At 72.9% G+C, this 55,677-nt stretch carries 55 protein-coding genes (1 of these 55 only partly in view); 33 read left to right on the plus strand and 22 right to left on the minus strand.

The features are described 5' to 3' along the window. Positions 1-986 (plus strand): hypothetical protein (locus IH54_RS46220; RefSeq protein ID WP_199923423.1); only part of this gene is annotated, 986 nt, incomplete at its 5' end. 5 nt (positions 987-991) lie between these two features. Here IH54_RS46220 and IH54_RS0120355 read toward each other — a convergent pair. From IH54_RS0120355 to IH54_RS0120395, 9 genes are all read right to left on the minus strand, one after another. Then, positions 992-1,444 (minus strand): hypothetical protein, encoded by a 453-nt coding sequence (locus IH54_RS0120355; protein ID WP_031518712.1) that lies wholly within the window; start codon positions 1,442-1,444, stop codon positions 992-994. 94 nt (positions 1,445-1,538) lie between these two features. After that, positions 1,539-3,818, minus strand: a complete 2,280-nt coding sequence (locus IH54_RS0120360; RefSeq protein WP_420711788.1) for an ATP-binding protein — start codon at positions 3,816-3,818, stop codon at positions 1,539-1,541. 38 nt (positions 3,819-3,856) lie between these two features. Beyond that, the gene (locus IH54_RS0120365; protein ID WP_031518717.1) at positions 3,857-4,594 is read right to left on the minus strand and encodes a DUF4255 domain-containing protein; all 738 of its coding nucleotides are present in this window, start codon (positions 4,592-4,594) and stop codon (positions 3,857-3,859) included. An 85-nt stretch (positions 4,595-4,679) separates the two neighbouring features. Next, positions 4,680-7,439 (minus strand): HYR domain-containing protein, encoded by a 2,760-nt coding sequence (locus IH54_RS42500; RefSeq protein WP_063762337.1) that lies wholly within the window; start codon positions 7,437-7,439, stop codon positions 4,680-4,682. Between the two features lie 303 nt (positions 7,440-7,742). Beyond that, complete coding sequence (locus IH54_RS0120375; RefSeq protein ID WP_031518723.1) at positions 7,743-8,228, minus strand: phospholipase; 486 nt, start codon at positions 8,226-8,228, stop codon at positions 7,743-7,745. 256 nt (positions 8,229-8,484) lie between these two features. Then, positions 8,485-9,249 (minus strand): SDR family NAD(P)-dependent oxidoreductase, encoded by a 765-nt coding sequence (locus IH54_RS0120380; protein ID WP_031518725.1) that lies wholly within the window; start codon positions 9,247-9,249, stop codon positions 8,485-8,487. Between the two features lie 106 nt (positions 9,250-9,355). Further along, on the minus strand, positions 9,356-9,892 hold the full coding sequence (locus tag IH54_RS0120385) for a hypothetical protein (RefSeq protein WP_234343652.1): 537 nt from the start codon (positions 9,890-9,892) through the stop codon (positions 9,356-9,358). 75 nt (positions 9,893-9,967) lie between these two features. Beyond that, complete coding sequence (locus IH54_RS0120390) at positions 9,968-10,852, minus strand: bifunctional 5,10-methylenetetrahydrofolate dehydrogenase/5,10-methenyltetrahydrofolate cyclohydrolase (RefSeq protein WP_031518731.1); 885 nt, start codon at positions 10,850-10,852, stop codon at positions 9,968-9,970. Positions 10,853-11,356: 504 nt separating this feature from the next. Next, positions 11,357-11,992 (minus strand): cyclodeaminase/cyclohydrolase family protein, encoded by a 636-nt coding sequence (locus IH54_RS0120395; RefSeq protein WP_234343655.1) that lies wholly within the window; start codon positions 11,990-11,992, stop codon positions 11,357-11,359. A 216-nt stretch (positions 11,993-12,208) separates the two neighbouring features. On the opposite strand from IH54_RS0120395, the gene IH54_RS0120400 reads away from it, so the two are divergent. The 3 genes from IH54_RS0120400 to IH54_RS0120410 all read left to right on the plus strand — a co-directional run bounded on the left by IH54_RS0120400 (position 12,209) and on the right by IH54_RS0120410 (position 14,256). Further along, positions 12,209-12,775: a dihydrofolate reductase family protein gene (locus tag IH54_RS0120400; protein WP_031518734.1), complete on the plus strand. Its 567-nt coding sequence runs from the start codon at positions 12,209-12,211 to the stop codon at positions 12,773-12,775. A gap of 192 nt (positions 12,776-12,967) precedes the next feature. Continuing rightward, on the plus strand, positions 12,968-13,897 hold the full coding sequence (locus IH54_RS41820) for an SCO2400 family protein (protein WP_420711789.1): 930 nt from the start codon (positions 12,968-12,970) through the stop codon (positions 13,895-13,897). 95 nt (positions 13,898-13,992) lie between these two features. Beyond that, complete coding sequence (locus IH54_RS0120410; RefSeq protein WP_052397676.1) at positions 13,993-14,256, plus strand: hypothetical protein; 264 nt, start codon at positions 13,993-13,995, stop codon at positions 14,254-14,256. A gap of 28 nt (positions 14,257-14,284) precedes the next feature. Here the strand turns inward: IH54_RS0120410 and IH54_RS0120415 are convergent, their stop codons facing one another. Continuing rightward, entirely contained in the window at positions 14,285-14,917 is a 633-nt protein-coding gene (locus tag IH54_RS0120415) for a hypothetical protein (protein ID WP_234343656.1), read from the minus strand. A gap of 106 nt (positions 14,918-15,023) precedes the next feature. On the opposite strand from IH54_RS0120415, the gene hemL reads away from it, so the two are divergent. The 9 genes from hemL (at position 15,024) to mqnP (ending at position 25,941) form a co-directional block, all read left to right on the plus strand. Continuing rightward, positions 15,024-16,331 carry a glutamate-1-semialdehyde 2,1-aminomutase gene (gene hemL / locus IH54_RS0120425; protein WP_031518748.1) on the plus strand — a complete coding sequence of 436 codons (1,308 nt, stop codon included), beginning with the start codon at positions 15,024-15,026 and terminating at the stop codon, positions 16,329-16,331. Beyond that, complete coding sequence (locus IH54_RS0120430) at positions 16,328-17,035, plus strand: histidine phosphatase family protein (protein WP_031518751.1); 708 nt, start codon at positions 16,328-16,330, stop codon at positions 17,033-17,035. Before hemL ends, IH54_RS0120430 begins: the two co-directional genes overlap by 4 nt. Positions 17,036-17,745: 710 nt before the next feature. Continuing rightward, the gene (locus tag IH54_RS0120435; RefSeq protein WP_078862381.1) at positions 17,746-19,071 is read left to right on the plus strand and encodes a hypothetical protein; all 1,326 of its coding nucleotides are present in this window, start codon (positions 17,746-17,748) and stop codon (positions 19,069-19,071) included. Between the two features lie 106 nt (positions 19,072-19,177). Then, positions 19,178-19,789, plus strand: a complete 612-nt coding sequence (locus IH54_RS0120440) for a TlpA family protein disulfide reductase (RefSeq protein ID WP_031518755.1) — start codon at positions 19,178-19,180, stop codon at positions 19,787-19,789. 1 nt (position 19,790) lies between these two features. Next, on the plus strand, positions 19,791-20,567 hold the full coding sequence (locus IH54_RS0120445; RefSeq protein ID WP_234343657.1) for a cytochrome c biogenesis CcdA family protein: 777 nt from the start codon (positions 19,791-19,793) through the stop codon (positions 20,565-20,567). 4 nt (positions 20,568-20,571) lie between these two features. Continuing rightward, positions 20,572-22,338: a cytochrome c biogenesis protein ResB gene (gene resB, locus IH54_RS0120450; protein ID WP_052397677.1), complete on the plus strand. Its 1,767-nt coding sequence runs from the start codon at positions 20,572-20,574 to the stop codon at positions 22,336-22,338. Beyond that, positions 22,335-23,453 (plus strand): c-type cytochrome biogenesis protein CcsB, encoded by a 1,119-nt coding sequence (gene ccsB / locus IH54_RS0120455; RefSeq protein ID WP_031518761.1) that lies wholly within the window; start codon positions 22,335-22,337, stop codon positions 23,451-23,453. The genes resB and ccsB overlap by 4 nt, the downstream gene beginning before the upstream one ends. A 36-nt stretch (positions 23,454-23,489) precedes the next feature. Next, a complete protein-coding gene (locus IH54_RS0120460) occupies positions 23,490-24,941 on the plus strand; it encodes a menaquinone biosynthesis decarboxylase (RefSeq protein ID WP_031518763.1) in 1,452 nt (483 codons plus the stop codon). Between the two features lie 76 nt (positions 24,942-25,017). Beyond that, positions 25,018-25,941 carry a menaquinone biosynthesis prenyltransferase MqnP gene (gene mqnP, locus IH54_RS0120465; RefSeq protein ID WP_031518766.1) on the plus strand — a complete coding sequence of 308 codons (924 nt, stop codon included), beginning with the start codon at positions 25,018-25,020 and terminating at the stop codon, positions 25,939-25,941. 42 nt (positions 25,942-25,983) lie between these two features. On the opposite strand, the gene IH54_RS0120470 is transcribed toward mqnP, so the two are convergent. Next, complete coding sequence (locus tag IH54_RS0120470; protein WP_031518769.1) at positions 25,984-27,129, minus strand: hypothetical protein; 1,146 nt, start codon at positions 27,127-27,129, stop codon at positions 25,984-25,986. A 198-nt stretch (positions 27,130-27,327) separates the two neighbouring features. Continuing rightward, positions 27,328-27,930: a rhomboid family intramembrane serine protease gene (locus IH54_RS0120475; RefSeq protein WP_052397678.1), complete on the minus strand. Its 603-nt coding sequence runs from the start codon at positions 27,928-27,930 to the stop codon at positions 27,328-27,330. Between the two features lie 264 nt (positions 27,931-28,194). On the opposite strand from IH54_RS0120475, the gene IH54_RS0120480 reads away from it, so the two are divergent. The 6 genes from IH54_RS0120480 (at position 28,195) to IH54_RS0120505 (ending at position 32,143) form a co-directional block, all read left to right on the plus strand. After that, positions 28,195-28,857 (plus strand): UbiX family flavin prenyltransferase, encoded by a 663-nt coding sequence (locus IH54_RS0120480; RefSeq protein WP_043181689.1) that lies wholly within the window; start codon positions 28,195-28,197, stop codon positions 28,855-28,857. A 50-nt stretch (positions 28,858-28,907) separates the two neighbouring features. After that, a complete protein-coding gene (locus IH54_RS0120485; RefSeq protein WP_052397679.1) occupies positions 28,908-29,396 on the plus strand; it encodes an Lrp/AsnC family transcriptional regulator in 489 nt (162 codons plus the stop codon). A gap of 42 nt (positions 29,397-29,438) precedes the next feature. After that, the gene (mqnE, locus tag IH54_RS0120490) at positions 29,439-30,602 is read left to right on the plus strand and encodes an aminofutalosine synthase MqnE (protein ID WP_031518776.1); all 1,164 of its coding nucleotides are present in this window, start codon (positions 29,439-29,441) and stop codon (positions 30,600-30,602) included. Positions 30,603-30,648: 46 nt separating this feature from the next. After that, positions 30,649-31,170, plus strand: a complete 522-nt coding sequence (locus IH54_RS0120495) for a GNAT family N-acetyltransferase (RefSeq protein WP_031518779.1) — start codon at positions 30,649-30,651, stop codon at positions 31,168-31,170. Between the two features lie 71 nt (positions 31,171-31,241). Beyond that, on the plus strand, positions 31,242-31,544 hold the full coding sequence (locus IH54_RS0120500; protein WP_031518781.1) for a DUF4229 domain-containing protein: 303 nt from the start codon (positions 31,242-31,244) through the stop codon (positions 31,542-31,544). Beyond that, positions 31,544-32,143 (plus strand): TetR/AcrR family transcriptional regulator, encoded by a 600-nt coding sequence (locus tag IH54_RS0120505; RefSeq protein WP_031518784.1) that lies wholly within the window; start codon positions 31,544-31,546, stop codon positions 32,141-32,143. The genes IH54_RS0120500 and IH54_RS0120505 overlap by 1 nt, the downstream gene beginning before the upstream one ends. Here IH54_RS0120505 and IH54_RS0120510 read toward each other — a convergent pair. Beyond that, positions 32,140-32,718 (minus strand): TIGR03086 family metal-binding protein, encoded by a 579-nt coding sequence (locus IH54_RS0120510; protein WP_043181674.1) that lies wholly within the window; start codon positions 32,716-32,718, stop codon positions 32,140-32,142. The genes IH54_RS0120505 and IH54_RS0120510 overlap by 4 nt on opposite strands. A 48-nt stretch (positions 32,719-32,766) precedes the next feature. Here IH54_RS0120510 and IH54_RS0120515 point away from each other — a divergent pair, with 48 nt between their 5' ends. Next, entirely contained in the window at positions 32,767-33,222 is a 456-nt protein-coding gene (locus IH54_RS0120515; protein ID WP_031518788.1) for a MarR family winged helix-turn-helix transcriptional regulator, read from the plus strand. A gap of 679 nt (positions 33,223-33,901) precedes the next feature. On the opposite strand, the gene IH54_RS0120520 is transcribed toward IH54_RS0120515, so the two are convergent. Continuing rightward, entirely contained in the window at positions 33,902-34,699 is a 798-nt protein-coding gene (locus IH54_RS0120520) for a MaoC/PaaZ C-terminal domain-containing protein (RefSeq protein WP_031518790.1), read from the minus strand. 1 nt (position 34,700) lies between these two features. Continuing rightward, on the minus strand, positions 34,701-35,966 hold the full coding sequence (locus tag IH54_RS0120525) for a 3-oxoacyl-ACP reductase (protein WP_031518793.1): 1,266 nt from the start codon (positions 35,964-35,966) through the stop codon (positions 34,701-34,703). Positions 35,967-36,056: 90 nt separating this feature from the next. Between IH54_RS0120525 and IH54_RS0120530 the strand changes: the two genes are divergently transcribed. Next, on the plus strand, positions 36,057-37,337 hold the full coding sequence (locus IH54_RS0120530; protein WP_031518795.1) for an acetyl-CoA C-acetyltransferase: 1,281 nt from the start codon (positions 36,057-36,059) through the stop codon (positions 37,335-37,337). A 127-nt stretch (positions 37,338-37,464) separates the two neighbouring features. Further along, the gene (locus IH54_RS0120535; RefSeq protein ID WP_031518797.1) at positions 37,465-39,360 is read left to right on the plus strand and encodes an AMP-dependent synthetase/ligase; all 1,896 of its coding nucleotides are present in this window, start codon (positions 37,465-37,467) and stop codon (positions 39,358-39,360) included. Positions 39,361-39,497: 137 nt separating this feature from the next. Here the strand turns inward: IH54_RS0120535 and IH54_RS0120540 are convergent, their stop codons facing one another. After that, positions 39,498-39,701 carry a cold-shock protein gene (locus IH54_RS0120540; RefSeq protein ID WP_031518800.1) on the minus strand — a complete coding sequence of 68 codons (204 nt, stop codon included), beginning with the start codon at positions 39,699-39,701 and terminating at the stop codon, positions 39,498-39,500. A 246-nt stretch (positions 39,702-39,947) separates the two neighbouring features. On the opposite strand from IH54_RS0120540, the gene IH54_RS0120545 reads away from it, so the two are divergent. The 6 genes from IH54_RS0120545 (at position 39,948) to IH54_RS0120570 (ending at position 47,149) form a co-directional block, all read left to right on the plus strand. Then, entirely contained in the window at positions 39,948-40,808 is an 861-nt protein-coding gene (locus tag IH54_RS0120545; RefSeq protein WP_031518802.1) for a menaquinone biosynthetic enzyme MqnA/MqnD family protein, read from the plus strand. Between the two features lie 80 nt (positions 40,809-40,888). Beyond that, positions 40,889-42,079 (plus strand): cyclic dehypoxanthinyl futalosine synthase, encoded by a 1,191-nt coding sequence (gene mqnC / locus IH54_RS0120550; RefSeq protein WP_043181691.1) that lies wholly within the window; start codon positions 40,889-40,891, stop codon positions 42,077-42,079. Positions 42,080-42,098: 19 nt separating this feature from the next. Next, positions 42,099-42,809: a demethylmenaquinone methyltransferase gene (locus tag IH54_RS0120555; protein ID WP_031518809.1), complete on the plus strand. Its 711-nt coding sequence runs from the start codon at positions 42,099-42,101 to the stop codon at positions 42,807-42,809. Positions 42,810-42,928: 119 nt separating this feature from the next. Next, positions 42,929-44,956 carry a zinc-ribbon domain-containing protein gene (locus IH54_RS46225; protein WP_199923424.1) on the plus strand — a complete coding sequence of 676 codons (2,028 nt, stop codon included), beginning with the start codon at positions 42,929-42,931 and terminating at the stop codon, positions 44,954-44,956. Positions 44,957-45,073: 117 nt separating this feature from the next. Next, positions 45,074-45,640, plus strand: coding sequence for a DinB family protein (locus IH54_RS0120565; protein ID WP_031518810.1), 567 nt, complete (start codon positions 45,074-45,076; stop codon positions 45,638-45,640). Positions 45,641-45,862: 222 nt separating this feature from the next. After that, the gene (locus IH54_RS0120570; protein WP_031518812.1) at positions 45,863-47,149 is read left to right on the plus strand and encodes a geranylgeranyl reductase family protein; all 1,287 of its coding nucleotides are present in this window, start codon (positions 45,863-45,865) and stop codon (positions 47,147-47,149) included. A 99-nt stretch (positions 47,150-47,248) separates the two neighbouring features. On the opposite strand, the gene IH54_RS0120575 is transcribed toward IH54_RS0120570, so the two are convergent. After that, on the minus strand, positions 47,249-49,267 hold the full coding sequence (locus tag IH54_RS0120575; protein ID WP_420711787.1) for a protein kinase domain-containing protein: 2,019 nt from the start codon (positions 49,265-49,267) through the stop codon (positions 47,249-47,251). 286 nt (positions 49,268-49,553) lie between these two features. Next, a complete protein-coding gene (locus tag IH54_RS0120580) occupies positions 49,554-49,973 on the minus strand; it encodes a VOC family protein (RefSeq protein WP_031518818.1) in 420 nt (139 codons plus the stop codon). Positions 49,974-50,087: 114 nt separating this feature from the next. Here IH54_RS0120580 and IH54_RS40035 point away from each other — a divergent pair, with 114 nt between their 5' ends. Then, on the plus strand, positions 50,088-50,987 hold the full coding sequence (locus IH54_RS40035; RefSeq protein WP_052397681.1) for a phosphotransferase: 900 nt from the start codon (positions 50,088-50,090) through the stop codon (positions 50,985-50,987). A 223-nt stretch (positions 50,988-51,210) separates the two neighbouring features. Here the strand turns inward: IH54_RS40035 and IH54_RS41830 are convergent, their stop codons facing one another. From IH54_RS41830 to IH54_RS46230, 3 genes are all read right to left on the minus strand, one after another. Then, positions 51,211-51,576 carry a hypothetical protein gene (locus IH54_RS41830; protein WP_052397682.1) on the minus strand — a complete coding sequence of 122 codons (366 nt, stop codon included), beginning with the start codon at positions 51,574-51,576 and terminating at the stop codon, positions 51,211-51,213. 89 nt (positions 51,577-51,665) lie between these two features. Beyond that, the gene (locus IH54_RS0120595; protein ID WP_052397683.1) at positions 51,666-52,151 is read right to left on the minus strand and encodes a glyoxalase; all 486 of its coding nucleotides are present in this window, start codon (positions 52,149-52,151) and stop codon (positions 51,666-51,668) included. A 316-nt stretch (positions 52,152-52,467) separates the two neighbouring features. Beyond that, positions 52,468-52,860, minus strand: a complete 393-nt coding sequence (locus IH54_RS46230) for a hypothetical protein (RefSeq protein ID WP_052397684.1) — start codon at positions 52,858-52,860, stop codon at positions 52,468-52,470. On the opposite strand from IH54_RS46230, the gene IH54_RS0120605 reads away from it, so the two are divergent. Both IH54_RS0120605 and IH54_RS0120610 read left to right on the plus strand, forming a co-directional pair. Beyond that, positions 52,847-53,317: a DUF5753 domain-containing protein gene (locus tag IH54_RS0120605; protein WP_052397685.1), complete on the plus strand. Its 471-nt coding sequence runs from the start codon at positions 52,847-52,849 to the stop codon at positions 53,315-53,317. The genes IH54_RS46230 and IH54_RS0120605 overlap by 14 nt on opposite strands. A gap of 16 nt (positions 53,318-53,333) precedes the next feature. Continuing rightward, positions 53,334-53,537 carry a DUF397 domain-containing protein gene (locus tag IH54_RS0120610; RefSeq protein WP_031518831.1) on the plus strand — a complete coding sequence of 68 codons (204 nt, stop codon included), beginning with the start codon at positions 53,334-53,336 and terminating at the stop codon, positions 53,535-53,537. 46 nt (positions 53,538-53,583) lie between these two features. Here IH54_RS0120610 and IH54_RS40045 read toward each other — a convergent pair whose 3' ends face one another. Next, on the minus strand, positions 53,584-55,083 hold the full coding sequence (locus IH54_RS40045) for a tetratricopeptide repeat protein (RefSeq protein WP_324607807.1): 1,500 nt from the start codon (positions 55,081-55,083) through the stop codon (positions 53,584-53,586). Positions 55,084-55,183: 100 nt separating this feature from the next. Here IH54_RS40045 and IH54_RS44670 point away from each other — a divergent pair, with 100 nt between their 5' ends. Together IH54_RS44670 and IH54_RS0120625 are read left to right on the plus strand one after the other, a co-directional pair. Next, entirely contained in the window at positions 55,184-55,366 is a 183-nt protein-coding gene (locus IH54_RS44670) for an albusnodin family lasso peptide (RefSeq protein ID WP_324607808.1), read from the plus strand. 67 nt (positions 55,367-55,433) lie between these two features. Beyond that, positions 55,434-55,677, plus strand: partial view of an albusnodin/ikarugamycin family macrolactam cyclase gene (locus IH54_RS0120625; RefSeq protein ID WP_043181678.1) — the beginning only. Its footprint extends 1,574 nt past the window's final position; only the first 244 of its 1,818 coding nucleotides appear in the window; the start codon lies at positions 55,434-55,436; the stop codon falls past the right edge of the window.

Below are 55,677 nucleotides of genomic sequence, written 5' to 3' on the forward strand. Positions count from 1 at the left end.
GCATCGGCAACCTCGCCGCCAAAGTCAAATCCGTCTTCCACGCCGTCGCCAAACCCGTCAACCGCGTCATCGACAAAATCGTGGGCTTCATCGTCAAGATCGGCAAGAAGATCTGGGCCAAACTCAAGTCCAAGTTCGGCAAGGGGAAGAACAAGGACAAGAGCCAAGGAAAGAAGCCTGACAGCCGGACCGACAGTGAGAAGCAGCGGGACCTAGATGCCGGCCTTGATGCTGCCGAGTCCATTGCCAAGGAAAACGTCCCCGAGTCCGATGCGCAGCGGGGGATTTCTGGAGTCAAACGGCGCTTCCGGCTCGCGGCGCTCACCCTTGCGTTTGATTCAGACTCGGAGGGTGAGCGGCATTACCGTATCGATGGCGAGGTAAATCCTCGCGGTAATCGGTCCGGTAAGCTCGGCGGGCCAAAGCGAGGGGACCACGTGTTTGCGCTCGGATTGGCTGGTACGTTGGGGGAGATGCACGGTGTCGCGTCCGGTGAACTTATGCACCTGGACATGACTCGGGCGACGAAGGCAAGCCGGTTGGTGACGTCTCTGGAGGCGTCCCGTGTCAAGGCGGCGGAAATACCTGAACTGATCGTCCGGAAAGGAGGCTCCAAGGAGGGTGGGGCGGACCCCCATTCTCAGGCGTACGGAACGCGGTCGCAGGCGGCGCTGCTCGCCATGACATCACTCGTGCACGGCCTCGCACAATACTATGACGAACACAGGCAAGGTGAGGCCGCGGCCCGGTCGCGTCTTCTTGAAACCTCAGCCGTGCACGCCAAGCTGGCAGTGGGAAGCTGGCTGGAGCACGTGGTCGATAGGGAATCGGTGCCGCTCCTGTCGGCGAGCCAGATGAGCCAGTTCTATGAGGGAGAGGACAGGCTTGAGGAACTCCGTCAGATCCTCGTCCTGGCGTGTGAAAGGTCGCTCCCCGGTGTACCGCAGGGATGGCGGCGGAAGGGCGCGGACCCGGTCGGCCGTTGACGCTTTCAGAATCCGCTCTTGAGTATCTCGTCGCTCCCGATGTCGTCCGCAGCGGCGTGCAGGAATTCGAGGTAGACGCGGTAAACAGGCCCGTAGGCGGAACGGGCGGCACGCACGTGTTCGGCACGTGAGGTCGCGTCGGCGGTGATGGCGTTGCTGACCACGGTGCGATAGGCGGTAAGTTCCTCCGAGGCTTCGTTCGCGCTCTCCAGGACTTGAGCGGATCCGAACGTCTGTACCAGTCTTTCCGCTGGGTCGAACTCAGGGATCGGCTCGGCCCACAATTTCTGCGCTTCGGTGAGGAAGCCCGCTGCTTCTCGCTCAGTCCTGCCAACGGCCAGCGCCGCCTGAATGCCCGCCCTCCGGCAAAGGTCGAGCCGCTGCTTGAACAGTTCGGCGTATGCGAAGTACGCGGCTTCACGTGAGGCGCGGTCCACATGCTCGCGGTCAACACCCATGCTTTGAGTTTTGCTCACCGCTGTGGAGTTGTCACGAGGGGCGCGGAGGAAATGTTCCAGCGAGGGAACACGCCAGCGGGCGGGCGGTGTCCCCTCACGTCGTGAGCAGGTGGGCGTACGGGCCGAATTCGGAGGGGAGGGTCAGGCGGCCGAGTTTCTGGTACTCGCGCTGCACCGCGTGGATGAGCATCGGCATCGTCAGCGGGGTGGCGGCCTCCGCCGCGAGGTAGGCGGCGGTCACGGCGATGGAGCGGATGTTGCCGCCGGCCAGTTCGAAGGACTCGGCGCAGAAGGCGAGGTCCAGGGGGGAGTCGGGGGGGAGGACGGGGCGGAGGGCGCGGTGCCAGAGGAGGTGGCGCTGGGCCGCGTCGGGGAGGGGGAAGTCGACGACGAGGTCGAGGCGGCGGGTGAAGGCGTCGTCGAGGTTGGCGCGGAGGTTGGTCGCGAGGATGGCCAGACCGTCGAACGTCTCCATCCGCTGGAGCAGGTACGCGCTCTCGACGTTGGCGTAGCGGTCGTGCGCGTCCTTGACCTCCGAACGCTTGCCGAAGATCGCGTCGGCCTCGTCGAAGAGCAGCACGCCGTTGACGCCCGCGGCCTCGCTGAAGATGCGTTCGAGGTTCTTCTCGGTCTCGCCGATGTACTTGTCGATGACGGTCGCCAGGTCGACCGTGTAGAGGTCGAGCCCCAGGTCAGCCGCGATGACCTCCGCGGACATCGTCTTGCCCGTCCCGGAGTCGCCGGCGAAGAGGGCGGTGACGCCGCGGCCCCGCCCGCCGCCCGGGCGCATGCCCCACGCGCCGAGGACGAGGTCGCGGTGCCGGGCGCGCGCGGCGAGCTCGTGGAGCTGGGCGAGCGGGTCGGCGGGCAGCACGAGGTCGTCCCAGCCCACCGCGGGCTCGACGCGCCGGGCCAGCCGGTCCAGGCCCGCGGCGTTCTGGGCGCGAGCGCCCGCCCGTACGCGGTCGGCGTCCAGCGGGCCGTCCGTGAGCAGCGCGGCCTGCGCGGTGGAGCGCGCGGCCCGGGTGATCTGGTCCGGGGTGAGGAGGAAGGGCGCGAGCGTGAGCCGTACGTCGAGGTCGTCCGGCACCGGGGCGTCGTACGTGCGGGCCCAGAGCGCGGCCCGCGTCGCCGGGTCCACCCGCGGGGCGTGCAGCAGCAGCGGGGGGCGCGCGGACCACGCGGCGTCCCACGGGGTGCGCCCCACCAGGACGGTGAGCGGCGCGGTGTCGGCCAGCAGCCGCAGCGCCTCCGTGTGCTCGGGCGTGAGCGCTTCGAGCGGCGCGCACACCAGGCCCGCGCCGGCGAGCCGCGCCTCGCGGGCCAGGACGCGTACGGCCTCCGCGGGGTGCGGGTCCTGGGTCAGGCGCAGCAGGTCGACGCCGAGGACGCGGTGGCCCGAGCGCAGCAGCGCCGCCGCGGCCAGCGCGGTCCCGGCCCCGCCCTGCTCCTCGCGCAGGTGGGCGAGGCGGACGCCCTGGGCCAGGGCGCGGGCGAGGACGTCCGGGTCGCCGACGCCGGGGACGTCGTGCCAGGACGTCAGCAGGTCGGCGAGCCGCGGGTCGGGGGTGTCGTCGCCCAGCAGGTGGCCCGCGACCCGGTCGGGCACACGCAACGACCGTCCCAGGAACGGGCGTTCGGTCTCCTCGACGACCAGCAGCCCGCCCGACCGCAGCGGGGCCTGCGGCGCGAGCCGGGCCCGCGCCTGCGGATCGGCGGCCGCCCGCCCGCACAGCCCGAGGGCGAGCCCGACGGTGGGGCGGCAGCGCGCGACATGGTCGTTGAGGTAGCCGTAGAACTGCTCGAAGCGGTCGTCCAGGTCGGGAAGGAGGGCGATGAGCAGGATCTCGACGTCGAGGTCGGTGAGGCCGAAGGCGCGGGCGAGGTGCCGCAGCCGGGAGGCCCCGCGGGCGGGGGCAGCGGTGGTGGCGGTGCGTACGGGGCCGCCGCCGTCGAGGGCCTTGCCGAAGGGGCCGCTGCTGAAGCCGTCGCGGAAGCCGCCGCCGAAGCCGTCGTCGGCTCGGACGCCGAAGCCGTCGCGGCAGCCGGCGTCGGATCCGACGCCGGGCGCGCGTTCGGGGCTGCCGGGGTAAGGGCCCCCGCCGATGCCGCCGATGCCGCCGAAGCCCCCCGCAGGGGTGCGCTCGGACGCGTCCGCCAACGCCTCCGCCTCCGCGAAGCGTTCCGCGTCGGTCTGGTCGGGCCCGGCGAGCGAGCGGCCCTCGTCCAGCAGCCGCCGCACCGTCTCGTCGCTGAGGTAGAGGCCGCGGAAGGCGTCGTCCGGCTGCGGGTCGACCGCCTGCCGGGCGTCCACCGCCCGCCGCACCCGCTCCTCGACGAGCGCGGCCCGCGCGAGCAGATGCCGCAGGCTCAGACCGGCGGACGCCCCGCCCCCCTCCGCCGGGTCCGGCGTCACCGGTCCTCCGCCACACGGGACGTGATGCCCGACCGGCGCGGCTCGCGGGGCTCGCGCGGCGGCGGCGCGGGGACGTTCGGCGTGCTTCCGTAGACGGGGAGTTCGGCCCCGGACGGCGTCCGGGCGGGCGGGCGCTCCGCCGACGCCCCGGGCGGCGGGACGCCCTCGGAGAAGCCGAGCCGCAGCCCGTCCTCGCCGACCGGCGGACCCGCCGCGTACACCGGCGACTCCGTCACCGGCACGCTGATCACCAGGTCCAGCGACGGCTTCAACTCGCCGCCGAGCGCGCTCCACACGTCCGCGAACGACCGGTCCTCGGGCGGCGGCAGTGCCACGCTCATCGGCACGGAGATGCCGAGTTCGGACAGCGTGCCGCTGAACCGCTCGGGCGACAGCGCCTCGTAGCGCAGCAGGCACAGCAACAGCGAGGACAGCAGCCGGTGTTCGTCCTCCGGGCGGCGCGTCCAGGCGGTGATCAGGTACGAGAGCTTGAAGTAGCGCGGCGGCCGGCGCCGGGCCGTGACGGTGCCGTGCTCGTCGTACTCGTTGAGCAGGCCGCGTTCGCGCCGCCGCATGTCCTCGCGGATGTCGTACAGGTAGAGGTTGACGGTGGGGGCGTTGACCTTCGCCGCCCAGTCGCGCGTGGGGGCGTCGAAGACGACCGAGACCTGCCCGCCTGCGAGTGGCTCCGCCCGGAAGAGGGCGCGCAGAGCGTCGTCGACCTCGTGGATCATGTGCCTACCTGCCTTCCTCCGGCTCGTACGGACTCGGTGCTCGTCCCCGGCCCGGTGCTCGTACGGGCCCGGCGCTCGTACGGGCTCAGCCGCGGGCCGCGAAGTCCGGCGGCTGCACGGTCTGCTGCACGACCAGCACCGGCAGCGGCACCGGCGGGTCGTAACCGGCGGGCGTGGCCCGCAGGTTGCGCGCTCCGAGCAGGTCGCGCGGCAGGACGACGACCTGCGCCGCGAACGTGCCGTCCGGCGCGACGAGCGCGGGGTCGGTCCGGGCCGTGATCCCGCGGCTCCACGACAGCGGGACGGCCGTGCCGGGCGGGAAGTCCGTGCCGCGCACCACGACCACGTCACCGGGCCGGACCACCGCCGGGCTGACCGTCAGCGTCGGCTGGAGGACGCGGAGCGGGGCGGTCGCGGTGTTGTCAGCCGCCCGCGGGTCCGCGGGCGAGCCGTGCACACCGACGCGCACGGTGCCGGTGAGCGGCACGTGGTAGACGGCCTGCTGGAGCACCGTGACCCGGCCGCCGGGCGGGATCGTGCACGGCTTCGCGCTCGTGCACGCCGTCGTCGTCCCGACGCTGCTCTTGCCCGCGGCGGTGGCCGGCCACACCGACGACACGACCACGCCGGTCGCTGCGCGCGGGCCGGCGTTGGTGATCGTGACCTGCGCGAGCGTACGGGCGCCGGTGTACGTCGGCGCGGGCCCGACGCCGATGCGGACAGCGAGGTCCGCCTGGTCGGGGATGGGCTTCGGGAGCACCGTGAACGTCGCTTCCGCCGTACCGGTGTTGCCCGCGCTGTCGGTTGCCGTGCAGGTGACGGTGGTGGCGCCGAGCGGGAAGAGCGAGCCGGAGGCGGGCGTGCAGGTGACGGGCAGCGGGCCGTCGACGCCGTCCACGGCGGTCGCGGTGTAACTGATGCGCGCGCCCCCGGAACCCTGCGCCTCGACCGACCGGCTGTCGACGGTCACGACGGGGGCGGTGACGTCGCGGACGGCGATGCCGATGATCTCCTGGTAGTCGTTGGCAGGTTCGGGAAGCGGGGTCCCGGGACCACCGGTGGTGCCGCTGGTGGTGCCGGATGTCGTTCCAGTGGTGGTGCCGGTGGTGGTGCCGGTGGTGGTTCCGGTGGACGTACCCGTGGTGGTGCCGGTGGTGGTTCCGGTGGTCGTTCCGGTGGTGGTTCCGGTGGACGTACCCGTGGTGGTGCCGGTGGTGGTTCCGGTGGTCGTTCCGGTGGTGGTGCCGGTGGTGGTTCCGGTGGTGGTTCCGGTGGTCGTTCCGGTGGTGGTGCCGGTGGTGGTTCCGGTGGTCGTGCCGGTCGTGGTTCCGGTGGACGTTCCCGTCGTCGTGCCGGTCGTCGTACCGGACGACGTGCCCGTGGACGTACCGAAGTTCGTGCCCGTACCGCCCGTCGCGCCGTCGCAGCCCGCCACGCCGCCGAGCAGGCCGGCTCCCAGGCCCGCGACGAGGCCGTCCGGACCCGCGATCAGGCCGGCGCCGAGTCCGGCCACCAGGCCCCAGCCGCAGGCCGCGTTGCCGCCGCCCACGCCCGCAGCGAGGCCCACCCCGGCAACGGTGCCGCCCGGGCTGCCCGTTGCCGCTGCCGCTGCCGGACGGTCCGTGGCGGCGGGCACACCCGTCGCCCCGTCCTCGCCGGACGACGGCGTTCCCGGGGCCGCAAGGGCCGTACGGGCCGGGCCCGTTCCGGATCTGTTGCGTACGGGGGCCGCGGTCACGACGTCGGGAGCGGCCCCGCCGGGCACCTTGCCGTCGAGGAGGAACTGCACCGCGCAGGTCAGTTCGGTGCCCTGCGGCGCGTCGGGCGCGACGGCGACCGTCTCGTCGAAGGACGCGGTCTCGCCACTGGTGACCTGCTGGGACGCCGGGGCGAGGCTCACCGTGAGGGCGGGGTCGCAGTTGACCGTCTCGTACGTCACGGTGGTGGGGAGGTTGACCAGGCCGTCGCTGATGGCCTGGGCCACGGCGTTCTCGTTCACGCCGGACATCAGCTTGCCGCCGGTGGCGTTGACGACCTTGGTCGCCTCGTCGGGGTCGTGGGTGCCCTCGTGGTTGTCGGGGGTGTCGCCGTTGCCGTCGAGACCGTCACCGAGCGTGGTGTCGATGTCGATGGCGAGGACGCGTACACCCGCGCTCTTGAGCGCACCGATGGCGCTGTCGAGCGAGTGGTCCACGCTGGGGTCGTGGCTGGAGGCGTCACCGATGAGGACGACGATCGGGCTGGCCTCCGGCCGGAAGGCGATCCGCCCGCCCGCTCCGTTGGCGATCTGCCAGAGCCCGTTGATCCAGTCCTCGGCGGGACCGGGGCTGTTGTAGCCGCGCTCCGCGTGAAGGTTGTCGAACCACCTGCTCACATCGCTGACGTCCGACGTCAGTTGGTGTTCCACGGTGAAGACGTCCGCGCCGTCGGTCACGTCGCCGTACGCGGTGAGGGCGAAGCGCGCGTCGGGCTGCTGCTGGAGGACGTCTGTCGCCACCGTCTGCATGGAACCTGCGACGTTGCTGATGCTGTCCTTCATGCTGCCGGTGTCGTCGATCATCAGCACCACGTCCGGCCGCGGCGGAATCGTCGGCGTGTCCACCGTCTTCGCCACGTGCGTGGACTCCCCGGGTGCGAGCGCTTGGTCCACCACCTGGGGGTTGACCGGTGGGCCGACGGCCGACGGGGACGCGGAAGGCCCCGCGGCCATGCCGGGGACCGCTCCGGCGACGAGCACCAGCCCGGCGACCAGGGTGCCGAGCCGCAGCGCGCGGCTCGCGGACCGGCCGGGCCGCGCCCCCGGGGCACCGGCACCGGCTTCCTTACCGCCGACGTGCTGACGCATGCGCACCGAACCCCCAGCTCCCGGAAACCGCACCAGCCGACACCGTCGCGTGAACAGGCCGGGATCGGCAGCGCGGAGCGGGTCAAACCATCGGGTACGAAAGGGCTGCCTCTTCGGACACCAGCTCGTCCGGGCCCGCCGGACCACCGGCTGCCAACACTGCGGCAGCCGACGGGCGTTGTCGCCATGACGTGGGCGGGACGAAGGCGCGCGCGTCGCCTTCCACGCGCACACCGTCGCCCACAGCTGACGCCGGTGTGCCGGCGGGCCGGGGCATCCAACGGCCCCGGCCCGCCGGGTGGTTCAGGACGTCTTCGCCGCGGGCGCGGCACTGCCGAAGATGTCGACGGCGTGGTAATACGTCCACGCCGTCGAGTCGCACGCGGACTTGGTCACGCCGGAGTAGCCGGCGCAGACCCGCTTGAGGTCGGCGTAGAGCATGTTGTCCAGCCGGGCCTTGTTGGCGGCGAAGGTGCCCGCCTTCTTGTAGTTGCGGTAGCCGAAGTCGTGGCGGGCGCAGGAGAGTTTGAAGGGGAAGCCGAGCGGGTTGTCGGGGGAGTCCGAGCAGTAGTCCGTCGACCAGTCGAAGCCGTACGCCGACCAGGCGGCCTGGTTGTTGCGGGCGGCGAGCCAGGCGTTGTAGCTCGCGGCGCTGGTCTGCGTCCAGCTGCTGAGCACCTGCGGCTTGTCGGCGGGAGCGGCGCCGGCGGGGGCGGCCGCGGTGAGGACGGCGGGCAGGGCGAGGGCCGCGGCGGCAAGCGGAAGGGCCAGACGGCGGGTGGGGCGCATGGGAACCTCCGGGCGGTGGTGGGGCACTGACGGGGTGTCCGGTTCTTCGCACGAGCCCCCGAGTCAACGGGGCGGGAGTGACGAGCGGGTCTACGCGCGAAGAGCCGCGCGGAAATGTTTCCCGTCATCTACGCGTCGGTAACCGCCCGGCGCGAGTGAATCCGCGGAGAGTTGACGTGACGTCAGGAGCCGGTACGCGCCCGAGCGCGCCCGCCCGGCGCGATGTGCGCCGGGCCTTCCGGAGGAGGGGGAGCCGCTACTGCACCCGGTGGACCTTGTAGTTGGACGCCTGGGCGCGCGGGCGCAGCACCAGCAGATCGACGTTGACGTGTGCGGGGCGGGTGACGGCCCAGCAGACGGTGTCGGCGACGTCGTCCGCGGTGAGCGGCTCCGCGACGCCCGCGTAGACGGCGTCGGCGCGTTCGGCGTCGCCGCGGAAGCGGGTGAGGGAGAATTCCTCGGTCTTGACCATGCCGGGCGCGATCTCGATGATCCGCACCGGGTGGCCGTTCAGCTCCAGCCGCAGCGTCTCGGCGATGACGTGGGCGCCGTGCTTGGCGGCCACGTAGCCGCCGCCGCCCTCGTACGTCGCCAGGCCCGCGGTCGAGGACAGCACCACGATCGTGCCGTCGCCGGAGCCGCTGAGGGCGGGCAGCAGGGCCTGCGTGACGTTCAGCACGCCCAGGACGTTGACCTCGTACATCGCCCGCCAGTCGGCGGGGTCCGCGGTCGCGACCGGGTCCGTGCCGATCGCGCCGCCCGCGTTGTTGACCAGGACGTGCACGGGAGGCAGCTCCGCCAGGTCCGCCGCGAAGGCGTCCACCGCCGCCCGGTCCGTCACGTCCAGGGCGTGCACGGACACGCTGTGGCCCGCAGCCTCCAGCTCCTTCGCGAGGGCGTCGAGGCGGTCGGTGCGGCGCGCGGCGAGCACCACGTGGAAGCCGGCCCCGGCGAGCCTGCGGGCGGTCGCGGCACCGATCCCGCTGCTCGCGCCGGTGACCACTGCGGTACGGGTGCTCATGCTGCCGCCTTCCGTAAGGGGACGAGTGCGGTTCGTACGTGGGCTACGTGCGTCCTGCGCGCAGCATATGCGGCGTCTCCCGCGGGCCGGGGCGCGGCCCGGGCGATCACCGGCCGGCGGACGCGGCCTGCTCCGCGCACAGGGCCCGCAGCACGACCCGCTGGTCGAAGGCCAGCAGCCCCACCGTGGCGGCGCACATTCCCGCGGCGAAGGCCAGGTGCGCCCAGCCGGACGTCGCGTGCATGCCGATCGCGCCGAGCACCACGTGCACCCCGAGCCGCAGTGCGACGAGCCCGAGCGCGATCTTGCGGGTGCGCTTGCCCTTGAGCATCGCCTTGGCCATCTTGAGCCGCCCGCGCAGCACGGTGGAGGCCAGCACCAGGTTCACGGCCGCGCACCCGGCGATCACCATCCACCCGTCCGGGTGGGCCTTGAGGATGTCGAAGGACGCGCCCATGAGCCCCTCGAAGGCGAAGAACCACACCGGTACGGGCCGGAAGTCCGCGGTGCCGCTCGGCGCTTCGGACTTGCCCGTCGCCACGTCGCGGCCTGTTGCCGAGCCGTTGGCGGCGGCGGTGCCGGCCGCGGCCGCCAGGGCGTCAGAAGTGGTGTCCGTCGCGGGAAGTGCCTCGGTGATCGTCATGGCACGAGCATCGCCGGGGGCGGGGTGCCGGCGGCAGAGCCGTCCGTCCGGACCCGGCCATGACAGATGTCACGCCTACGGTGTGACGTGCGTGTCCTCCGGGTGCTGCGCCGCCTCCGCCGCCATGGCGGTGTGCCGTAGCAGCAGCGCGGTGGTGACCGGGCCGACGCCGCCGGGCACGGGGGAGAGGGCCGCGGCGACGCCCCGTACGGAGTCCGCGTCCACGTCGCCGGTCAGGCCGCCGTCCTCGGTGGGGTTGGTGCCGACGTCGACCACGACCGCGCCCGGCGCGAGGTGCTCGGCGGTGACGAGCCCGGCGCGTCCGGCCGCGGCCACCACGATGTCCGCGCCGCGCGTGACGGCGGCCAGGTCGGCGGTCCTGGAGTGGCAGACGGTCACGGTCGCGTCGCGGTCCAGCAGCAGGTGGGCCAGCGGCTTGCCGACGACGGTGGAGCGGCCGACGACCGCGACCGTACGGCCCGCGAGCGCGAGCCCGTGCGCGTCCAGCAGCCGTACGACGGCCTCGGCGGTGGCCGGGGCGAAGGCGGGCAGCCCGGCGGCGAGCCGCCCCAGACTCAGCGGGTTGGCGCCGTCCACGTCCTTGCCCGGCGCGATGGCCCCGGCCAGGTCCGCGGCGGAAGCGCCGGGCGGCAGCGGCGTCTGCAGGATGATCCCGTGCACCGAGGCGTCATCGCTCAGCGTCGCCAACTGCTTCCGGATCACGCCCGGTTCGGCGTCCGAGGGGAGCGTGACGGTGTCGCAGGCGATGCCGATCCTCGCGGCGGCACGGGTGATCGAGCGCACGTACCACGCGCTGCTCTCGTCCTCCGTCGCGACGACGACCACCAGTCGCGGCGCCGCTCCGCCCTCTCGCACCAGGCGCTCGGCGATCTCCTGCGCCTCCGCGCGGAAGCCGGCCGCGCACTCGGCGCCGGTGAGGGATGCGGTGCTGTCGCTCATGGCTGAGGGCTCCTCGGGACGGGACGGGACGGGACGGGGGCGCGGGCGCGCGCAGCGCCAGCGTAGGCGCTCGGCGCTCCGCGGGCGGGGACGGGGCGGCGGGGCGGCCCCGTCGTCCCCGCGTCCGGTGTGCGGGGCGTCGGGCGGGGGTCGGAGCCTCCGAGGTTCCGCGTGCGGCGCCTCCGGCGGGGGCTGGAGCCTCTGAGGTTCCGCGTCCGGTGTGCGGCGCCTCCGGCGGGGGCTGGAGCCTCTGAGGTTCCGCGTCCGGTGTGCGGCGCCTCCGGCGGGGTTTCCCCACCCCCTCCACAACCCGTACGACTCGGACGTCGGTTTTGCGTTCATCCGTGCGGGTGCGCCGCCGGGGGCTGTCCCGCCGTGCGGGAGCGCGGCACCCCACCGATCCGGTGCGCGTCCCGCCCGCGCGGACGCGGGGACGGGCGACGGCCAGGAGGAGGTCAGCGTTCATCGCCTGTCCCGCCCGCCCGCGCGGGTGCGGGGACGGGGTCAGGCCAGGGATGCGCGGACGGAGTCGGTCACCGCTGCGGCGCGGGTGGCGAGGGTGTCGACGTCGGTGACGGTCGCGGCGAGGGCGGCGCGGGTGGCGGAGTCCTTGATGCCGGCGAGGTTGATCTCGACGTTGACGCGGGCGGTGGTCGCCGCGGCGCGCGCGGCCTCAGCCGCGGCGGCGACGTCGGTGACGACGTTGCGGTTGCCGATCGGGAGCAGCTCCTCCGCGAGGGCGACGAGCCGGCGGGCCACGGCGACGACGGCGCCCGGCGGGTGCGCCGCGCCCTCGAGGGCGCGCGCGATGGCCGCCGAGCGCGCGGCCTTCTGCGCGTCGTCGCCGCGCGGCAGCGCGTACGCGTCCGTCACGGCGGTGAAGGCGGCCGCGTCGGCCGCGGCGAGGCTGAGGGCGGTCCCGCGCAGCTCGTCGCTCTCGGCGGTGATCCGCTCGATCGCGTCGGCGTGGGCGGCGTACTTCTCGCCGGTCGAGTAGCGGGCGACCATGGCCAGCAGCGCGGCGCCCTGCGCGGCGTGCAGCGCCGCGGCGGCGCCGCCGCCGGGGGCCGGTACGCGGGCGGCCAGCTGCTCCAGATAGCCGCCGACCGTTTCGTCCTGGATCCGTGCCGCCTCGTCCACCGCGCCGTCCTCCCCTGTTGCCCGCCGCCCGCCGGCGGTACGTCCTCCGGTCGCGGCCGAGCCTATCGCGCGCGCCGAAAGCGCTGGTGACACCGCATTGTCGGACCCGCGCGGCACAATCCGGGGCAGGGGTATCCGGATACCGGAAATGCGAACACCCGAACGAGTCGCGGACGCGGACGCGGCCGCGAACACGGAGAGGAGCGTGCGGGCGCGATGCGGAAAATCGTATTGGCGATGTCGGTTTCACTCGACGGTTTCATGGAGGGGCCGAACCGGGAGATCGACTGGCATCTCGTGGACGACGAGCTGCACGGCTACTTCAACGATCAGCTGCGTGACATGGGCGCATTTCTCGACGGCCGTGTCACGTACGAACTCATGGCCGAGTACTGGCCCACCGCCGACGAGGATCCGCAGGCCCCGGACCCGGTCCGGGAATTCGCCCGGATCTGGCGGGAGATGCCCAAGATCGTGTATTCCCGCACGCTGGAGGAGGCGGCGTGGAACACGACGGTGGTACGCGAGGTGGTGCCCGCCGAGATCGAGGCGCTCAAGGCGCGGCCGGGCGGCGATCTCGCGCTGGGCGGCGCGGACCTGGCCGCCGCGTTCGCCGCGCACGACCTGATCGACGAATACGTGATCTACGTCCACCCGGTGCTGCTGGGCGCCGGCAAGCGACTCTTCCCGGGCGCCGCCGACCGCAAGCGGCTGCGGCTGACCGAGAGCCGGACATTCGGGAACGGGGTGGTGCTGCTGCGGTATGCGCGTGAGCGCGGCTGACGAAAGGATCACCGGGGTGCCCGCGCGGCCGCCGCCGGGCCGCGGCCCGTGCGAGGTTGACGGTGACTTCGCCGGAATTGCGCGGGGGATCTTTTCGAAAGCCTCACAAGTGCCCCGCAATGCCTCACGGTGCCGCTGTTAGCGTTTTGTGGTCACCCGAGGCAGCCAGGAAGCATGGCAGGAAACAGGACAATGGACTACTGCTACCAATGCCGTCGCAACCTCAACGGGGCGTTGGTATGCCCGGGTTGTGGTGCCTACGCGCCTGATATCGCGCCCCCCGCGTCCGCCTACCAGGCGCCGGATTACCCGGACGGTCCGATACCGGAATCCGATGCGGGTCCTGTGGGACACACGACTCCGGGCAGGTCGGCGCTGTCCGCGATACGGACGGAGGCGCCGGTGGCGGAACCGCCGCTGCCGGTGCCCGCGCGCAGGCACCCGATACCCGAGCCGCTGCCGTACGACGCGGACTTCGGCGGTACGGGCGTCGGCGCCGCGGACTTCGGCGGTACGGACGGCGGCGCCGACGGGAGCGGGGACGAGCCCGAGCGCGAGCCCCTCGCGGCGCTGCCCGCGGCAGGCGGCGGCCGGGCGGCCCGGCGGCACGCGCAGGCCCGCTGGCGGCGGAACCGCCGCCGGGCGGTAGCGGCGAGCGCGGTCGCGCTGGCCGGCGGCGGCCTGACCATCGCCGCGATGCCGACCGGCGGCTCCGGCGGCGCGACGAACGCCGCCACCGCCCCCGACGCCCCGGTCGGCGACGCCCTGCCCACCGTGACCTCCCCGGCCACCACCCCGCCGCCCGCCGTCACGGCTCCGTCCCGCGCCGGCACCCCGGCGCCTCCGCACCCGGCGGCCACGTCCACGCCCGGCCACACCCGCTCCGTCCCGCTGGTGCCGCGCACCCGGGCCCCGCAGCAGGCGGCGGACCGCTCGCAGCGGCCGCAGCCGGCCCCGTCGTCGTCCGCGGCCCAGCCCACGACCGCGGCCCCGCAGCCCACGGCGACCACGCCTCCGCCGGCCGCCACCGCGACCCCGCCGACCGCTACCGCGACCCCGCCGGCCGCCACCGGCCCGACGGCCCCGCCGCACGAGATCTGCGTCCTGATCCTCTGCCTCTAGCCGATTGCGCCGCCCGGGTGGCGTACACGACACGCCGCGGTGGTGTGCGCCACGTACCTCGTACAAACGTTCGACCGTGTGGTTGAATCCCGGGCATGCACCACCACACCTTTCCCGCCGACCTCGTCCAGGCGCAGCGCGAGTGGTACGTCACCTATCGCCAACTCGCCGCTTCCGCAGGCACGCAGACCACGGTGCTGCGCCGCCGGCTGGTGCGGCTGTCCGTCCTGGTCGCCGCGCATCCCTTCTGGGCGACCGTGCCCGACTGCGGGCCCGCGGCCCGTATGCAGCTCAAGGCGCTCGCGTGGGACGCGGCGGAGGAGACGCCGGGCACGGCGGCAGGCGCCGGCGGGCGGTGAAGGACCCCGGAAACCCCCGGGGCGGGGGTCAGGGCCAGACCAGGCAGTAGAGCTGGTGGCCGGATTCCTGGCAGCGGCGGGCGAAGTCCTGCCATTCGTGGAGCATCTGGTAGATGACGAAGGCGTCGCGCGGGCCGCGCCGGTCGGGGACCGTGGACCAGATGAAGGCGGCGGCGCCGAGGGACTCCTCGTTGGCGCTGCGCAGCGGTTCGACGACGGAGGCGGGCAGCCGGACCACGGCGTAGTCGGGGTGCAGGACGACGAGTTCGAGCGGCGGGACCTTGTTCGGGGGTATGCCCTCGATGCCGGTGAGGACCATCGCGGCCATCGTCTCCGGCTTGACCTTGGTGTACATGCCCTGGCCGAGTTCGTCGCCGCCGAGCTCCTCGGGGCGCATGGAGATCGGCACACGCGCCGCGGTCGCTCCGTCGGGCGCGCCGAAGTACTTGTAGGTCACCCCCACTCGGCCACCCCTGCTCCTGCCCTCTGCGGTCGTTCGGCGTCCGCGCCCGCGCCGGTCTCGCTCGTCGTGCGGCTCGCGGTGTTGCTGTTGCTCGTGGTGTTCTGGATCGCGTGGTGCTGGACTGCCCGGCTTTGTGTCCTCGGAATCGGGTACGTGATCTCCCGGCTCTTCGCCCGGAACGCCACCCCGCTGCTGCATTCCACTACCCGACCATCTGCCGCCCCAACCATGCAACCCGATCATCGTGTCAGATGCACGGTTGAGACGTTGTCGCGCAACGCCCGGCGTTTGAGACCATGTATCCGTGAGCTACCCGTACGAAGCACCAGTGTCCCAGGAACTGTTCGACCGCGCGGCGGCCGTGACCCCAGGAGGCGTGAACTCCCCGGTCCGTGCCTTCCGCGCCGTGGGCGGTACGCCCCGTTTCATGGTGTCCGGTACGGGTCCGTACCTGACCGACGCCGACGGCCGCGAGTACGTCGACCTGGTCTGCTCGTGGGGCCCGATGATCCTGGGCCACGCGCACCCCGAGGTCGTCGCGGCCGTGCAGGACGCCGTGACGCGCGGCACGTCCTTCGGCACCCCCGGCGAGGGCGAGGTCGCGCTCGCCGAGGCGATGGTGGCCCGGGTCGAGCCGCTGGAGCAGGTGCGGCTGGTGTCGTCCGGCACGGAGGCGACGATGTCCGCGATCCGGCTCGCGCGCGGGTTCACGGGGCGCGCGAAGGTGGTGAAGTTCGCCGGGTGTTACCACGGTCACGTCGACGCGCTGCTGGCCGCCGCCGGCTCGGGCGTGGCGACCTTCGGGCTGCCCGACACCCCCGGCGTGACCGGCGCGCAGACCGGCGACACGATCGTGCTGCCGTACAACGACCTGGACGCCGTACGGGCCGCCTTCGCCGCCCACCCCGGCCAGATCGCCTGCGTCATCACCGAGGCCTCGCCCGGCAACATGGGCGTCGTCCCGCCCCGCGACGGCTTCAACGCCGCCCTCAAGGAGCTGTGCACGGCGGACGGCGCCCTCTACGTCTCCGACGAGGTCATGACCGGCTTCCGGGTCAGCGCCGCCGGCTGGTACGGCCTGGACGGCGTGCGCCCCGACCTCATGACCTTCGGCAAGGTCATGGGCGGCGGCTTCCCGGCGGCGGCCTTCGGCGGCCGCGCCGACGTCATGGCCCTGCTCGCCCCGGCCGGCCCCGTCTACCAGGCCGGCACCCTGTCCGGTAACCCGGTGGCCACCGCCGCCGGCCTCGCGCAGCTGCGGCTGCTGGACGGCGCGGCCTACGCGCGGCTCGACGCGGTCTCCGCCGAGATCCAGGCGCTGGTCACCGAGGCGCTGGGCAAGGAGGGGGTCGCGCACCGGATCCAGACGGCGGGCAATATGTTCTCCGTCTTCTTCACGGACGAGGACGTCCGTGATTTCGAGGCGGCCAAGCGGCAGGCGGCGTACCGCTTCACCCCGTTCTTCCACTCGATGCTGGCGCAGGGCGTGTACCTGCCCCCGTCCGCGTTCGAGTCCTGGTTCGTGTCCACCACGCACGACGAGCGGGCCGTGGAGCGCATCGCCGCGGCGCTGCCGGCCGCCGCACGAGCCGCAGCGGAGGCGCGCGCATGAGTTCCGGGACCGACCGGACCGACAGGTCCGACGAGCTGACCGTGGTGCACCTGATGCGCCACGGCGAGGTCCACAACCCCGGTGGGGTGCTGTACGGCCGTGCGCCCGGCTACCACCTGTCCGAGCTGGGCCGGAAGATGGCCGACCGGGTCGCCGAGCACCTCGCTGACCGCAACATCGCGTACGTCGTCGCCTCGCCGCTGGAGCGCGCGCAGGAGACGGCGACGCCGGTGGCCGCGGCGCACGGTCTGGAGCTCGCGACGGACGGCCGCCTCATCGAGGCGGCGAACATCTTCGAGGGCAAGACCTTCGGCATCGGCGACGGGGCGCTGCGCCGCCCGGCGAACTGGAAGTACCTGACCAACCCCTTCCGCCCCAGCTGGGGCGAGCCGTACGTCGACCAGGTCGTCCGGATGAGCGCGGCGCTCGCGGCCGCGCGGGACGCCGCGCGGGGGCGTGAGGCGGTGGCCGTCAGCCACCAGCTGCCGATCTGGATCGTGCGCTCGTGGGCCGAGCGCAGGCGCCTGTGGCACGACCCCAGGCGCCGGCAGTGCACGCTGGCCAGCTTGACGAGCTTTACGTACCAGGGGGACGAGATCGTGTCCGTGGGCTATTCCGAGCCCGCGCTCGACCTCGTGCCCGCGCACCTGCGCGGGGGCGGGGCCAAGGCTCCGAAGGGGGCGAGCAAGGCGTTCGGGGCGTAGCCCGCTTCCGCGGGGTGCGGGGTCCTGAGCTTCCCTACTGCGTAGGGCGGTGAGCGTTTTGCAGGCTGCGCCTGCGCCGCGGGCGGGCGTTTTGCAGGCTGCGCCTGCCGCGCCGGGCAACCACCCGGGGCGCGGGGAGGCCGCGCCTGCGCCGCCGGGCACACCAGGGGCGCGGGGAGGCTGCGCCTGCGCCGCCGGGCACACCAGGGGCGCGGGGAACTGCGCGAGCAACCACCCACCGGCCGGTGGTCCGGTACGGACCGTACTGCCCCTTCGGGTCGGTGACGACCCGCGCCCCGGTGGGGGCGGGCCGCGCAGTTCCCCGCGCCCCTAAAAACGCTCGCCCGGCGCGGTAGCGCGAGACGCTTGCCCGGCGCGGCAGCGCAAAACGCTCACCCCCGCGGCAGGCGCAGCCTGAATACGCTCGCCCGGCGCGGCAGCGGAAAACGCTCGCCCGGCGCGGCAGCGGAAAACGCTTGCCCGGCGCGGCAGCGCGCAACGCGCGCCCGGCGGCGCAGCCGCATGCTCCCGGGGGAGTCGGCTGCCTCCCCCGGGAGGGGGAAGGAGGGCCGCCGTATGGGGGTAATTAATAGGATTTGACCACAATCACATAAAGCGTGAGGAACGTGTGGACGGCAAGGCGGGCGTCCACACGCAGTCCCGCCCGAGCCGCACGGCAAGTGCATCGTGCCGAGAGACGGGACCCGCGCATGAGTGGAATGAGCCGAAGGAGTCTGCTGGCGACAACCGCGGGGGCCGCGGCCGGGCTGGCCGTCGCGGGATGCGGGGCGGGGAAGAGCGGCACGGGCGATGCGCGGCGGACGGGGGAGCCGTCGAGGGCGAGCGGGGCGCATGCCCCGACGCGGACGGTGACGCTCATCGGGGACGGGTCCACCGCGCACACGGGCGCGCAGCCGTACCAGCCGGCGGTCGACCGGCTGGAGCCCGGGCAGACGCCGCCGCAGTTCGTGGTCTTCTCGTGGGACGGTGCGGGCGAGGTCGGCAACGGGCTCTTCCCGAGGTTCCGCAAGCTCGCCTCCGACCACGGCGTGTCCATGACGTTCTTCCTGAGCGGGCTCTACCTGCTCCCGGAGGACAAGAAGCTGGACTACGCCCCGCCCAACAGCCCCCGCGGCGCCTCCGACATCGGCTACCTCGCGGACGACCACCTGCGGATGACGCTCGACAACATCCGGCAGGCGTGGCTGGAGGGCCACGAGATCGGCACCCACTTCAACGGCCACTTCTGCACCGGCTCCGGCAGCGTCGGGCGCTGGACCCCCGCGGACTGGAAGAGCGAGATCGACCAGGCCAAGGACTTCGTGACCACCTGGAAGACGCGGACCGGCTGGCACGGCGAGGAGCCGCTGCCCTTCGACTACGAGAAGGAGCTGGTCGGCGGCCGCACCCCGTGCCTGCTCGGGCAGAACAGCCTGCTCCCGACGGCGGCGGCGCTGGGCTGGCGGTACGACGCCAGCTCGCCGGGCGGCAACCAGACCTGGCCCTCGAAGAAGCTGGGCCTGTGGGACTTCCCGCTGCAGCTCATCCCCTTCCCCGGGCACACCTTCGAGGTGCTGTCGATGGACTACAACATGCTGGCCAACCAGTCGCACGCGGCGACGCAGTCCGACCCGCGCAACTACCCGTACTGGCGCGAGCAGGCCACGCAGTCGTACATCGCCGGCTTCGAGCGCGCGTACCAGACGAACCGGGCGCCGTTCTACATCGGCAACCACTTCGAGGAGTGGAACGGCGGGATCTACATGGACGCGGTCGAGGCGGCGTTCACGTACATCGCGGCCGCCGGGCACGACGACGTGCGGATGGTGTCCTTCCGGCAGCTCGCGGACTGGCTGGACGCGCAGGAACCGGCGGTGCTGGAGCGGCTGCGCGGGCTGGAGGTGGGGGAGAAGCCGTCACAGGGCTGGAAGGAGTTCATGACCCTGCCCGCGCCCAAGTCCCCGCCCAAGTCCCCGCCCGGGCCCGCCCCCGAGCCGGCGGGCACCACCGCGTCGCCGCCCGCCCCCGTCGTCTAGCGGACGCCGCGGCCATCACCTGGTCCTTACTTGGGGCGATTGCCGCTTTTGGTGCCGGTGTCGGGGGTGTGGAAGATCGCCCCGGGGCCCATGCGAAACTTTTCACATGAGTCCTACCCGCGCCTCCCGGCGCCGTACGCCGCGCCGCGCCGCGGCGCTCGCCTGTGTCGCGGCCGTGGCGTCGCTGCTGAGTGCGTGCTCGTCGTCGAGCGGGTCCACGTCGTCCAACGGCTCGAACTACGTCAGCGGCGCCGGCACGATCACGTACGTCAAGGCCGGCGACCGCAAGGCGGCGCCCGAGCTGGCGGGCTCGACCGTCGACGGCGGGCACGCGGACCTGGCGGCGTACAAGGGCAAGGTCGTCGTCATCAACATCTGGGGCTCGTGGTGCGCGCCCTGCCGCGCGGAGGCGCCGCACATGGCGTCGGTGTCGCAGGCCGACGCGTCCAAGGGCGTGCAGTTCCTCGGCATCAACACCCGCGACCTCGACCGGTCGCCCGCGCAGCGGTTCGTGGAGCACTACAAGATCGGCTACCCGAGCCTGTACGACCCGGCCGGGAACCTGATCCTGAAGTTCCCCAAGGGCAACATCAACCCGGCGTCGCTGCCCGCCACGCTGGTCGTCGACCGGCAGGGGAAGATCGCCGCGCGGGTCCTCGGAGCCCTCACCGAGGACGGGCTCAACGAGATGATCGACAAGATCGTCGCGGAGAAGTGACGTGGGCGGCAACGGCACGCTGACCGCGCTGGCGTTCGACCAGACGCACACGGTCCTGACCGGTGCGCTGCTCGCCGCCATACCGATCGCGATGCTCGCCGGCCTCATCTCGTTCTTCTCGCCCTGCGTGCTGCCGCTCGTGCCCGGCTACCTGTCGTACGTGACCGGTGTCACCGGCACCGACCTCGGCGAGGCCCGGCGAGGCCGGACGCTCGCGGGCGCGGCGCTGTTCGTGTTCGGCTTCAGCGCGGTCTTCGTGTCCGGCGGGGCGCTGTTCGGCAATTTCGGGCAGACGCTGCTGGTGCACAAGGACGTGCTGACCAAGATCTTCGGCTCGCTGACCATCGTGCTGGGCCTGGCCTTCATGGGCATGGTCGGCGGGGTCACGCAGCGCGAGTTCCGCTTTCACGTCCGGCCCACGATGGGGCTGGCCGGGGCGCCGCTGCTCGGCGTGCTGTTCGGACTCGGCTGGACGCCCTGCGTCGGGCCGACCCTGACGGCCGTCAACACGCTGGCCTTCAGCGACGCGAGCGCGGTGCGCGGCGCGGTGCTGATGGCCTTCTACTGCGCCGGGCTCGGCGTGCCGTTCATCGTGGCGGCCATAGCTTTCCGCCGTACGCTGGGCGCCTTCGCCTGGGTCAAGCGGCATTACGCGTGGGTCATACGGACCGGCGGAGTCATGCTCGTGGCGGTCGGCGTCCTGCTGGTCACCGGAGTGTGGGACCACATCACCTACCAGATGCAGATCTGGTCGAGCGGATTCACCCCAGGGGTCTGAACCCATGAGCATCACGGAGAAAACCGGGAACGCCGGGACGGACGGGAACGCCCCCGGCACCGCCCGGCCCGACGGCGACGACCTCGGCGCGGCGGGCGCCCAGCTGAGCACCGCCCCCGCCGACAGCATCGACGAGGTGCCGGGGCTCGGGGTGCTGGGCTGGCTGCGCTGGATGTGGCGGCAGCTGACCTCGATGCGGATCGCGCTGATCCTGCTCTTCCTGCTGTCGCTCGCGGCGATCCCCGGCTCGCTCATCCCGCAGCACAACGACCAGCTCAAGGTCGACGCCTTCAAGGCGCGGCACACCGTGCTGGCGCCGCTGTACGAGCGGCTCGGCCTCTTCCACGTCTACAGCTCGCCGTGGTTCTCGGCGATCTACATCCTGCTCTTCGTGTCGCTCGCGGGCTGCATCGTGCCGCGCACCTGGCAGTTCGTCGGCCAGCTGCGCGCCCGCCCGCCGGCCGCACCGCGGAACCTGACCCGGCTGCCCGCGTACAGCACCTGGCGCACCGACGCGAGCCCGGCGGAGGTGACCGAGGCGGCCCGCAAGGTGCTGCGCGCGCGCCGCTTCCGCACCAGCGTGACCGGCACCTCGGTCGCGGGCGAGAAGGGCTACCTGCGCGAGTTCGGCAACCTGCTCTTCCACGTCTCGCTGTTCGGCCTGCTGGTCGCCTTCGCGCTGACCTCGCTGGAGAAGGCCGAGGGCGGCAAGCTGGTCGTCGAGGGCGACGGCTTCGTCAACAGCCTGACGCAGTACGACGACTTCAGCGGCGGCACCTGGTACGGCGCCGACGACCTCCAGCCCTTCGGCTTCAAGCTCGACAGCTTCGAGTCGAAGTACGCCACGAGCGGCCCGGAGAAGGGCACGGCCCTCAAATTCCAGGCGAACATCCGCTACTACACCGGCACCGACGACTCGAAGACGACCAAGGGCACGATCTCGGTCAACCACCCGCTGAGCATCGGCGGCGAGAAGGTCTACCTCATCTCGCACGGCTACGCGGTCAAGGTCACCGTCACCGACGGCCAGGGCAACGTCACGCACACCACCGTGCCGTTCCTGCCGCAGGACTCCGCGCTCACCTCGGTCGGCGTCATCAAGATCCCGGACGCGATCGGCAAGGACGGCAAGGAGGACCAGCTCGGCTTCCGCGGCATCTTCGCCCCGACCTTCGCCACGAGCAAGACACTCGGCATGTACTCGACCTTCCCGACGCCGCAGAACCCGCGGCTGGCCCTCAACGCCTTCCACGGCGACCTGGGCCTGGACGCCGGTCTCCAGCAGAACGTCTACAAGCTCGACGAGACGCACCTGAAGCAGTTCAGGAACGCGGACGGCTCCCCGCTGTCCGACCTGCTCGGCGTGGGCGACACCATGAAGCTCCCGGACGGCGCCGGCACCCTGCGGCTCGACGGCGTCGCGACCTGGGCCAGCTTCACCGTCTCCCACCAGTCCGGCAACCTCGGCGCCCTGGTCAGCGGGATCGGCGCGATCCTGGGCCTGGCCGGCTCGCTGTTCATCCAGCGCCGCCGGATCTGGGTGCGGGCGAGCGCCGGGAAGGACGGCGGGACGGTCGTCGAGCTCGGCGGCCTGGGCCGCAGCGAGTCCGCGCGGATCGCCGACGAGCTGGGCGACGTGGCCGTCCACATGCTGCCCGACGCGCCCGTCACGCCGGAACCCGGCGGCGACGGGGGCGACGGCGCGCCACCACCCGGATCCCAGTCAGGACCTGACACCACAGCGACCGACGACGAAGGAGCGCGCGCGTGAACATCGCGGCCGCGGTCAACGAGAACTTCGCGAACTACAGCAACTACATGATCCGCTCGGCGATGTTCGTGTACGCGCTCGCCTTCCTCGCCCACCTCGCCGAGTGGGTCTTCGGCGGACGCAGCAAGGTCGCGGTGCAGTCCGCCGCGCTCACTGCCGAGGCGAGCGCCGAGCAGGCCGCGGCCGAGGCGGCCGAGGCGGCCCGCAGGAAGGCGGCGCAGCAGGTCACGGTCAAGACCGCGGGCGGCACCGTCACGCTGGAGCGCCCGGCCGTCGTCACCCGCGCCTCGGCGAGCGACCGCGGCATGGAGGACGGCCCCGGCGCCGCGGGCGGCGACGAGAAGGGCGACCTCTACGGCCGGATCGCGGTGTCCTTCACGGTGCTCGCGTGGCTGCTGCACGCCGGCGGCGTCGCCTTCCGGGCCGCCTCGGTGGAGCGCGCCCCGTGGGGCAACATGTACGAGTTCTCCACCACCTTCGGCGCGGTCGCCGTCGGCATGTACCTGGTTCTGCTCGCGCTGCGCAAGAACGTCCGGTGGATCGGCCTGTTCCTGACCACCACGGTGCTGCTGGACCTGGGCCTGGCCCTGTCCGTCCTCTACACCAACAGCGAGCAGCTGGTCCCGGCGCTGCACTCGTACTGGCTGTGGATCCACGTGTCGTGCGCGATCATCTCCGGCGCGATCTTCTACCTCGCGGCCGTGGGCACGCTGCTCTTCCTCTTCCGCGACCGCTACGAGGTCGCGGTCGCCGCGGGCAAGGACAGCAACGGGCGCTGGGGCGACATCATGCGGCGGCTGCCGGCGGCGGCGACGCTGGACAAGTTCGCGTACCGGATGAACGCACTGGTCTTCCCGCTGTGGACGTTCACCATCATCGCCGGCGCGATCTGGGCGCAGGCCGCGTGGGGCCGCTACTGGGGCTGGGACCCCAAGGAGACCTGGGCGTTCATCACCTGGGTCGCGTACGCCTGCTACCTGCACGCGCGCGCCACCGCGGGCTGGAAGGGCCGCAAGGCCGCCTACCTGGCCCTGATCGCCTTCGCGTGCTTCCTGTTCAACTACTACGGCGTCAACATCTTCGTCAGCGGCAAGCACTCCTACGCCGGGGTCTGACCCGGCGCCGCCGGGCGGGATGCGAGACTGGGGCCCATGGCTTACGACGATCTCCGCTCGTTCCTCCGGGCACTGGAGAAGGAGGGCGACCTGCGGCGGATCACCGCCGAGGTCGACCCGCACCTGGAGGTCGGCGAGATCACCGACCGGGTCAACAAGGCCGGCGGCCCCGCACTGCTCTTCGAGAACGTGCGGGGCTCGGCCGCGCCGCTCGCGATGAACGTCTACGGCACCGACCGGCGGCTGCTCAAGGCGCTCGGCCTGAAGTCCTACGCCGAGATCAGCGACAAGATCGCGGGGCTGCTCAAGCCCGAGCTGCCGCACGGCTTCGTCGGGGTCCGGGAGGCCTTCGGCAAGCTGTCCGGGATGCTCCACGTGCCGCCGAAGAAGGTCAAGGACGGGCCCGTCCAGGAGGTCGTGCTGACCGGTGACGACGTCGACCTCGACGCCCTCCCGGCGCTCTTCACCTGGCCGCAGGACGGCGGGTCCTTCTTCAACCTGGGCCTGACCCACACCAAGGACCCCGAGACGGGTGTGCGCAACCTCGGCCTCTACCGGCTCCAGCGGCACGACCGGCGCACCATCGGCATGCACTGGCAGATCCACAAGGACAGCCGCAACCACTACCAGGCCGCCCAGCAGCGCGGCGAGCGGCTGCCGGTCGCGATCGCCTTCGGCTGCCCGCCCGCCGTGACGTACGCGGCGACCGCGCCGCTGCCCGGCGACATCGACGAGTACCTCTTCGCGGGCTTCGTGCAGGGCAAGCGGGTCGAGCTGGTCGACTGCAAGACCGTGCCGCTCCAGGTGCCCGCGCAGGCCGAGGTCGTCGTCGAGGGCTGGCTGGAACCCGGCAGGACGCTGCCGGAGGGGCCGTTCGGCGACCACACCGGCTTCTACACCCCGCAGGAGCCCTTCCCCGCGCTCACCGTCGACTGCGTGACGATGCGGAAGAAGCCCGTCCTGCAGTCGATCGTGGTGGGCCGGCCGCCGACCGAGGACGGGCCGCTGGGCCGCGCCACCGAGCGCTTCTTCCTGCCGCTGCTGAAGGTCATCGTCCCGGACATCGTCGACTACCACCTCCCGGAGGCGGGCGGCTTCCACAACTGCGCGATCGTCGCGATCGACAAGAAGTACCCGAAGCACGCCCAGAAGGTCATGCACGCGGTGTGGGGCGCCCACATGATGTCGCTGACCAAGCTGATCATCGTGGTGGACGCCGACTGCGACGTCCACGACCTGCACGAGGTCGCCTGGCGGGCGCTCGGCAACACCGACTACTCCCGCGACCTCACCGTCGTGGAAGGACCCGTCGACCATCTGGACCACGCCTCCTACCAGCAGTTCTGGGGCGGCAAGGCCGGGATCGACGCGACCCGCAAGCTGCCCGAGGAGGGCTACACGCGGGACGGGGGCTGGCCGGAGATGGTGCTCTCCGACCCGGAGACGGCCGAACGGGTGACCAGGCGCTGGAAGGAATACGGTCTGTGATGCGATCACCGATGATGAACGCACGTCGAGCCGGGGATGCTCTCCGCATCCGCGGAGGTGCGCCGGAGTACGGCCTGTGAGCGCGGACACCGCGACCCCGGATCTCGTCGGACCCGGCCCCCGGCCCGACGGCAGGGTGCGGGCCTTCCTGCGGCTGGTGATGATCGAGCACTCGGTCTTCGCCCTGCCCTTCGCCTACACCGCGGCGCTCACCGCGATGTTCCGCGAGGACGGCCGTGTGCACTGGGGCGAACTGCTGCTGGTCACCGTGGCGATGGTGGGCCTGCGGACCTTCGCGATGGCGTGCAACCGGATCATCGACCGGGAGATCGACGCCCGCAACCCGCGCACCGCGACCCGTGAACTCGTCACCGGCGCCCTGTCGGTACGCACCGCGTGGACGGGCGCGCTCGTGGCGCTCGCGGTCTTCCTGGGCGCGGCCGCGCTGCTCAACCCGCTGTGCCTGGCGCTCGCACCGGTCGCGGTCGTGCCGATGGTCGTCTACCCCTACGGCAAGCGCTTCACGAACTTCCCGCACGCCGTCCTGGGCCTGGCCCAGGCCATGGGCCCGATCGGGGCGTGGCTCGCGGTGACCGGCTCGTGGTCCTGGCCCCCCGTGGTCCTGGGCCTCGCGGTCGGGGTGTGGATCGGCGGCTTCGACCTCATCTTCGCCTGTCAGGACGTGGCCGCCGACCGCGCGCACGGCGTGAAGTCGGTCCCCGCGCGCTTCGGCATTCCGGCGGCCCTGCACGGCGCCCGCGGCAGCCATGTCGTGACCACCGCGCTGCTCGTCTGGTACGGCGCCCTGACCGGTGCCGGGGGCTTCTGGTGGACGGGCCTGGCGGTCGTCGCCGGGGCCTTCCTCTACGAGCACTCCATCGTCCGGCCGCACGACCTGAGCCGGCTCAACCGGGCGTTCTTCACCGTCAACGGCGTCATCGGCATCACGCTCTTCGCCTTCGCGCTGTGCGACCTGCTCGCGCGCGGCCTCGGCGGCTGAACCACCGGGGCCGCGCGCGGGGGCGGCTTCCCGCGTCCGGACTCAGAGGTCGCTGAAGTCGCCGAAGTCGCCGCTGTCGTCGGCGCTGCCGGAGCCGTCGTCGGACCCGCCGAGCTGGGACATGACCAGGCCCATCAGGTCCTGCGGGTTGAGCTGCTGGGCGCCGGAGGGCGCGCTGACCGGGCCGGCGTCGCCGTCGATCGACAGGTCCAGCGGCAGCTTGCCGTGGATGGTGTCGTCGAGCTGCGCGAGGTCGACGGTGATGTGGGTGAGCTTGCCGCCCTTGATGGCGAGGTCCACGTCGACCGTCTTGTTCGGGACGTCGTTCAGGTCCTTGGTCACACCGCCGGGCAGCGACTTGGAGAGCGAACCGAGGCCGCTCTGCAGGTCCTTGACGAGGGCGCGGGCCGGGATGGACGCCCGGATGTGGTCCGCGCCGTCCGTCGTGCCGAGGTCGGTGAGCTTGGCGTCGCGGGTGAGCGAGGCGCGCAGCGGGGCGACGAGCTGCGTGACGCTCTTGTTCGCGAGGTCGGTGGGCAGCGCGGTCGGCAGGCCGCCCGGCAGGCCGAGGCCGGCCAGCGGGTCGTCACCGGAGCTGTCGGAGCTGCCGGAGTCGCCGGAGGAGTCGTCGCCCGCGCCCAGGGACTTGAAGAAGTCCTCGAAGCCCTTCGGGTCCAGCGACACCCAGCCGCCCTTGACGAGCTGCTTGACGGAGGCGAAGTTGGACGGCATCTGGTCCGCCGACCCCACGACGCTGTTCAGTTCCTGGAGGTCCTTGTCGGACGGGTCGAGCTTCGCGATGGCCTTCAGGTCGACCTTGACGTAGAGCTTCTCGTCGACCACCCGCAGGCCGACGAGCGCGGTGCCGTCCTTGCCGCCGGAGGCGCCGGAGGCGAAGGTGAGGCCGAGGTTGCCGCCCTTGTCGCCGTTCTTGAGCTGGGCGAAGGGCTTGTCGGCGCTCATCGCGGCGCTGATCCTCAGGCCGGCGAGCATCGTGGCGTCGGACAGGTCGAAGTCGTCCTGGTCCTTCATCGCCGCGTAGATCTGCTGCGCCGAGCCGTCGAAGGACAGTCCGACGGTGACGGACTTCTGGTCGCCGAGGTTGGTGAACGCGTTGGTGACCTTGCCCTGCGGGGTGCTGGGCTCGTCGTTGCCGCAGGCGGCGGCGCCCGCGGTTATCAGCGCCACGACTGCGGCGGCGGCAAGACCCTTGCGGATGCTGTTGATGTCGAACTCCTCGTTCGCCGCCGGGCACTTCCGTACCCGCGGACTTTGCGCAATCTTGACTGAAGGTTACCTGTGCAGGCGCTGTGCTCTCGACGGTGTATGTGTGCCGATGTGAGGCTCTCCGGCTGCCGGGATCCGGCAGCCGGAGGAGCCGCTCCGTCAGGGGGCCTGCGCCGCCGAGCGGTCGCGGAAGAGGAACGCCGCCGCGACGCCGCCGACCAGACCGAACAGATGCGCCTGCCAGGACACCCCGGTGGCCGTCGGCAGCACACCCCACAGGATCGATCCGTAGAGGACGCCGACGATCAGGCCCACGATCACGTCCAGCGCCCGGTGGTCCACGAAGCCGCGCACGACCAGATAGCCGAACAGGCCGAACACGAGCCCGGACGCGCCGAGCGTGACGCTGTGCGCGGGCGCCGTCAGCCACACGCCGAGCCCGCTGACCACCATGACCGTCAGGGCCACCGCGAGGTAGCGGGCTATGCCGCTGAGCGCGGCGATGAAGCCGAGCACGAGCAACGGCAGGCTGTTGGACATCAGATGGGAGAAGCCGACGTGCAGGAAGGCCGCCGGGACGATGTCCAGCAGCTCGCTGCCCTGCCGCGGGGTGATGCCGTAGGTGTCCAGCCGCTGACCGCTCAGCGCGTTGACCACCTCGATGCCCCACAGCAGCGCGAGCCAGCCGCCCATGAGGATGCCCGCGGCGGCCACCCGGCCGCCGGCCCGCACGGGGGCGAGCAGCGCGCCCGAGACGCTCATGACCGCCTCCCGCCGTCCGCGGTGTGTCCGTGACCCACGGCCATCCCCCTGACTCCCCCGACCGTCTCCCGGCTGCCTCCCGACGGCGGCCGTTGCTCCCTTTACTCCTGGAAGACGCGGGCGACCCCCGCCGGGTTCCCTCCGCGGCGGCCCTTCGGCGCGCCGGTTACCCTCGTCGGCGTGGACGACGACCAGCACGGGGAGCAGCGCGGGGAGCCGCAGGGGGACGGGAAACCGCAGGCCGGACCGCCCCGCGTCCCGTGGGTGGTGGGCGTCTCCGGCGCGTCGGGGACCCCGTACGCCGCCGCCGTGCTGCGCGCGCTGCTGGCCGCGGGCGAGGACGTCGACCTCGTCGTGAGCCGCGCCGCCCGGCTCACCCTGCTGGACGAGACCGGCGGGCCCTTCCGCGACGCCCACTGGCGCGCCGACCTCGCCCGGCTGCTCGCCCGCGGGGCCGACGGCGACCCGGCCGCGTACCCCGTGCCGGACCTGGAGCGGGTACGCCACTGGCCGGCCGGCGACCTGGCCGCCGGGCCGTCCTCCGGCTCGTACCCGGCGCGGGGCATGCTGATCGTGCCGGCCAGCACCGCGTGCGTGGCCGGGGTGGCGCTCGGGCTGTCCAAGGACCTGCTGCAGCGCGCCGCGAGCGTGACCCTCAAGGAGCGCCGCCCGCTGGTCGTGGCGGTGCGCGAGACGCCGCTGAACGGCCAGACGCTGCGCCACCTGGTCGCCCTCGACGACGCCGGGGCCGCGGTCCTGCCCGCCTCGCCTGCCTTCTACACCGGTGCCGCGCACATCCAGGACCTCGTCGACTTCGTCGCCGGCCGCGTCCTGGACGCCGCCGGGGTGCCGCACACCCTCTACCGCCGCTGGCGAGGGGGCCTCGGACAGGCACATGCGCAGGGCGCGGGCCCCGCCATGCCTTAGATTCGTGTCCAGACAGCGCAGTCGCGGTGCGAACAGGAGGGTCCCCCCTGATGGACGCGGTGGACAGACAGCTCATCCAGGCGTTGCGTGAGAACGGCCGGGCGTCGTACGCCGAACTGGGCCGGCTGGTGGGGCTGTCCGGCCCCAGCGTCACCGACCGCATCAACCGCCTGGAGCAGGCCGGGGTGATCACCGGCTACCGCGCGACGGTCGCCCCGGCCGCGCTCGGCCTCGGCGTGACCGCGCTCGTCGGTCTCCAGCTCAGCGACGCCGCCGACCACGAGGACGTCGCCGAGCGGCTGCGCACCCTGGACGAGATCGAGGACTGCTGGTTCATCGCCGGGGACGACTCGTACATGCTCAAGGTCCGGGTCAACGACGTGGACGGCCTGGAGGCCACCATCCGCCGGCTGTCCGGCACCAAGGGCGTGGCCCGCACCCGTACCACGATCGTGCTGTCCACGAAGTGGGAGAACCGGGTCGGCGCACTTCCCGAAGAGCCGGTGGGGGCACCGCTCGGCCGGAAGCCGGGGGAGTAGTGTCGGACGCCGGGCGGTCGATCCCGGCAGGAGGAGAAGCACATGGACGCGGGGCTCAAGCGGGAGCTGGAAGAGAAGGTCTACGCGGGTGAGCGGCTGACGCGCGAGGACGGCATCGCCCTCTACGAGTCCGACGACCTGGCGTGGCTCGGCGGGCTCGCGCACCACGTGCGGACGCAGAAGAACGGCGACGTCGTCCACTTCAACGTCAACCGCCACCTCAACATGACGAACGTGTGCACCGCCTCGTGCGCGTACTGCTCCTTCCAGCGCAAGCCGGGCGAGAAGGACGCGTACACCATGCGCATCGAGGAGGCCGTCCGGCTGGCCAAGGCCATGGAGGGCGACAACCTCACCGAGCTGCACATCGTCAACGGCCTGCATCCCACGCTGCCCTGGCGCTACTACCCGCGGTCGCTGAAGGCCCTCAAGGAGGCGCTGCCGCAGGTCTCGCTCAAGGCCTTCACCGCCACCGAGATCCACCACTTCGAGACCATCTCCGGGATGTCCGCCTCCGACATCCTCGACGAGCTGATCGACGCGGGCCTGGAGTCCCTCACCGGCGGCGGCGCGGAGATCTTCGACTGGGAGGTGCGCCGGCACATCGTGGACCACCGCACCCACTGGGAGGACTGGTCCCGCATCCACCGGCTGGCGCACTCCAAGGGCCTCAAGACCCCCTGCACCATGCTCTACGGCCACATCGAGGAGCCCCGGCACCGCGTCGACCACGTGCTGCGGCTGCGTGAGCTGCAGGACGAGACCGGCGGCTTCCAGGTCTTCATCCCGCTGCGCTACCAGCACGACTTCGTGGACATGAAGGACGGCAAGGTCCGCAACACCCTCCAGGCCCGCACCACGATGGCCACCGGCGCGGAGGCGCTCAAGACCTTCGCCGTCTCCCGGCTGCTCTTCGACAACGTGCCGCACGTCAAGGTCTTCTGGGTCATGCACGGCCTGTCCACCGCGCAGCTCGCCCTCAACCACGGCGCGGACGACATGGACGGCTCGGTCGTCGAGTACAAGATCACCCACGACGCGGACGACTACGGCACCCCCAACAAGCTCACCCGCGACGACATCCTCGACCTCATCCGCGACGCGGGCTTCCGCCCGGTCGAGCGCAACACGCGCTACGAGATCATCCGCGAGTACCCGGGCCCGGACGACTCCCGGCGCGACTCCCCGCAGCCCATGCGGGTGTGACCCGCCTCACGGGGACCCGGCTCCGCGTAATGGTTACTCTTCATTCATGACCCTTACGTGCGAACTGGACCCCGTGCTGGACGACGCGCTCCGCGAGGACGTCCTCGCGCTCTGGGCGGACGTGACCAACGCGGGCGGCGCGGTCGGCTTCGTGCCGCCCGTCACCCCCGAGGACATCCGCCCCACCCTCGACGCCTCGCTCGCCGCGGTCGCGGCCGGCCGCCGCCGGCTGCTCGTCGGCCGCGACGAGGACGGCCGGGTGGCCGGCACGGTCTTCCTCGCCTTCAACGAGCACCGCCTCATGACGCACTGGCTCTGGCTCTACACGGTCATGATCCATCCCCGCCACCAGGGCCGCGGCCACGGCCGCGAGCTGATGGCGGCCACCGAGGCCGCCGCCCGCACGTTCCCCGGCATCGAGGCGATCCGCCTCACCTGCCGGGGCGGCACGGGAGTCGACACCTTCTACGCCGGGTGCGGCTACAAGGAGGTCGGCCGCGTCCCCGGCGCGATCCGCGTCGCCCCGGGCGACGACCGCGACGACATCGTGATGCTCCTGGCCCTCTGAGGCCCTTGCGCGACAAGCGGGTTCGGGGGGCCGCCCCCGGCGGAGGGGGAGCGGCGTGCTTCACTGGAAGCATGCTTAGGTACACCGCCATGCGCTTCGGCCTCATCGTCGCGAGCTTCGGTGTCATCTGGGGACTGGTTCGGCTGCGTGTCCTGCCGGCCGGGCTCGGTGACTCGAACTACCTGTGGGTCGCCCTGCTGGCCCTCGTCGTGTCCGCCCCGCTGAGCTTCGTCCTGCTGCGCAACGTGCGCGAGCAGGCCGCGACCCAGGTGTCGGAGAAGGTCGAGCGCACCCGGCGCAACCTCGCCGCGAACCAGCAGCAGGAGGACGCGGCGGACGACGCCGCGCGGGACGGCGCCGCGCGCACCGCCTGATGCCCGCGGCGGGGGGCAAGCGGGTCCCGCGGGCCGAGCGCGAGCGGCAGATGCTCGACGCGGCCGTCGCGGTCTTCGCACGCCGCGGCTTCCGCGCCGCGTCGATGGACGAGATCGCGGAGGCGGCGGGCGTCAGCAAGCCGCTGGTGTATCTGTACCTGGAGTCCAAGGACGCCCTGTTCACCGCCTGCATCCGGCGCGAGGCCGACGCGTTGGCCACGGCCGTACGGGACGCGGTCGAGGCGGACGCGCCGCCGGAGCGGCAGTTGTGGAGCGGGCTGCTCGGCTTCTTCGAGCACACCGCCGCGCACCCCGACGGCTGGGCGGTGCTCTACACGCAGGCCCGTACGGTCGGCGAGCCGTTCGCCGCGGAGGTCGCGGGGCTGCGGGCGCGGATCGTCGACTTCGTCGCCGGGCTCCTCGCGGCGGCGTGCGGCGCACCCGACACCCGGACCGTCGCACCGTACGCGTACGCGCTGGTGGGAGCCGCGGAGTCGCTCGCAGCCTGGGCGTCGACCGCCCCCGACCCGCTGCCCGCCCGCGACCTGGCCGCCTCCCTCATGACCTTCGCCTGGAAGGGCCTGGCCCAGGCGGTTTAGACGCGCGGGGCGCGGCCCAGCCGGGTGAGGACGCGGGTCAGTGCGTCGGCGTCCGGCGCCGCGGGCAGCGGAGGGGCGAAGACCGGTGAGGCGGGTGGTACGGCCAGGGCGATCGGCAGCGCGGCCTCGGCCAGGTCGGCGTCCGGGGTGAAGGGCGCGCCGAGCGTCACCGCGACGTCCCAGGCGTGGACCACGTAGTCCAGGAAGTGGAAGCCCACCGCCAGGCGGGCGGGGAAGTCCGGTCCGGTGCTGAACTCCGCCAGCGTGAAGGGCTGTTCGGGGTCGTCGACCCCGGCGAAGGCCGCGACGACGTCAGCGGCGGCGGCCTCGTACGCCGACGCCGGGTCGGCGTCCCGCGTGGCAGCCCAGACCGCGGCCTCGCCGCCCGCCCCCCGTGCGGCGGCGGCGAAGCCGCGGTGCTGGGCCGTCATGTGCCCGAGCAGATCCGCGAGGTCCCAGCCCTCGCAGGGAGTCGGGCGGCGCAGATCGGCTACGGTCGACTGCCGGACGAGCCCGGTGCTCAGCCGCACCGCGCGTGCGTCGAGGTCACGGAGCCGTTCCATATCGGTAGGCATGTGCTTATCGTCTGCGAGAGCTTATTATCTGTCAAGGGAGTTCCTGCGATGTCCGCCGCCCGCCGCCCGCCCCGCAAGGACCTCGCCGCGATGATCGTCCCCCTCGGCCGCGCGCTCACCGCGGCGGAGCTGCCGTTGCTGCGCGAGCACGGGCTGAGCATGTGGGCCTACTCCGTACTCCTCGGGCTCGACCCCGAGCCCCTGCGCAGCCAGGCCGCTCTCGCGGAGGCCATCGGTGCCGACAAGACCCGCATCATCGACGTCCTCACCGAGCTCGAGGCCCGGGGCCTCATCACCCGCACGCCGGACCCGTCAGACCGCCGGGTCCGCCTCCTCGCCCTCACCGCGGAGGGCCTCCGCGTCCGCGACGCCGCGCAGGGCGCGATCCAGTCCCGCGAGGCGAGATTGCTGGCCCGCCACCTCCCGGAGGAGCAAGCCGCTGCGCTGCTGGCCGCGCTGACCACCCTCTCCGCGCTTCCTGCGGAGGCCTTGGGGGCGCCGTGACCCGCGCCGGGCACTCGTTCCGCAGGCTGCGCCTGCGCCGCGGGGCACTCGTTTTTCGGGCTGCGCCTGCGCCGCGGGGCACACCAGGGGCGCGGGGAACTGCGCGAGCAACCACCCACCGGCCGGTGGGCCGTGGGGGCACCGCCCAGGCGAAGCTCTGGGGGAGAACCGAACTGCCCCTTCGGGCCGGTGACGACCCGCGCCACCGTCGTGGCTGGCCGCGCAGTTCCCCGCGCCCCTAAAAACGCTCACCCCGCGCGGCAGCGCGAGACGCTTGCCCGGCGCGGCAGCGCGAGACGCTTGCCCGGCGCGGCAGGGGAGAACGCTCACCCGGCGCGGCAGGGGAGAACGCTCACCCGGCGCGGCAGGGGAGAACGCTTGCCCGGCGCGGCAGGGGAAAACGCTCACCCCGTGCGGCAGCGCGAGACGCTCACCCGGCGTGGCACGGGAAAACGCTCACCCCGCGCGGCAGCGCGAGACGCTTGCCCGGCGCGGCAGCGCAAGACGCTTGCCCGGCGTGGCACGGGAAAACGCTCACCCCGCGCGGCAGCGCGAGACGCTCACCCGGCGCGGCAGCGCAAGACGCTTGCCCGGCGCGGCACGGGAAAACGCTCACCCCGCGCGGCAGCGCGAAACGTTCACCCCGCGCGAGCCCCGCGGAACAGCCCGGCCGGCGAGGTCAGCTCACCGTTCCCACCACGTGCAGGCGTGAGCCTGACCGCACCTCGAACCTGCCGGAGGCAGCCGCGTACTCGACGGTCGAGGGCAGCAGCACCGGCGCCCGGAACTCGGCCTCAAGAGCATTCGCCTCAGCGGCGAGCGCAGCGCAGCGCGCCACCGTCCACATGCCGTGGGCGATCGCGTGGCGGAAGCCGAAGGGGCGGGCGGTCGGGCCCGAGAGGTGGATCGGGTTGTAGTCGCCGCTCACCCGGGCGTGCCGGCGCCCGAGATCGCCGGGCAGCTCCCACGTCTCGACGAGGGGGAGGCGGGGAGCGGGGGCGGCGGCCCCCGGGGCGTCCTGGCCCGGCGCCCGGTGCCTGGCCAGGTACGTGCTGGTGTCCTGCCACACCAGTTCACCGGCGAGGTGCGCCTCGGTCACGACGACGACCTCCGTGCCGCGGCGGTGCGCCCGCAGCCCCTCCGTGCGGACGGAGAGGTCCGGGCGGTCGGCGACCGTCAGCGCGTGCAGGCGGCGCAGCGCGATCGACGTGTGGACGAGCCCCAGCAGCGGCAGCGGGAACGCGCGGGCGGCCATGAGCCGCGCGGCGAGCGGGAAGCCCAGGATGTGCGGGTAGGTCAGCGGGAGGACGGGCCCGGGTTCGTACCCGCACACGCGGGCGTACGCGGCGGCGCGGGCGGGGTCGACGCGTACGGCGGCGCGGGTGAGCCGTGCGGGGGTGAGGCGGGAGGCGGCGGAGGGGCGTTTGGCGAGCCCGGTGAGCGCGCCGCGGCCCAGCGTCAGGATCAGCGGCGCCATGTCAGGCGCCCAGCAGGGACTGGCCGCAGACGCGTACGACCTGCCCGTTGATCCCGCCGGAGGCGGCCGCCGCGAGCCAGCTGACGGTCTCGGCGACGTCGGCGGGGCGGCCGCCCTGGCCGAGTGAGTTCATCCGGCGGCCCGCCTCGCGGATGACCAGCGGCACCGCCGCGGTCATCGCGGTCTCGATGAAGCCGGGCGCGACTGCGTTGGCGGTGATGCCGCGCTCGCGCAGCTCCGGGTCCGCGGCGAGGGCGCGTACCCAGCCGATGATCCCGGCCTTGGAGGCGGCGTAGTTGGTCTGGCCGACGTTCCCGGCGATGCCCGCGATGGAGGCGGTGCCGACGATACGGGCGTGGTCGGCGACCGCGCCCGCCTTCAGCAGCGCGGCGGTGGTGCGCAGGACGCTGCCGAGGTTGACGTCGATCACGGCGTCCCAGCGGTCGGCGGCCATGTTGGCGAGCTTGCGGTCGCGGGTGATGCCCGCGTTGTGGACGAGGACGTCCAGGCCGCCGGGCAGCGCGGCGGCGATGCGCTCGCCCGCGTCGGGGGCGGTGATGTCGAGGGTGAGGGCCTTCCCGCCGAGGCGGGCGGCGACCTGGGCGAGCGCGTCGCCCGCCTGCGGCACGTCGAGCAGCACGACGGCCGCCCCGTCGCGGGCGAGCGTCTCGGCGACGGCCGCGCCGATGCCCCGCGCGGCGCCGGTGACCAGCGCGGTACGCGGCTCAGCCGCAGGAGTCGCAGGAGTCGCGGGAGCCGCCGGGCCGACCTCGACGACCTGCCCGCTGACGTACGCCGAGCGCGGCGACAGCAGGAAGTCCAGCGCCGCGTCGGGCTCGGCGCCCGGGGCGAGGCGTACGAGGTTGACGGTGCAGCCCCGGCCGATCTCCTTGCCGAGCGACCGGACGAAGCCCTCCAGGGCCTGCTGCGCGGCGGCCTGCGCGAAGCCGCCGTCCTGCGGCCGTCCGCCGAGCACGACGACCCGCCCGCAGGGCGCGAGCGAGCGGGCCAGCGGGTGCAGGGCGGTGTGCAGCCCGGAGAGCGCGCCGGGCCCGTCGATCCCGGTGGCGTCCACGACGACGCCCCCGTACGGCGCCTCGCCCCGGGCGGGCGGGGTCTCGCCCGCCGCCAGGCGCAGGACGGGGCCGGGCAGTTCGGAGGTCCCGGCGGAGTGGCGGCGCAGCGGGACGGGGAGGGGAAGGCCCAGGCGGCGGGCGAGGAAGCGGCCGGGTGCGGTGCCGGTGGCGCGGAGATAGCGGTCGGCCATTGGCCTTCTCCTTACTCTGGAGTAAGTTTACCGACGGTAAGGCTACTGGTGAGTCACGCAGATCGGAAGATCGGAAATTCGGGAGACCGCATGCAGACCGTCCGCCGTGTCGCCGTCGTCGCCGGCAACCGCATTCCCTTCGCCCGCGCGGACGGCCCGTACGCCACCGCGTCCAACCAGGACATGCTCACGGCGGCGCTGAACGGCCTCGCCGAGCGCACCGGCCTCGCGGGCGAGAGAGTGGGGGAGTTCGCGGCGGGCGCCGTCCTCAAGCACAGCCGGGATTTCAACCTCGCCCGCGAGACCGTCCTCGGCTCCGTCCTCGCCCCCGACACCCCCGCCTACGACGTCCAGCAGGCGTGCGGCACGGGCCTCCAGGCCGTCTTCGCCGTCGCCGCGAAGATCGCCCTCGGCGTCATCGACAGCGGCATCGCGGGCGGCGCCGACACCACCAGCGACGCCCCGCTGGGCGTCAACGACCAGCTGCGCCGCACCCTCCTCGCCGCCCGCCGCGCCAAGACGCTGGGCGGCCGGGCCCGCGCGCTCGCCGCCGTACGCCCCAGGCACCTCGTCCCCGACATCCCGCGCAACGCCGAACCGCGCACGGGCCTGTCCATGGGCGAGCACGCCGCGCTCACCGCGGAGCAGTGGGGCATCACCCGCGAGGCACAGGACGAACTCGCCGCCGCCAGCCACCGGCGGCTCGCCGCCGCGTACGACCGGGGCTTCTTCGAGCCGCTCGTCACCCCCTTCCGCGGGCTCACCCGCGACCAGAACCTCCGCCCCGACTCCACGCCCGAGAAACTCGCCAAGCTCCGTCCCGTCTACGGCGGCCCCGACGGCACGATGACCGCGGGCAACTCCACCCCGCTCACCGACGGCGCCGCTGTCGTCCTGCTCGCCTCCGAGGAATGGGCCGCCGCCCGCGGCCTCGAACCCCTCGCCTTCCTCACCGCCTACGAGACGGCCGCGGTCGACTTCGTCACCGGCGCCGAAGGGCTCCTCATGGCCCCCGCGTACGCGGTGCCGCGCATGCTCTCCCGCGCCGGGCTCGCCCTGGGCGACTTCGACTACTACGAGGTGCACGAGGCCTTCGCCTCGCAGGTGCTCGCCACGCTCGCCGCGTGGGAGGACAAGGACTACTGCGTGTCGCGGCTGGGGCTGGACGCGGCGCTGGGCTCCGTCGACCGCGCCCGGCTCAACGTCGCCGGGTCCTCCCTCGCGACCGGGCACCCGTTCGCCGCGACGGGTGCCCGGATCGTCGCCACGCTGGCCCACCACCTCGCCGGCGAGGGCGCCCCCGCGCGGGGGCTCATCTCCGTCTGCGCCGCGGGCGGCCAGGGCGTGACCGCGGTCCTGACCCGCCCCTGAGCCACCGCTGCGCGGGGCGGTGAGCGTGTGGGGGCGTGTGGGGGCGCCTGGGCGGTGCCCCCACACGCCCCTGAAAAACGGTCACCCTCCGCGGCAGCGGAACCCTCACCCTCAAGGAGCCGTACGTATGGCCATACGCAAGCCGCCACCCCCGCAGGGGGTACACCCCGAGGTCCAGGCCCGGGACGGCCGCGCCGTCATCGCCGCCGTCAGACCGCTGGTGGACCCGCCGAAGCGGGGCTCACTCGCCGACATCCCGTTCACGAACGCCGCCGAGGCCCCCGACGACGTCGTCCTCAGCCGCAAGGGACCGGACGGCGCATGGCACGACGTCACGGCGGAGGACTTCCGCCGGGAGGTGCTGGGGCTCGCGAAGGGGCTGATCGCCGCCGGGCTCAAGCCCGGCGACCGGCTCGCGGTCATGGCGCGGACCTCGTACGCGTGGACGCTGCTGGACTTCGCGGCCTGGGCCGCGGGCCTGATCACCGTGCCCGTCTACCCGACGTCCTCCGCGTCGCAGACGGAGTGGATCCTCGCGGACTCGGGCGCCGCGGCCTGCGCGGTGGAGAGCGTCGACCAGGCCCGTGCGGTCAGCGCGGTGCGCGGGCGGCTCCCGGAGTTGCGGGAGCTGTGGCAGCTCGACACCGGCGCGCTGGACCAGATCGCGGCGGACGGCCGTACGCTGCCGGACGCGCTGGTCACCTCGCGGCGGCAGTCGATGGCGCCGGACACGGTCGCGACCCTCATCTACACCTCGGGCACGACCGGCCGGCCCAAGGGCTGCATCCTCACGCACGGCAACTTCTTCGCCGAGGTCGACAACGCGATCGAGCTGCTGCACCCGGTCTTCAAGTCGGTGAGCAGCGAGCCCGCGTCCACCCTGCTCTTCCTGCCGCTGTCGCACGTCTTCGGGCGGATGGTCGCGGTCGGCTGCCTGCGGGCCCGGGTGCGGCTGGGGCACGCGCCGAGCATCGCGACCGAGGACCTGCTCGCCGACCTCGCGGGCTTCCGGCCGACCTTCCTGCTGGCGATCCCGTACGTGCTGGAGAAGGTCTACAACACCGGCCGCGCCACCGCCGAGAAGATCGGCCGGGCCGCTTCCTTCGACCGGGCCGCGCGCGTCGCGCAGGCGTACGGGCGGGCGCAGGTCGCCCGGCAGACGGGCACGGGCGCGGGCCCGGGGCTCGGGCTCCGGCTCGCGCACGCGCTGTACGACCCGCTGGTCTACCGGCGGATCCGGGCGGCACTGGGCGGCAAGGTGCGGTACGCGATCTGCGGCGGCTCCCCGCTGGGCGGCCGGCTCGCGGCCTTCTACGCGGGCGCCGGGGTGATGGTCTACGAGGGCTACGGCCTGACGGAGACCACCGCGGCCGCCACCGTCACCCCGCCGCTGCACCCGCGGCTGGGCACGGTGGGCTGGCCGCTGCCCGGCACCGCGGTCAAGATCGCCGAGGACGGCGAGGTGCTGCTGCGCGGCGGGCAGGTCTTCGCCGGCTACTGGAACGACGAGGGGCCGATCCCGGCGGTCGAAGGCTGGTTCCCGACCGGGGACGTCGGCGAGCTGGACGCCGAGGGCTATCTGACGATCACCGGTCGGAAGAAGGAGATCATCATCACCGCGGGCGGCAAGAACGTCGCCCCGGCCCCGCTGGAGGACCGGCTGCGGGCCCACCCGCTGGTCGGCCAGTGCATGGTGGTGGGCGACAACCGCCCGTACGTCGGCGCGCTGCTCACGCTGGAGCCGGACGGGCTCGCGCACTGGCAGCGGATGCGGCACAAGGAGGGCCTGGGCCCGGCGGAGCTGGCCGAGGACGCGGAGCTGCTGGCCGAGCTGCAGAAGGCGGTGGACGAGGCCAACACTGCGGTCTCGCGCGCGGAGTCCATCCGCCGCTTCCGGGTGCTCGCGGTGGACTTCACCGAGGACGGCGGGCACCTCACACCGTCGATGAAGATCCGCCGGGCGGCGGTCGCGAAGGACTTCGCCGCGGAGATCGACGCGCTCTACGCCCGCCGTGCCGGATGAGCCCGAGGAGCCGGACGGGGCAGTAGGGCGGCGGGCAAAGGCAGGGGCCGCCTCACCGGAGTGAGGCGGCCCCTTGGTACTACAGGTTCTGGGCGCGGTGTTGCGCCGCCGGACTGACTAGTAGGTCAGGCGACCGACTAGGCGGGGGTGACGTTCTCCGCCTGAGGACCCTTCGGGCCCTGCGTGACGTCGAAGGACACCGCCTGGTTCTCCTCGAGGGAGCGGAAGCCGGAGGCGTTGATCGCGGAGTAGTGAACGAAGACATCCGGGCCGCCGCCGTCCTGGGCGATGAAGCCGAAGCCCTTTTCAGCGTTGAACCACTTGACGGTTCCGGTAGCCATTTAAAGCCCTCCTTGGGCCAAAGGGTCGCCCTGCTCCAGAACCTGCAACTGCGAAGTCTGAAAACGACAAGAGCCTGCGGGTTACATGCTCCGCAGGCTCTGTACTGCAAGGGAAACCAAACTGCAACTTGCGTTGAGCCTAGCATGACCCCTCGCGGCGACGGAAGGGATCCATGATCGATTCTCCGGCGCGCTCTCGGGGGCCCCTGCTCGGGGTGCGGCGACACCAGGAGTAGCGTCCACCAGGTGGACACTTCAGCGCGTACCGACGGCTCCGGGCCCCTCCGCCCCAGGGTGGGGCACATCCAGTTCCTCAACTGCGTCCCCCTCTACTGGGGCCTGGCCAGAACCGGCGCGCTGCTGGACCTCCAGCTCACCAAGGACACCCCGGAGAAGCTCAGCGCCCAGCTCGTCGCGGGTGACCTGGACATCGCCCCCGTCACGCTCATGGAGTACCTGCGGCACGCCGACGAGCTGGTCGCCCTCCCGGACATCGCGGTCGGCTGCGACGGCCCGGTCATGTCCTGCGTCATCGTCAGCCAGCTCCCGCTCGACCGCCTCGACGGAGAGCGGGTGGCCCTCGGCTCCACGAGCCGCACCTCGGTGCGCCTGGCCGAGCTGCTGCTGACCGAGCGGTACGGCGTCCGGCCGGACTACTACCGCTGCCCGCCCGACCTGTCGCTGATGATGCAGGAGGCGCAGGCCGCCGTCCTCATCGGCGACGCCGCGCTGCGGGCCTCGCTGCACGACGCGCCCCGGCTCGGGCTGGAGGTCCACGACCTCGGCCAGATGTGGAAGGACTGGACCGGGCTGCCCTTCGTCTTCGCGATCTGGGCCGCGCGCCGCGACTACCTCGCCGCGCACCCCGGGACCGTCCGCGAGGTCCACCGCGCCTTCCTCGACTCCCGGAACCTCTCGCTGGAGGAGGTCGACAAGGTCGCCGAGCAGGCCGCCCACTGGGAGGCCTTCGACGCCGACCTGCTGCGCCGCTACTTCACGACCCTCGACTTCTCCCTGGGCGCCGAGCAGTTGGCGGGCATCGCCGAGTTCGCCCGCCGGGTCGGCTTCCCCCACGAGGCCGAGGTCACCCTCCTGCCCCCGAGCTGACCGCACGGGCGGCGTACGCTGGCCCGTGTCGTGCCCGTGCCGTCCGCGGCCCCCGCCTGCACCTTTCCGGAAGGGACTCCCTGGTGAGCGACCACGCAGCCGTCCTCGAACGCGCCGCCGCCGGCGGCCGGATCACCGCCGAGGAGGCGCTCGCGCTCTACCGCGACGCCCCCCTGCACGCGCTCGGCGCCGCCGCCGACGCCGTACGCCGGCGCCGCTTCGCCGGTACCGAGCACATCGCGACGTACATCATCGAGCGGAACATCAACTACACGAACGTGTGCGTCACGGCGTGCAAGTTCTGCGCCTTCTACGCGGCCCCCAAGGACACCGCCAAGGGCTGGAGCCGCGGCCTCGACGACATCCTGCGGCGCTGCGCCGAGACCGTCGAGCTGGGCGGCACGCAGATCATGTTCCAGGGCGGCCACCACCCGGACTACGGCGTGGAGTACTACGAGGAGCACTTCGCCGCGATCAAGCGGGAGTTCCCGCAGCTGGTGATCCACTCGCTGGGCGCCTCCGAGGTCGACCACATGGCCCGCATCTCCGGCGTCACCGCGGAGGAGGCCATCCGCCGCATCCACGCCGCCGGCCTCGACTCCTTCGCCGGCGCCGGCGCCGAACTCCTCCCCGAGCGCCCGCGCAAGGCCATCGCCCCGCTCAAGGAGTCCGGCGAGCGCTGGCTGGAGATCATGGAGACCGCGCACCGCCTCGGCGTCGAGTCCACCACCACGATGCTCATGGGCACCGGCGAGACCAACGCCGAGCGCATCGAGCACCTGCGGATGATCCGCGACGTCCAGGACCGCACCGGCGGCTTCCGCGCGTTCATCCCCTACACCTACCAGCCCGAGAACAACCACCTGAAGGGCCAGACGCAGGCGACCCTCTTCGAGTACCTGCGGATGATCGCCATCGCCCGTCTCTTCCTCGACAACGTCGCCCACATTCAGGGCTCCTGGCTCACCACCGGCAAGGAGGTCGGCCAGCTCTCCCTGCACTACGGCGCGGACGACCTCGGCTCGGTCATGCTGGAGGAGAACGTCGTCTCCTCCGCGGGCGCCAAGCACCGCTCCAACCGCATGGAGCTGATCCACCTCATCCGCTCCGCCGGCCGCGTCCCCGCCCAGCGCGCGACGACCTACGAACACCTCGTCGTCCACACCGACCCCGCGGACGACCCGGTGGACGACCACGTGGTCTCCCACCTGTCCTCCACCGCGATCCCGGGCGGCACCGCGCACCCCGAGCTCCAGATCACCCCCGTGTGACACCCCTTAAGGTGGGAACGTGACGCGAGCATCGCTGGAGAAGCAGCCGCAGGACGTCGCCGGGATGTTCGACGACGTCGCGGCGCGGTACGACCTGACCAACGACGTGCTGTCGCTGGGGCAGAGCCGGTTGTGGCGGAAGGCCGTGGCGCAGGCGCTGGACGTCGCGCCGGGCGAGCGGGTGCTCGACCTGGGGGCGGGGACGGGAACGTCCTCGCTGCCCTTCGTCGCCGCCGGGGCGACCGTGGTGCCGTGCGACTTCTCGCTGGGGATGCTCCGGGAGGGGAAGAAGCGGCATCCCGAACTGCCGCTCACCGCCGGGGACGCGACGCGGCTGCCGTTCGCGGACGGGGTGTTCGACGCCGTCACCATCTCCTTCGCGCTGCGCAACGTGCACGACACCGACGCCGCGCTGCGCGAGATGCGGCGGGTCGTCAGGCCCGGCGGGCGGCTGGTGATCTGCGAGTTCAGCCAGCCGACCTTCCGGCCGTTCGCCACCGTCTACACCGAGTACCTGATGCGGGCGCTGCCGCCGGTCGCGAAGGCCGTGAGCAGCAACCCCGACGCGTACGTCTACCTCGCCGAGTCGATCCGCGAGTGGCCCGGCCAGCGCGCGCTCGCCGGCCGGCTGCAGAAGGCGGGCTGGGGCGGTGTCGCGTGGCGCAACCTGACGGGCGGCATCGTGGCTCTCCACCGCGCGACGCGCCCGGAGGCCGACCGGCCCGCGTGAGGACGGCGGGGGAGACCGCTGGAGTGGGCCATTCTGGTGTCCGGGAAGGGAACTGACCCCTAGGCTGCGGTGTCTGTGCTGGGGAGCGCGTATCCCCCCGACCGACGGAGTAGCCCCGTATGTCGTACTGCCCCACGTGTGGGAACCCTGTCTCGGACGCCTCCGCCCGCTTCTGCATGAAGTGCGGCCGCGAACTCCCCGCGGCCGCACCGCCCGCGGCCGGTCCGGCGCCCGCGACCCCGCCCGCGTCCCCGCCCCCGGTGCCGCCCGCGGCGCCGACGCCCACGCAGGTGACGCCCGTTCCGCCGCCGCCGCCGCCCCCGCCGACGTACGCCGCCCCCACGGCCACCTTCCCGGGTGCCGGCGGGCCACCGCCGGGCGTGCCGGGGGCGCCCGTGCCGCCGTCGCCGGCCGCGCTGTTCGTCGGCCGGGTCTTCTCCGGTGGCTGGGGCGGGGCGGTGCTCGCCGCACTCGTGCCGGCGGTGGTGCTGTTCGTCCTCGCGGCCGCGCTCGGCACCTGGTCGCAGCACTCGCTGAAGAACGACGACGTCAGCTGGCAGACCCGGACCCGGATAGCCCTGGCGCTGTCCGTCCAGGGCCTCGGCGGGCACGCCAGCGTGCCGAGCCCGTACCGCGGCAGCTGCTCGTCCGGCAGCGACGACTCCGGCTCCGGCTTCTCGGACGGCGGTGACAACGGCGACGACTTCAGCAGCGGCGGCAGCGACTTCGGCGACAGCAGCGGTGACGACGGCAGCGACTTCGGCGACAGCAGCGGTGACGACGGCAGCGACTTCGGCGACAGCAGTGGTGACTTCGGCGACAGCAGCGGCGACGGCAGCGGCGACTACTACAACGACAGCAGCGGCGACGACGGCAGCGACTACTACGGCGACAGCAGCGGCGACAGCACCTACGGCAGCTACCGCACCGACGGCACCTCCCGCTACTCGGACCACCTGCAGGCCGACGACTGCGCCACGGTGAGCCGGAACGCCGACCTCTCGGTCGTCCCGCTCGGCTTCACGCTCGTCTGGCTGCTCGCGCTGATCCTGACGCTGCGCTCGGCGCGCGCGCGGAACGCCGGGCCCGAGGCGGCCGTGCGGGTCGCGCTGCTCACCGGCGTCGTGTCCACGGCCCTGGCCTTCTACGCGCAGCCGTCCCTCAACGGCATCGAGCTGCACTCCGGCCCCTGGCGCGTCCTGCTGTGGTCCTTCCTGCTCAGCCTGGTGACCGCGATGGTGGTCCTCAACGGCCCCGCCCTGCGGACCCGGTTCGGCATCGTCTACCGCGTGCTGAGCACCGCGCTGCTCGCACTGGTCGCCACCGTGCTGTTCGCCGGCGTCGTGGTCTACGCGATCGGCATCGGCTACCACGACGAGCTGGAGACCCCCGGCCTCATCGCGGCCGCCATCCTGCTGCCGAACCTCGGGCTGTCCGGCCTCGGCCTCGGCTGGGGCGCCCCCTTCAAGATCACCGAGAGCTACGGCAACAGCCGCGGGTCGCACAGCGTGTCGCTCGGCCTGAGCAAGCTCAACGACTTCTGGGACGGCTCGGCGACCCCGCTCGCCGTCCTCGGCGGGGCGCTGTGCGCGCTGGCGATCGGCCTGATCGCGGCGAGCCGGGTGCGGGACCGGGCCCAGCAGTTCGCGGTCGCGGGCGCCTTCACCCTGATGTTCTGGGTGATGGTCGTGATCGGCGGGCTGGGCCTGAGCGGCCTCTACACGTTCACCTTCTCCGACAGCGCCAACGGCCACGAGCACGTCGGCACCGACGCAGGGCAGGCGCTGCTGTTCGCGCTGCTGTGGTCCTTCGGCGGCGTCCTGGTCGCGCCGTTCCTCCGGCGCGTCTTCGGCCGCGGCGACGGGCCGGGAGCCCCGGCCTACACGGGCCCGTCGCCGTACGCGCCGCCCTCGCCGTACGGCGGTGCGCAGGCGTACGGGCAGCCGCACGGCGGGGCGTACCTGCCGACGCAGCCCGCGCCCGGGTCGGCTGCCACGTCCGCCCCGGCCCCGGCTCCGGCACCCGCGCCGCAGCCGCCCGAGCCCCCGCAGGAGGTGCACGACCTCGGGGTGGTCCAGCCCGACCGGCTGACCAAGCGCGAGGCCACGCAGCGCAACGAGCCGGAGGACACGCCGCCGCCGGCGTGAGGTTCCGACCGCCGTCCGATCGCCGTCCTCATGCGGACCGAAGCTGTCCGCAAGGGCTTCTACTGTGGGTGTCGCACCCCAAGGAGAGCCCTTGCGGACAGCGGAAGGCGGACGACCATGAGCGGCACCCCCGAGCAGCAGCAGACCGGTGACGCGGCGCAGGCCGCCCCCGTACCCACCGGCGAGCGCGCGGACCTGCTGGAAGTGCTCGGCAAGCACCGCCACTTCCTGCGCTTCACCGCCCGCGACCTCACCGACGAGCAGGCCGGGCAGCGGTCGACCGTGAGCGAGCTGTGCATCGGCGGCCTCATCAAGCACGTGACGTCGGTCGAGCGCGGCTGGGCGGACTTCGTCGTCGAGGGGCCGTCCGCGATGCCCGACTTCACGGCCATGACGGAGGCGGACTTCGCCGAGCGCGCGGCGGAGTTCCGTATGCAGCCCGGCGACACGCTCGCCGGCGTCCTCGCCGCGTACGACGAGACCGCCCGCCGTACGGACGAGCTGGTCGCGACGCTGCCGGACCTCGACGCCTCGCACCCGCTGCCGAAGGCGCCGTGGTTCGAAGGCGACGCGCAGTGGAGCGCGCGCCGCACGTTCCTGCACATCATCGCCGAGACCGCCCAGCACGCCGGGCACGCGGACATCATCCGCGAGGCGCTGGACGGCGCGAAGTCCATGGGCTGAGCGCCCGCGCCAGCGGCCACCGGTCCGGTACGAGGCCCACGCCCCGTGCCGGACCGTTCCCGTACCGGGGACCCCCGCGAGGCCCGGCGAAACAGCGGATTCGGCCGGTCCGTACGCCCCCGCCGCCGCCCGGCCGCCGCGGGGGCTCATAGACTCGGGGGCAACCGGGCCCGCGGCCCGGCACCGTCATGCCGTTCTTCGCCGCACTACGGGAGAGCCACCGTGCCCGACACCGCCCTGTCCGAGCGCACCGCCGACGTGATCGTCGTCGGCGCCGGTCCCGCCGGTTCGACGACCGCGTATTACCTGGCGAAGGCCGGGCTCGACGTCCTGCTGCTGGAGAAGACGTCCTTCCCGCGCGAGAAGGTGTGCGGCGACGGCCTCACTCCGCGCGCCACCAAGCAGCTCGTGTCGATGGGCATCGACATCTCCGAAGAGGCGGGCTGGCTGCGCAACAAGGGCCTGCGCATCATCAGCGGCGGGCTGCGCCTGGAGATGGACTGGCCGGACCTGGCCGCCTACCCGGACTACGGGCTCGTGCGCCGCCGCGAGGACTTCGACGAACTCCTCGCCCAGCAGGCCGTGAAGGCGGGCGCCCGGCTGTACGAGCGCTGCAACGTCTCCGGCCCGATCATCGACGAGCGCACCGGCCGCATCACCGGCGTGACGGCCAAGCTCGGCGTCGAGAAGACCCCGCTGGCCTTCAACGCCCCGCTCGTCGTCGCCGCCGACGGCAACTCCACCCGGCTCTCCCTCGCGATGGGCCTGCACCGCCGCGAGGACCGCCCGATGGGCGTGGCCGTGCGCACCTACTTCACCTCCCCGCGGCACGAGGACGACTACCTGGAGTCCTGGCTGGAGCTGTGGGACCGGCGAGGTTCCGTCCCGCGCCAACTGCCCGGCTACGGCTGGATCTTCGGCCTCGGCGACGGCACCTCCAACGTCGGCCTCGGTATCCTCAACTCCTCCGCCGCCTTCCGCGAGCTGGACTGGCGCGAGGTGCTCAAGGCGTGGGTCGCCGGCATGCCGGAGGACTGGGGCTACACCGAGGAGAACATGACGCAGCCCATCCGCGGCGCCGCCCTCCCGATGGCCTTCAACCGCCAGCCGCACTACACCCGGGGCCTGCTGCTCGTCGGCGACGCGGGCGGCCTCGTCAACCCGTTCAACGGCGAGGGCATCGCCTACGCGATGGAATCCGGCCAGCTCGCCGCCGACGTCATCACGCAGGCCCACGCCCGTACCACCCCGGCGCAGCGCGAACTCGCCCTGCAGCGCTACCCGAAGATCCTCAAGGACACCTACGGCGGCTACTACACGCTCGGCCGCGCCTTCGTGAAGCTCATCGGCAATCCGAAGGTCCTCCAGCTGTGCACCGAGCGCGGCCTGACCCACCCGATGCTGATGCGCTTCGCGCTCAAGCTGCTCGCCAACCTCACCGACCCGACGGGCGGCGACGCGATGGACCGCATCATCAACGGCCTGACGAAGATCACGCCCCGCGCCTGACCCGTCCGCCCGCGCGGCGCACCGACGTACGAGCGCCGCGGCCCCGCAGTCACCTGCGGGGCCGGGGCGCTTCGCGTTCCGTCGGCGGTCAGCCGCTGGTCACTCCTCGTCGCTCGGCGGGAGGGCGTTGCGCCAGAGGGTGACGTCCAGCACTACGTACGTGCTCGTCTCGGTGGCCTTCGACGCGCTCTTGTAGGTGATGAGCGCGACCGTGCCCTCCGGTGTGCGGGCGCAGATCTGGCTGCCCGCGGACACCCGGGCCACGCTGATCTCCTGGGTGAACCGGGTGTCGTGCAGGCACGTGTCGAGGGAGCCCGCCTCGCCGGTGTCGAGCAGTACCAGCTTGGTGTTGTACGCCTTCAGGCTGCACGGGTCGCTGGCGCAGCTGTAGGAGAAGTCGTCGTCGATGTCGTTCTGCGGGGTGATCTCGCTGTCGGCGAAGCTCAGGTGGTAGCCGGCGGGCAGCTGGATGCCGTTGTGGGGCTCCGGCTGCGGGTTGGGGTCGGCCTGGTTGGTCGGCTCGTCGGTCGGGCTGTCCGTCTGCGTCGGCTCGTCGGTCGGCTCCGGCGCGGACGTCTGCGACTCGGTGGTGGCGGAGGTGGAGGACTGCGTCGGCTTGTCGGCCTCGTCGTCGCTCTTCCCGCCACCGTTCAGCGCGACGGCGGCGCCGACCGCGGCCGCGATGACGACGACCGCGGCGGTGACGGCGATCGCCACCCGCTTGCCGCGGCTCATGCGCTTGGGCGGCGGGGCGCCCGCACCGCTGCCGGTCGCGGTCAGGGGGCTGATCGGGGCACCCGGGGCGCCCGGGGCGCCGAACTGGCCCTGGGGCGCGTAGGGGGAGCCGCCCTGCGGGTAGCCGTACGCCGGGGTGCCGCCCGGACCCGCGGGGTGCGTGGCCGGGTAGGCGTACGCCGCCGGGACCTGCTGCTCGCCGCCGGGCTGGGGCTGCGGGGGCGGGGAGGCGTAGGCCGCGGGCTGGGACTGCTGGGCCGGCTGGGCCGGTTGGGCCGGCTCGACCGGGGGCTGCGCGGGCTGGACCGAGGGCTGCTCGGCGGCTGCGGGCGCCTGCGGCTGGGCCGGGGGCGGGGTCGGCGCCACGTCCGGGCGGGTCGGCGTCGGCGGGACGGCGTCCGCCGGGGTGGCCGCGGGGGTCGCCGGAGCCGCCGCGGGCGGCGGGGGAGTGGCCGGGGCGGGCGGTACGGCGGGCGCGGCCGGGGCCGCGGACGCGGGCGGGGTCCCCGGGGCCGCGGGCGTGGCGGGCGACGCGGGCGCGACGTGCCGCGCCGGGATCTCCGCCGCGAGCGCGACCGGCAGCCACTGCTCGGGGCGGCGCAGCTCCGTCTGCTGGGAGGCCGCCCGGCACATCCCCACGACGTCGGCGAGCGACGGCCGTTCCGCCGGGTCCTTCGCCAGGCAGCGACGCACCAGCGGGCGCAGCTCCTCCGGCAGCGTCGCCAGGTCCGGCTCCTCGTGCACGATCCGGTAGAGCACGGCGTGCGAGGGGCCGTCCCCGTACGCGGGCGCGCCGAGGGAGGCGTAGGCGGCGACCTGGCCGAGCGCGAAGATGTCGGTGGCGGGCGTGATCTCCCGCCCGGAGGCCTGCTCGGGCGCCATGAAGGCGGGAGTGCCGATCGTGACGCCGCTGCCGGTCAGCGCGGTGGCGTCGGCGGCGCGGGCGATGCCGAAGTCGATGACGCGCGGCCCGTCCGAGGCCAGCAGCACGTTCGACGGCTTCAGGTCGCGGTGCACGAGCCCGGCGCCGTGCACGGCCTCCAGAGCCTCCGCGATCCCGGCGACCAGCAGCAGGACCGTCGGCACCGGCAGCGGCCCGTGCGAGGCGACCGCGGACGCGAGCGTCGGGCCCGGTACGAAGGCGGTGGCCAGCCACGGCCGCGTACCGTCCGCGTCGCTGTCGATGACCGGCGCGGTGTACAGGCCCTGCACGCGCTGCGCGGCCTGCACCTCCTGCTTGAACCGGCGCCGGAATTCCGCGTCCTCCGCGAATTCCGGCCGGATCACCTTGACGGCGACGGGCCGCCCGGCGGGCGTGTGGGACAGGTAGACCTTGCCCATCCCGCCCGCGCCGAGCCGCGCCGCCAGCCGATACGCCCCCACCGATGCCGGATCGTCCGCCTCGAGTGGCTGGAAAACCTCGCCGGACCCTCCGGCCCCGCCCGCCCCGCTCATCCCTTGACCGCCTCGTCCCCGAAGTTGCTGCTGGCGGCATGGAGACTACCGGCCGCGGGGCCGGAATCGTGCTCCGTCTCCCAGTTGTGCCCTGACAGGCACTCACCGGTGACGGACCGCCCGCCCCGGCCGCCGCACGCGGGGCCGTCAGCCCGTCCAGCCGCTCCCGTACGCCAACTCGGGCCTTGCCGTGCAGCCGCACACCTCGCGGCTCCTACGTGAACACCCGTACCGGCGCGACGCAGAACTCGTTGCCCTCCGGATCCCCCAGCGTGCAGTGGTCGTCGTCCTGCCACAGCCTGCGCGCGCCGGCGGCGACCAGGCGTGCGGCCTCGGCCTCGACCGCCGCAGGGCCGCCCGGCACGCGTATGTCCATGTGCAGCCGGTTCTTCGCCGTCTTCGGCTCCGGAACGCGCAGGATCGACAGCCGCGGGCCCACCCCGTCGGGGTCGCACAGCCACGCCCCGTCGTTCGCGGAATCCTCCGGGTCGATGCCGAAGGAGGCCAGCCACTCGTCGCGCGTCGCGAACGGCGCGGGCGGCGGCTCGTCCTCATAGCCGAGCGCGGTCTTCCAGAACGCGGCGAGGACGGCGACGTCCCCGGCGTCGAGTGTGAGATCGATACGAGCACCCATACCGACGACGCTACGCCCCGCCACTGACAACGCGTCACCTCCGGCTTCGGCTTCCGTCCCGTGCCGCGGCGTTCCGGCCCGCGCGGGCCCGCCGCGTGAGTAGGGTTTCGCGCCATGGAACTCCCCCGGGTCGATGCCGCGCTGCTCAGCCAGTGGTGCGCGCGCCACCTCGCCTCGCCGGTCGCCGCCGAGCGGTTCCGCAGCGGGCGGGTGTCCGTCGTGGTCGGCGCCCGGCTCGCCGACGGGCGGCAGGTCGTCGTGAAGGTCCGCGCGCCCGAGCCGCGCATCGCGCACTGCTTCTCCGTCCACAGCGCGCTGTACGCCGCGGGCTTCCCGGCCCCCGAGCCGATCCTGCCGCCCACCCCGTTCGGGCGGTGGACGGCCACGGTGGAGGCGCTCGTCGAGGGCGGCGGGCGCGCCCCGACCTCGGGCGGCGCCCCCCGCCCGTACGCGGCCGCCCTCGCGTCGATGGTGCGGCTCGCCGCCCCGCTGGCCGCCCGCGTCGACCTCGACCCGAAGCCCTCCTGGAACCGCTGGGACCACGACGAGCCCGGCGTGTGGCCCACCGCCGAGAACGTCGACCGCCCCTTCCACACGGTCACCGGCCCCGACTGGCTGGAACGCGCGGGCCGGGCCGCGGGTGAGCGCCTCGCTGCGTGCCGGGATCCGTACGTCATCGGCCACGGGGACTGGTTCCCGGAGAACTTCCGCTGGCGCGGGGAGGAGTTGTACGTCGCCTACGACTGGGACAGCCTGATCCTGGCGCCCGAGGCGGTCCTCGTCGGTTTCGCCGCGGTGCACGTGGCCCCTTCCACCGAGGAGTTCGCCGCCTTCCTCTCGGCGTACGAGGCTGCGGCGGAGCGGGAGTTCGGCCCGGACGAGCGCGCGGCCGCATGGGCGGCGAACCTGTGGGCGCGCGGCTGGAAAGCGCACAAGCAGGTCGTGACGGGGGAGCCTGTGCAGGCGCTGGGGGAGGACGAGGCGCGGCGGCTGGCCTCGCTGGCGGGGGTCTGAACCGGGCCCGTCCCGGCGGGCGTTGCGGTGGCGGTCCCTCGGCCCGGGGGGTGTTGCGGTGGCGGTCCCTCGGCCCGGGGGGTGTTGCGGTGGCGGTCCCTCGGCCCGGGCGGGCGTTGCGGTGGTGGTCCCTCGGCCCGGAGGGGCGGCCGCGGACTCGGGCGAGGTTCGGCACGGGCTTCCGACGTCCACCGGTGCGGCTTCCGCGCGTCCACCGGCGCGGTCAGCGGAAGTCCTTGCCGTCCCGCAACTCCCAGCTGTGCGCCCCCGGATGGGCGGCGAACTCGCAGCAGGGCTCGCACGCGGGCGGCGGCCCCGTACCCGTGCAGTCGGGCAGGACGAAGACGGTCGCGGGCCGCCGCCCGCGGATCCAGCGCGTCCACACCGCGCCGTGCGCGCGGCCCGGCAGCTCCATGACGAAGGCGTGGTGGTCGCCCAGCGAGTGCCGCTCCAGCGTGCAGCGCAGCTGCCTCTCCACGTCCTCCGGCACCGTGCTGGCGAAGGGCGCGAGCCGCCGGGCGGCGCCCACCAGCGCGGCGGGCAGCCCGACCCGCTCCCCGCAGATGACACGGACTTCGGTCGAGGTCATGCGGCGCCGCCCTCCTCGCGTACTCCCCCCGCTGCCTCCCGCGGGGGACCCCGGCCGCGTGCGGTCGCGGCCGTCACCCTCCCAAACGATCACGCCCCGTCCGGGGGCACCGTCCCTAGCCCCGATGGCCGGTTGCGGACCATACGCGGGGTACGGATCCGGGGCCGGTCCGCGCCCTGGGGCCCCTGGGGCCCGCGCGGCTCCAGGAATTCCAGCCGGTTGCCGAACGGGTCGGCGGCGTAGAAGCGGTCGTGCCCGGGGAAGTCCCCGTCCCACGTCACGGCGTACCCACCCGCCTCCAGCCGCCGGGCCAGCTCCGCCAACCCCCGCACGAGGATCCCCGGGTGCGCCTTGCGGGCGGGCCCGAAATCCGCCTCGACCCCGAGGTGCACTTCCAGCCCCCCACCCCGGAACCAGCACCCCCCGCGCGCGGCGAGCGCGGGCGGCTTCTCCACCTCGTCCATGCCGAGGACGCCGCCCCAGAACCCCCGGCACTTCCCCTCACCACCCGCCGGGATGGCCAGTTGCACATGGTGCAGCCCGCCGAACCCGAAGCCTTCCTCGCCGTCCGCCATGCCCTCTCCCTCTCCTGCGCGGCGCCCGCGCCCGCACGCCGCCCCGATCCCTACCCCTGCGGGGCGGCACCGATTGCAACGGTGCTCCTGCTCTGTACGGCGTGGCTCGCGGAGCGGTTGGGCGCCACGCCCTGCCTCTTCGGTAGGCGTCGCGATCTTCCCGCCGTGGGGGCTGGCCGCGCCGTTCTCCCCCAGAGCTTCGCCTGGGAGGTACCCCCACGCGCCCCTGTTGTCACCCGGCGGGGCATCGCGCGCTCCGTGCGGTGTGGGGTCGGGTGCCACTCCGGGGGTACCTCCTCGGAATGCGCGTTCACCCTCATCCGTAGCCGGTGCCGGACCGGGAAGCGCATTCCTGCGGGGGCACCCCCGGATCGTCCCCCACCCGACGTCTCGCCGGCGGCTGCCCGCCGGTGGGGGTGAAGGGGGCGGGCAGGAACTGCCATGTGTGGGCTCCCGGGTGTCCGGCGAACTCGCAGCACGGCTCGGCGGCCGGGCAGTCGGGCAGGACGAGCACGACCGCCGGGGCGTGCCCGCGGGTCCACCGCGTCCACACCGCGCCCGTGTCTCGTCCGGGCACTTCGAGGACGAAGGCGTGGTGGTCGCCGAGCGCGTGCGCATCCAGGGTGCAGCGAAGGTCGCGTTCGACGTCCTCGGGGTGGGTGGTGCCCGGCGAGGCCGAGGCGTACAGCCGGGCCGTGATCCGGGCCAACCCGGCCCTCGTCAGGGACGAGGAAGTCGACACGCTCATGAGGATCCGGGCCGAACGACAGCGCATCCTCACCCACGTCGAGAAGCCGGTGCGGTTCTGGTCCATCATCGGCGAGGCCGCACTGCGCACCCCGATCGGCGGCCCGAAGGTGATGCGCGGCCAGCTCAACTACCTGGCCGATGCGGTCGAGCAGTCCAACGTGACCCTTCAGGTGCTGCCGTACGCGGTCGGCGCCCACGCGGGCCTCAGCGGACCCTTCGTGCTGATCTCGTACAACGTCCCCGGAGACACCGGCATCGTCTTCCTGGAGAACCTGACCAGCAGCCTCTACCTGGAGACCCCGGGCGAGGTGGCGAACTACACCCTGGTCTTCGACGCCCTACGGTCCGCGCCGCTCAACCCGGCCGAGTCCCTCGACTTCATCACCGCGCTGGCAGAAGAGTCCACGTCCGATTAGAACCACGAGGTAAGTCATGAACAGCTCCCCGATGACGACCTGGCGCAAGTCCAGCTACAGCGGCAGCACCAACGACTGCATCGAGGTTGCCGACGACCTCACGGGCGTCATCCCCGTCCCCGACTCGAAGGACCCGCAGGGCCCCACCCTCGCGTTCTCCCCGGAGGCATGGTCCGCATTCGTCGCCGGGCTCAAGAGGGGCGACTTCTCGGTGGCGTGACCCACCGGACCGGTCGGGCGCCATCCAGGTGGGGCGCCCGACCTGATCACGACGGAGCCTCGTTGGTGACGCCGTGGAGTTCGGCCAACGCTCGTAGCCCCGGGGGTGGTTGGGCAGCGTCCACAGGTCGCGGACCTGCCACTGCCAGGGTGTGGTGCTGCCTCAACCCGGCCCGGTCGGGCGTCCGCGCTGTGGGTGCCCGCTCAAGTGGCCCGCTGGGGTGAGAGCGCCCTGGCCCGGTCGAGGAGTTCGCGAACGTGAGGGTTGGTCCGGTGCGGCCGCGTAGCGGAGAGCATGGTGCGGAAACGCTCGTCCGCCCGGCCTGACTGCACGAGCGGGTAGTCGTCCAAGGCGAGGTGCCAGTTACGGACGCTTCTTCCAACCGCCCAGTTTCGAGCTGCCATTCGGCGATCATTGCGCGGTGGCGGACGCGGGCCCGACGGTAGATCGGAGGCCGGACCTTCTCGGAGTGCAAAAGTGCGCGGATCGCGGTCTCGCGGTCGCCCAGTTCGTAGGTGACTTGGGCTATGTGGTACGAGAGCGAGGCAGGGTCGTAGGAGCCGTGGGCCTTGGCCCTGGACTCGGCCTGTTCCATGGCGATCTCGGCGGAGTGCAGCACGGCGAGGGCGTGGGGACGATCGCCACTTCGGGCGAGGGCGTGGGCTTGCTGGCCCGCGAGGAAAGCCCGCATGCGGGGTCCGGCATGCGGCGAGGCCGCGGAGGCTGCGTCCGCGTACCGCTGAGCGGCGGGGCCGTGGCCCAGTTCCACAGCCTGAACGCTCATGCCTCGCAAGGTGGTGCAGTAGGTGAGGTGGTCGTCCGCGGCGAGCGCTAATTCGAGCGCCTTTGTGTAGTAGCTCTGGCCGAGTGAGTCCAGCCGTTCGTCTACGGCCATGTATCCGGTCAGATAGAGGTGGTCGGCGGCAGCCGAGAGCATCGCTTTGCGAACCGGCTCGGTGGCGGTTGCCTTCAGGTACGGCGCGATGTTGTTGACCAGGAACGCCGCTGCCAGCGGGCGGGCGGTCCGGCCGCCGAACTGGTCGTCGAGTTCGCTGATGCGCTCGGTCATGGCGATGACCGACTCGACCTCGGCCCTGCCGATGCGGGCGTACGGATCGGCCTTCAGCTTTTCGAACCGTCCGATGTGGTCCGGCCAGCCGGGGACACTCAGAGCGACCGAATACAGGCCCGTCCCGAGTACACCCCTGCGCGATGGGTCCATGTCCGTGCTCCCGAGATCGATCAGTCCCGCCACCGTATCCGTGGTGGGAGACCACAGGTCGGGTTGGTCGGACCAGCCCGCTTCAAACGCGGTGACCGGCCGCCTGAGACGGCGGGTCAAGACCTCCAGCACCACATGCCGGTATTTGGCCATGGGGCGGGTGCCGGAGAGCCAGTGCGAGACGGCGGACTCGTCGTATTTGAGGGCGAACCCAGCCTCGGTGCCTGCCCGGTTCACCGCGCGCGCGAACTCACCGTTGCTCGACCACCGGCATTCGGCGACCAGCGAGGCGAATCTGCTGTTCGGTGTGCGTTCGTGTGCCATCGAGCCCCCGGGCGCAGGTTTCAAGGGTTGCAGGCGTCAGTGGAGCCCCAATCGTATTCACGCTCGGCACACGCCTGTTGACTGAGTGTCGGGTACCCGGATGGGGCCCGGACAGAACACCGTCACCACAGAAGGGAACGAGCCGATGGACGACGTGTGCACCATCACCACCGCAGGCGACGAGGACGCCGCCGGGCTGGTCGAGATCGGGGACGCGGCCAGCCTCACCGAGGGCCAGGGCGGCGGCAACAGCGAGGACAAGCGTCGCGCCTACAACTCCTGACCTGCTTCCCGGTGGTGCGGCTCGGCGTCGCCGGGCCGCACCACCCACGTGCTCTTGGGAGGAATCCATGATCTTCGGCGGCTTTAGCGCCACCCCGGTCGCATCGGTGCCACGCCCGGCCGCATCCGTACCGCTTGCACCCGGGTCCAGCGCGTGGCGCCTCGGTGACGGTCCGGCACATGTGCTGACCGCCGAGAGCGGCCCCCGGAGGGTTCTGGTTCTCGGCTGGTGCGGGGCCGAGAAGGCCGAGCTGGCACGCCTGGCCGACGGCGTCCTGCCTGCCGACATCGCGTGGCGCTGGCCGGGCGCCT

Source organism: Streptomyces sp. NRRL F-5123 (genome assembly GCF_000721495.1).
GTDB lineage: Bacteria > Actinomycetota > Actinomycetes > Streptomycetales > Streptomycetaceae > Actinacidiphila.

Coding starts and splice junctions, on each gene's coding strand:
- IH54_RS0120530 (WP_031518795.1), top strand. CDS start 36,057: ATGCAGACCGTCCGCCGTGTCGCCGTCGTCGCCGGCAACCGCATTCCC.
- IH54_RS0120485 (WP_052397679.1), top strand. CDS start 28,908: ATGGACGCGGTGGACAGACAGCTCATCCAGGCGTTGCGTGAGAACGGC.
- IH54_RS0120415 (WP_234343656.1), bottom strand. CDS start 14,917: ATGCAGCAGCGGGGTGGCGTTCCGGGCGAAGAGCCGGGAGATCACGTA.
- IH54_RS0120410 (WP_052397676.1), top strand. CDS start 13,993: ATGCACCACCACACCTTTCCCGCCGACCTCGTCCAGGCGCAGCGCGAG.
- IH54_RS0120520 (WP_031518790.1), bottom strand. CDS start 34,699: ATGGCGCCGCTGATCCTGACGCTGGGCCGCGGCGCGCTCACCGGGCTC.
- IH54_RS0120475 (WP_052397678.1), bottom strand. CDS start 27,930: ATGAGCGTCTCGGGCGCGCTGCTCGCCCCCGTGCGGGCCGGCGGCCGG.
- IH54_RS0120580 (WP_031518818.1), bottom strand. CDS start 49,973: ATGGGTGCTCGTATCGATCTCACACTCGACGCCGGGGACGTCGCCGTC.
- IH54_RS41820 (WP_420711789.1), top strand. CDS start 12,968: ATGGACTACTGCTACCAATGCCGTCGCAACCTCAACGGGGCGTTGGTA.
- IH54_RS0120505 (WP_031518784.1), top strand. CDS start 31,544: ATGCCCGCGGCGGGGGGCAAGCGGGTCCCGCGGGCCGAGCGCGAGCGG.
- IH54_RS0120440 (WP_031518755.1), top strand. CDS start 19,178: ATGAGTCCTACCCGCGCCTCCCGGCGCCGTACGCCGCGCCGCGCCGCG.
- IH54_RS0120610 (WP_031518831.1), top strand. CDS start 53,334: ATGAACAGCTCCCCGATGACGACCTGGCGCAAGTCCAGCTACAGCGGC.
- IH54_RS0120510 (WP_043181674.1), bottom strand. CDS start 32,718: ATGCCTACCGATATGGAACGGCTCCGTGACCTCGACGCACGCGCGGTG.
- IH54_RS0120430 (WP_031518751.1), top strand. CDS start 16,328: ATGAGTTCCGGGACCGACCGGACCGACAGGTCCGACGAGCTGACCGTG.
- IH54_RS0120535 (WP_031518797.1), top strand. CDS start 37,465: ATGGCCATACGCAAGCCGCCACCCCCGCAGGGGGTACACCCCGAGGTC.
- IH54_RS0120460 (WP_031518763.1), top strand. CDS start 23,490: ATGGCTTACGACGATCTCCGCTCGTTCCTCCGGGCACTGGAGAAGGAG.
- IH54_RS0120495 (WP_031518779.1), top strand. CDS start 30,649: ATGACCCTTACGTGCGAACTGGACCCCGTGCTGGACGACGCGCTCCGC.
- IH54_RS0120525 (WP_031518793.1), bottom strand. CDS start 35,966: ATGGCCGACCGCTATCTCCGCGCCACCGGCACCGCACCCGGCCGCTTC.
- IH54_RS0120435 (WP_078862381.1), top strand. CDS start 17,746: ATGAGTGGAATGAGCCGAAGGAGTCTGCTGGCGACAACCGCGGGGGCC.
- IH54_RS42500 (WP_063762337.1), bottom strand. CDS start 7,439: ATGCGTCAGCACGTCGGCGGTAAGGAAGCCGGTGCCGGTGCCCCGGGG.
- IH54_RS46225 (WP_199923424.1), top strand. CDS start 42,929: ATGTCGTACTGCCCCACGTGTGGGAACCCTGTCTCGGACGCCTCCGCC.
- IH54_RS0120515 (WP_031518788.1), top strand. CDS start 32,767: ATGTCCGCCGCCCGCCGCCCGCCCCGCAAGGACCTCGCCGCGATGATC.
- IH54_RS0120595 (WP_052397683.1), bottom strand. CDS start 52,151: ATGGCGGACGGCGAGGAAGGCTTCGGGTTCGGCGGGCTGCACCATGTG.
- IH54_RS41830 (WP_052397682.1), bottom strand. CDS start 51,576: ATGACCTCGACCGAAGTCCGTGTCATCTGCGGGGAGCGGGTCGGGCTG.
- IH54_RS0120500 (WP_031518781.1), top strand. CDS start 31,242: ATGCTTAGGTACACCGCCATGCGCTTCGGCCTCATCGTCGCGAGCTTC.
- IH54_RS0120375 (WP_031518723.1), bottom strand. CDS start 8,228: ATGCGCCCCACCCGCCGTCTGGCCCTTCCGCTTGCCGCCGCGGCCCTC.
- IH54_RS40035 (WP_052397681.1), top strand. CDS start 50,088: ATGGAACTCCCCCGGGTCGATGCCGCGCTGCTCAGCCAGTGGTGCGCG.
- IH54_RS0120365 (WP_031518717.1), bottom strand. CDS start 4,594: ATGATCCACGAGGTCGACGACGCTCTGCGCGCCCTCTTCCGGGCGGAG.
- IH54_RS40045 (WP_324607807.1), bottom strand. CDS start 55,083: ATGGCACACGAACGCACACCGAACAGCAGATTCGCCTCGCTGGTCGCC.
- IH54_RS44670 (WP_324607808.1), top strand. CDS start 55,184: ATGGGGCCCGGACAGAACACCGTCACCACAGAAGGGAACGAGCCGATG.
- IH54_RS0120390 (WP_031518731.1), bottom strand. CDS start 10,852: ATGAGCGACAGCACCGCATCCCTCACCGGCGCCGAGTGCGCGGCCGGC.
- IH54_RS0120400 (WP_031518734.1), top strand. CDS start 12,209: ATGCGGAAAATCGTATTGGCGATGTCGGTTTCACTCGACGGTTTCATG.
- IH54_RS0120380 (WP_031518725.1), bottom strand. CDS start 9,249: ATGAGCACCCGTACCGCAGTGGTCACCGGCGCGAGCAGCGGGATCGGT.
- IH54_RS0120355 (WP_031518712.1), bottom strand. CDS start 1,444: ATGGGTGTTGACCGCGAGCATGTGGACCGCGCCTCACGTGAAGCCGCG.
- resB (WP_052397677.1), top strand. CDS start 20,572: ATGAGCATCACGGAGAAAACCGGGAACGCCGGGACGGACGGGAACGCC.
- IH54_RS0120565 (WP_031518810.1), top strand. CDS start 45,074: ATGAGCGGCACCCCCGAGCAGCAGCAGACCGGTGACGCGGCGCAGGCC.
- mqnE (WP_031518776.1), top strand. CDS start 29,439: ATGGACGCGGGGCTCAAGCGGGAGCTGGAAGAGAAGGTCTACGCGGGT.
- IH54_RS0120385 (WP_234343652.1), bottom strand. CDS start 9,892: ATGACGATCACCGAGGCACTTCCCGCGACGGACACCACTTCTGACGCC.
- IH54_RS0120540 (WP_031518800.1), bottom strand. CDS start 39,701: ATGGCTACCGGAACCGTCAAGTGGTTCAACGCTGAAAAGGGCTTCGGC.